This is a genomic window from Ruegeria sp. S263 (genome assembly GCF_056780525.1).
In genome coordinates this window covers 3684137-3741689 of sequence record NZ_CM165558.1, presented here as the reverse complement: position 1 = coordinate 3741689, position 57553 = coordinate 3684137, and the positions used below count along the sequence as shown (strand labels likewise).

Sequence of the window (57553 nt, the reverse complement as noted above, 5' to 3'; positions counted from 1 at the left end):
AGGAACGATGAACTTTTGGTCGATAGCGTCCCGGCTTTCCGCTCAAAGCAAGATTCACCCGCTAGCAAGCCGGGGGATCGTTGCGCGGACGAGTGGGAGCGCCATCGTTTATGACGCTGAGACTACGACCGGTGGGAGCGGAGGGCCAGCATTAAATCGGCGGGGCGAAGTAGTTGCCATCAATGCTGCGATCCTGCCCGAGTTTGGTGGTTCAAACATCGGCGTCCCGGTCTCACATCTCAGAGTTCTGCTGGGAGAGGTGGAAAGCCAGTAATCATTCGCTCGTTCGGAAGCGCGAGTTTTGAACGACGAACACTGTAGCCAGTGGAACGATCACTGAGATCACGGCCACAGAGATCAGCAAGTATCCAAGTTGACTATAGTCCGCGGTGGACGTGACCTCACCGGTCTCAGGGTTGGTGACAGCGCGCGTGATTACGTACGTCTGGTTGAGGTACTTGGTGCTGAGGCTGCTGGCCGACAATGCCATGTTTGTGAACGATGCCATCACGGCAAAAAAGGTCGCTTTCAATTGAACTGGGGCATTGCGTGCGATCCAAGCCAACATCGGGACCATGGCAATCTGCCCAAGCGGCAATTCAACCGCTGTATCAAGAATGGCAATGAACCTTGCGTCGACAACTCCGCCGGTATGCGCCGCCGTCCATTCATGTACACCGTAGTAGAGGGCAAGGTTGGGCAGTGCGAGAACGCCCGCGGCGATCGTCAGCAATGCTACCACATGCGCAATGGAGCGATTGGCCATAAACGGCCGGAGAACGATTAACCCCAGCAACGCCAGCAGCGAAGTTAACAGAGCCAGAATTGCTAGGAATTGTTCATCGAACCCCAGTTCATCGATTTCAAACCAAGTCAGGCCTGGTCCCGGCAGAGGAACGGCACGGAAAACAAAAATGATTGTCGCTGTCCCGATTAAGGCTTTGGCTTGGGCCGGTTCCAGCTCTTTGAGCAGGCGCGACATGAGGTACAAGATTACCGCCAGGGAAACCGCAAAGACTGTTTCCTGCGCAAATTCGAAATCAGCGGTTCCCAGCACGATGCTAAGCACAACGAATGCCAGGCCGCCCAGCAATATGGACCATTTGACTTCGGTGACTTCATCCGGTGTGTAGGGCGGGTGGCCCGATCTTATACGCTGACGCTGGATCAAGCTGTGAAGGACGACGCCGCTTACGGACAATACAGGGATAGCCAGAGCTATCAGGTAAACTTGGCCATAAAGTGCAAGACGATCGGGCTTTTGCAAGTCCTCTTTTCCAGAGAAAATCCAGATGTTTACAGCCGCAACCGCGGCAAACCCTGAAATAATGGAAACTCTGCCCAAGGTTTGCATCGTCGTGTGCTGAGCACGGGTTTCTTCAGGCGAAAATGGTAGGCCGTTTGGGTCAACCTTTGGCACCGCCTCAACCGTCATGGCGTCGGCAACAACGTCCTGAATGGCATAGCCCGAAGGCGCCAATAGCAACGCGACGACATACCAGTCTTCCAGTGGCATAATGGACGCCATTTGCACGGGAGCGGTCACAAGCCCATACATTGTGAGCAAAGAGAATGTGATCAGGGATGCGCCGAACAGAATCAGCAGGGACTTCCAGCGCCAGAACAGGTCCACGACATGACCAAGCGGCATTTTGAGGATCCAAGGGATACCGGCCCAAAACGCGAGTCCTGCAACGAAAGAGGCGGATAAATCGAGGTAATCTTTCAGGAAAAAAGCGCCGACGACCGAGGTCAGGCCGGACACGCCGGCCGCAAAATAGACCATCAATGGCGGCAGATAGGACCATTGCAGCTGCTGAACTAGATCCACAAACGTTCTATGCCACCAGGCCGAGAGTTTTGATCCTATGGAAGTTTGGTCAGTCGTCATATGCCGTGGTAGCTCGTGGAAGCCTTTGGGTCGTTGTATTTAGTTAGAGAAATCCAGATCCGAAAAGCAATGCGCTGGTGATCACCCCAAGGATCGGTACCATAAGAGGAACGCGGAAGTGCTTGGCAGCCTCGTCCGTCTGCATCTTCAGCAGGATCAGCGAAATGTTGACAAGTACAAAGACACCCAGAACGATCTGGGATGTGCGCTCTGCCAGAGTACCAATCGGTAAAGTTTGAGTCAGCAGTACGATGATCGCCACGACCAGCAAAGTAGCAACTACTGGTGTCTGCGTTGCTTTAGGGACTATCGCCAGAACCTTCGGCAAATGGTCACGGTCAGCTAGTCCGTAGATCACCCGCGAGGCCATGATCATCTGGATCAGTACTCCGTTGACTGTCGCCACAATCGCAACTGCGGAAAAGCCCTGTTTAATCACCTCGGGGGCGTTTGAAAACACAAGCGCGAGGGGTGCTGCGGACGTCGAAAGAACATCGATCGGAACAACAAGTAGAACGGTCATTGAGGTTCCAAGATACAACACGGTCGCCAGAACGAGCGTTAGCATAATCGCTTTTGGGATGGTGCGCACAGGGTCTTTAACCTCTTCAGCGACATTGGCCATGTCCTCAAAGCCAACAAATGCAAAGAAGGCGAGAAGTGATGCTGCGAAAATGCCTCTCCACGCGTCGAGTTCCAGCGGCGGAAGCATCGAACTGATCCCATATCCCTGCGGATCTTGGATCGACATGCCCCAGCCAATCACAAAAAGAAGACCTGCGATCTCAATGATCGTGATGACAGCCGCGACAAAGACCGACTCAGTGATCCCCCAAAGCGCGATTAGACCCATGATCAAAACAACACTGATAGTCAAAATAGGGATCGCAAAACCGGTCAAAGCGTGAAGGTATGATGCTGCGCCAATTGCAACGGCAGAAGCGGAGATAACGCCCGAGGCTGCCACCGCGAGCCCAACGAAAACCGCCATCCAGTTTTTCCGAAATCCGGCCTCAACATAGGCTGCTTCACCTGCGCTGACAGGAAATCGAGTTGCGAGTTCTGCATACGAAAGCGCGGTGAGTGATACGACGAGCGCAGCTACACCGAACGACAACGCCGCAAACGGTCCGGCAATGTCTGCTGTTGCACCGACTAAAACGTAAATGCCAGCACCGACCGTTACCCCAAGGCCATAAAGCGTGAGCAACGGGGTAGTAAGGGCCCGTCTGAGTTTCTGTTCGTTTGGATCAACAGAGTTCATAAGTGATTTCCGCCAACTGCCCATTCCGAACGTCGTCAGTGGCGTCCTTCTCTTTTTGTCTCGATTGGCGCAGCGACTTAATCCTTTGGTCAAAGCTGCACCGAATGCCTTGTGTCTCAACGTCTGGGCGCATTCGGCGCCAATCAACTAACTGGGGGCTCGCCATCACTTCTGCCGAGCCCCCGTGGGTGGAACCTCCACTCCTTCAAAATTCCGTTCACCTTTGTGTTACTTGGGGACAGGACGGTAAACGTAGAATATGTTGAAACATTCGAATTTCACTATGTAGTTCATGTTGGTGCTTTGATCTATGTCAATCAACTCGCGGCGTCGGGTCTGCGAGGCTGAACGCAAACCAACTGTCGTTTGTCGTCGAACTTAAAGGCAAAGCAAATGTGTTAGGCGGTGTGAGATTTAGGGTGGAAAGCTATTCGTGATGTTTTGGAACCTGTTACCAGCGTTGGGCGGCATCGGCCTGTTCCTTGTCGGAATGCTGTTGATGACGGACGGATTGAAGGCTTTGGCAGGGGCGCGACTGCGGGATATTTTGGGCCGGTTCACGTCGACACCGTTTACCGGGGCCGTAACAGGCGCGGTCACGACAGCTGCAATCCAATCTTCCAGTGCGACCACAGTTGCGGCCGTCGGATTTGTCGCGTCTGGTCTGCTCACGTTTCCCCAAGCGCTTGGGATCATCTTTGGGGCCAATATCGGAACGACCATGACAGGTTGGCTCGTCGCGCTCTTGGGGTTCAAGTTAGAGTTGGGGCAAGTGATGTTGCCCGTTGTTTTTGTTGGGGCTTTGCTGGCGCTTTCGGGAAGGAAAGCGGTTGCCGGCCTTGGGCTGGCGTTGGCCGGATTCAGCTTGATTTTCATTGGGATCGAGCAACTCAAATCCGGGCTTGACGCCCTTCGCGGCGTAGTTACCCCTGCCGATTTTCCATCTGATACGCTGCTGGGCAGGCTGAAGCTTGTATTGATCGGTGTCGTTATCACCATGGTGACGCAGTCTTCGAGTGCTGGTGTTGCAACGGCATTGGCTGCGTTGAGCGCCGGTGCCGTGAACTTCCCCCAAGCAGCGGCTCTGGTCATTGGAATGGACGTGGGGACAACTTTCACCGCTGTTCTGGCCACCTTGGGTGGGGGCACGATGGCGCGCCGCACCGGTTTTGCTCATGTGATCTACAACGTGATGACAGGGGCAATGGCATTTTTCCTGCTAGGGCCGTTTACTGCGGTCTTTGTAAGCGGGACGGGGGCTGGAAACTCTCTGACCGCGCTTGTCGCGTTCCATAGTTTCTTCAACGCCATAGGTGTGGCGCTGATCTTGCCGTTCGCGAAACCTTTCGCCAGATTTGTCGAGGCGCTCGTATCCGACAAAGGGGCTGACTTAACGAGACCTCTGGATCCTCTCGTCCTCGGGATGCCGGAAATAGCGGTGGATGCAGCAAAAGCCGCAGTCGAACAAATTGTAAGGGCCGAAGTGGCGCACCTTCGGTCATGTATCGGGGCATCTCAGCCAAGCGGACCCGACTATGGGCGGGACAGCATTGAGACTGCTGTATCGGAAGCGCGCTCGTACCTAGACAAGATTGAACTGCCCAGCAGGTCCGACGCAGAGATATCCAGCATCAAGGGTATGTACCATGTCCTCGACCATCTTGACCGGCTGCTTTACCGGTGTAGCCAAGATGATCGGATAAGCGAGTTACCAAAAGACCGGCGTTTGAAACGGCTCGCTTCGGTGTTGATTACAGCGACTGACGGCTATTTAGAGATCGACAATCCAGTGCAGTGTGAAAGCACGCTGAACCGTCTTCGCCGTTTTATGCGGCGACAGAGGAAACTTCGCAGAGACTTGCTCATCTCCGACGCTGCAACTGACAGTCTGCCGGACGACGTCGTTTGGGCTCGGTTGGATGCTCTCAGATGGCTGCATCGGGTGTCTTATCACCTCTGGCGAATTCGCTGGCATTTGAACGCATTGGAAGGAGTGCCGTCTGGGCGCAAGGGTGCTGAGGTCAATGACGACGTGGCGTAGTTGGAGGCTGGCCTTGATTAGATTTGGCACGTGCTCAAGCGCTATTCGACCTAAACGCCAATCTTCGTGCTGAAGGGTGCAACATGAGCGAGGTCAAAGAAGTTTCTTAAGGATGCGCATTAATAAGATTTGCATCCGGGGCAGCTAATTGGAGGAGCGTATGCAGATTGTTCGCGGGATTTTACTGGCACTGTTCGTCACGGGGCCCGTACTAGCGCAGGAGGTCAGCGTCGATGAGGGACGAGATTTGTACCGGACGTATTGCTGGCAATGTCACGGTTTCGAAGCGACCGGAGACGGACCAATGGCCGAAATGCTGGCTATTCGAACACCCGACCTAACCAAATTGGCGGGCGAAAACGACGGTGTGTTTCCGATAGTTCGCATAGCTGAACAGATTGATGGTCGTTCACAATTGCTCGCCCATGGCGGCGAAATGCCAATCTTTGGCGCGGTGTTTGAGACAGACCAACAAATCGCAGTGGCTCTAACTAATGGGCAACCTATGATGGTAGGCCTGCCGTTGGCGAATTTGCTCGCCTTCCTTGAGTCGATCCAGTCTGAATAGACACTGACCAATCTGCTAGTCCGTGTCAGCCGTGCGTTTGATTGACATGAGAGTCAGTGGCGGCCCCAACACCTCGAAGACCACAGTACTGGCTAGAGTAAAGGCCATGATCGACGCGGCCCAATGCGGAAATTGTTCTCCAGCTACAAGGGCCATACCTACCGCGACACCAGCCTGTGGCAACAAAGCGGGACCGTACCAGCGGGTCTGACGGCGAGGCAGGCCGCCCAGTTTTGCTCCGCAGTAACCTCCGACAAGGCGGGCCACGGCACGCAAGAATAGGAAAAGAGCACCAGCCCAGCCCATCAAACCGAAGGCTTCAATTTCCAACGTGGCGCCAGCCAGTAGGAAGAACAAAATCATGAACGGCCACTGAATATGTTCGATCTCGTGAAAAGCACGATCATGATGGCGGGCAAGATTCCCGATCACTGCGCCCGCAACCATGCCTGCGACCAAGAATGAAACCTCCAGCCAAAGCGCGAGGCCCGCTGTAAGAAAGACTATTCCCACTGCTTCTGCCTGCATTGGCTCTCCCGGTTTCAAGCGGCCAGTCAGGTAAGTGGATGGCACGCCTAGTGCGGAACCCAACAAAATAGCCCCTCCGAAATCCCAAATCGCCGTGGTCGTGACTGTGGCCCAACCATCCGAATGACCGGCCAGAACTAAGGCGATGCTGAAAACTAACAGACCCCAAGCGTCATCAATTGCGACGACGCCCTTTAATGTCTCGGTGAAGCTGTTGGACACCCCAGATTGATTGATCACGTCTGTCATTGCGGCCGGAGCTGTAGCCGTAGCAATTGCCGCCAGCACCAACGCCAACCCGAAGGGTACGCCAATTGCGGTCAGACCGGCAGACACAATAGCAAGGGTTGCCACCACGATTGAAACCGAAATCGTCAGAATGGCTCGGCCATGTTGGACCAGGTTCTCGCGAGTCAAAGATCCTCCAAGAAGAAACGCGACCATCGTCAAGGCCACAATGGATATCTCGTCGAACCACATTGCAACGTCGAGTGGGATCAACCCCATTCCGGCGTTCCCGGCGATCAGACCGAGGAAAAGCAAGGTTGTAACACGAGGAAGATGCGTGGCCCGACCAAATTGATCGGCCGCCAATCCGGCAAGGAAGAGGACACCAAGGGTAATCAGAAAGCCGGCAACGTGCATAGAAAACCAAGCGTTAAGTTCTTGTCTAGATTACTCTAACTCCAACCCTGCCTGCTAGGAACCGGTGTCGGAGAGAATGCGAGCGCCCTGTCGCGGTCTAAGCCGAGAGTGCTAAAGATAAGGGTAATTGATCTGTATTAAGGCGAAAGCATGCCGCAGGTGGCACAATAGCTTATTCAGGAAATGAGGAGGAATTTTCGATGCCGAGAAAGAAATCTAGCACAAATAGCCCGACCTCACTTGTGGATGTTTTCAAGCAAATGCAGCCGCCCATGTCTGGTAATCCGGCCTTCGGTGCCCAGATCGAACAGTTTTGGGACGCACAAGAAAAATTGCTCGAAGAAACAGAGGCCTTTGCACAGCATTGGTTCGAACGGCGTCATGAGGCGGTCCGAACGGCTCTAAAAGCTGCACGCAATGTGTCTTCCGCGCACCCGTCCGATCCCTCTAAAGCCGTTCAGAGCATGGCTGAGTGGCAGCGCCATTCGGCGGAGCGGTTGGTTGCTGACGCTCAGGAATGGTTCGAAACCGTGTCCCGTTGTGCATCTTATGTCGCTGAAACCGAAGCTGAAGCTGTTGAGAAAACAGTTGATGAGGTTGTAGCCGCTACAAAGAGCGCGGGGAAATCTTCAAAGTCCGAGCCTGTATAGGTTTCCTGCTGCCGAGGAACCAAACTGGAATCATCGGAGCAGTAGATAGGAGGTCAAATGTACAAGAATATCCTGATCCCGGTTGCTCTGGACCAAGAACACGACACACAAGCTTCGTTTGAAGCCGCGCGCCAATTGGCTGATGCGGACGCTGTATTCACCGTGATACACGTCCAAGAACCAATTCCGGCGTATGTAGGGTCTCAGATTCCCAGCGAAGTACTTGCCAATACGCGGCATGAAATCCTGGAAAACCTGCATCAAACTGCTTCTGAAATTCCAGGCGCGAAGGCTCGGCTCATCTCTGGGCACGCAGGTAGGGCTATTGTCGACTTCGCAAATGAGAGCGATGCGGATTGCATCTTCTTGGCTTCGCACAAGCCTGGTTTTGAGGACATATTTTTAGGTTCCACTGCAAACAGAGTCGTGCATCACGCCAGGTGCTCGGTTCATGTAATTCGTTGAGCCAATGTTAGCGGTGTGGCTTCCTTTTTGAGTGGCTCGATTCTTAGTGAGCCAAATCAGATCAAGAGAATTGACCGCTGAGCCAAAGAACCCTTGGACTGCAGCTTGCCTGCGGTTTCGAATTAATTAGAACGCTGGATTTCTTTATTGTGAAGAGCAGTTGCTGGTCGGTCGCTTGGACGCTTTCGACACTTGGGTTGCTTCGGAGCATCAGATTGTGTTTCGAGATGTAGTCTACTTTCCTTTTCTTCGAAGGACGGTTGTTCGATGAAGGCCAAATCCTGCTCCCGCAACCAATATTCCAAACCAGACCGTTCGATCTACAAACAGTCCACCAGATCAATCGCTTAATGCCTTCACCGCGTCGTTAGTCGGGGCTTACGCGGCCCCCTTAACCTCAACCCATTAGGTAGGAGTATGACGGAGTCGGGAAATCCTGACTTTATGATTGTTCGCGGTTCGTTGACTCTAAGTGCACTAGAATTGCTTCTCTATCCCAGGCGGGAATTTTCACTAAGGCTTTGAGAAAGAATCAAAATTGATTGGAAAGCTGAAAATTCTTTTCTTGGCTATCGCAACCCTTTACATTCTTGGGATGATTAGCTCTTCGACGGTTCGCTATAGAAATCGTACCAATCTGGAAGAGAGAATAAGAAACTACGCAATAGAACTGGTTCAAACGGACAGTTTTCTGGTCAAGTTTTTTCCTCCTCCGCACTCACTTGCGGATGTTTACCAGCTTAGAAAGCCGTTCTTTAATGCAACATGGGCTATAGCACCTTTAGAGCAAATTTCTGAGTTCTCAAAGCGGAACCAGAGTAGAGTTAATGGAGATGTTCACGCAATTCTTCTCGATAACTGGACGAAAGATGACACAGCTATTTTGTTCACTTTAAAGGACTGCGGCGGGTTTTTTTGCGAGTTGGATAACTCTGACTTACAAGTCGTTCCCCGATCTGATGTTACGTACATTTTGCGGTCGGGAAACCCAAAAGTGAATAGGACCATTAGAAGTGACGGCTACCAAACCGCGAACATAACGGTGGACCAGTTCAGTGGGGGAGGCTCATGGCGATCCACATAACAGACATATCGCAAAAAAAAGGTTTTTCCACTATAACTATGCTCTGCAATGGAGCGTCGAATACTAGATTGATGCGACCCGATCTGACTGCCGAATAATTGCTTCGTCCGGGAGGGCGACAATAGGCTGAAGAGGTTAAAACCGCTTGTTTTTCGTCTCACGCAACGAACTCAATCACTTCCAAGTGGCCTCCAGTTCTATACGCCAAATCCTGCCAAATCAGCTCAGTAATAGCCACTTCTGCAGCTATTACTATGTGATGGTTCCCCCCGGGAATAGGAGGAAGAGGCGCCCAGCGCAAAAATTCCCTGTAGTGCTACTTGCCCGAACACGCGCCCTCAGGACACGGCGTCCGTCGAATGTGTCACTACTTGCAAGTGCTGAGCCAGTTTGTCGACTTCCGACATCCAGCTTTGCACAAGCTTAGGATCGCTGGGGGCGGCATGAACGCCGGCAGGAATTTCGCGATTCAACACAGACTCAACAGCCAGAGACACGGGGATAGACACCAGTCGCGCCATTGCGGTTCCGCGTTCGTCACCCCAGGCATCCATAACATAGGTCTTGTGCCAGACCTCGGAGCCGTCTTTTTCGGCCTTCAGGCCCACGCACAGAACCACGCGGTCAGGCTCGCCTTCGTCATAGGCGTTTTCGTCCCAGAACAGATCCGACATTTCTTTCAGGCGCGCGTCGCCTTCAGGGCCGGACAGGGTTTCGATTTCGGTGAACACGTCCGACCAGGCATCGGCCCAGCCATTCAGGCGCAAGGTGCCGCGGACGAATTCCTTGATCGGCCAGTGATCCTCGAACTGGTATTCGGCCACGAAGGGCAGCGAGTCGCGGTTGGGGTAGACCTCGAAGCTTTCCGGGGTTGGCAGAGGCGCGATGTAGCTGGTGATTGCGTCCCACGGGCGGGCGACGTCCAGTGGTGCGTAGTCACGGACTGATTTTGACGGCGACCGTAGGGCTTTTAACACCCCCAGAGGCGACCAGCTAAACTTGTAGCGGAACGGGTTGGGGTTCTTCGGGATGCCGCCGCAATAGGAAATGAAACTCAGGTGGTTTTGCGGATCAAACGCATCCGAGGCGCGGTAATCGGCGACCAGCGCGTGCGCCATCAGGTGATCAATGCCGGGGTCCAGACCCACTTCGTTGATCAGGGCGACACCGGCTTCGCGCGCCTTTTCGTCCAACGCGCGCATTTCGGGTGCGATGTAAGAAGACGAGACGAAATTCGCGCCCTTCGCAATCGCCAGCTCGGCCAGAGGAACGTGCCAGTCGCCAGGCAGCATGGATACGATCACGTCGCCTTTTTCCAGCACTGCGCCAAGCGCGTCGATGTCAAAGGCGCGGATGTCGTCGGTCAGGTCTCCGACCTCGGCGCGGGCCTTGTCGATGGTCCGGTTCCAGACGGTGACTTTGTGGCCGCCCTCAATCAGGCGGCGCAGGCCGGGGATGGCCGACAGGCCGGTGCCACACCAGTGAATCGTCATCGCTCAGATCCCTCTCATATGAGTTTTGTAGGTTGTTTCGGCCCTGCCCCAGACGCCTTTGTCCAGATCGGTCAGGGTCAGCAGCGAGGGCAACAGTTGTGCGGCGTAGTCTTCCGAGCTTTCGACGGGCAGCATCGACGGCAGGTTGTCAATGGCCATAACGTCCATCACTGGATCGGTCGCCACGCGCAGGGCGGGTGCTTCCCATGTGGTTGCGCGGTCATAGACCGGCACCGGGTTGTAATCGCTGTCGGGGTCACACGCCACGTCGCCAATGGCGGTCAGGTTGCGCGGTGCGCTCATCGCGTCACGCGGGACAAAGACCGGCGTGCCGGGGCGCGCGAAGATGCAGTTCAGGAACAGGTCATGGTCAAGGATTTCAGGGAATGGCCCACCGCTGGCGGTTTCGGCCATGTCCCATTTGGTGACGGCAACGCCCATCGCCTCGCACATATCCGCAGCACCCGTGCCGACGCGGCCCAACGCGCCTATGACAATAGCACGGGGGCGGGTGCCCGTGGCGTCCAGCTCGGCAAGCAGCTCGGCGTTCAGAGCGTCCTTGTTCGGATACACTCCGACCGGAGGGCATTCCTGCCCCCGTTGTTGCGCGGCCCATGTCTTCAGCGTGACTGCCGCGCCCGCATACCCCGCCCAATAGCCAAAGGCGGCAACCCGGCGGCTGTCTTCGTCGACCAGATATTCCAGATCATACAGCGTGCCGCCCCCGGCCTTGAATCGCTGGAGCAGCGCCCGGCCCGAATGTTGCCCCTTATAGGCATGGCCGAACATGATGTGGCGGTGGGGCAGGGGCGTGCCGTCTTCGGGCAGTTCCTTGAGGCCGAAGATGATCGCATCCAGCGGGGCGTCCGGCCATGAATTCTCAGTCGCGATCTCGCAGCCTGCATCCTTGTAGCCCTGCAATGGGATGGCGCGGACATGGCTTTCCTCGACCGTCACGCGGATACCTGCGGCGATCAGGGCGGCGGCACCCTCGGGGGTTAGTCCGACCCGTTCCTCGTTCGGGCGCTGTTCCGCCCGGACCCAGAGATGTGTCATATCAGTTCCTTTAGTCAAAGCATTCCGGCAGTGCGTACCGCCTGCACGGAAGGCCGCGCCTCCATCGCCTTGCGAAATGCGATGATCTTGGGAAAGGCCGACACATCAACACCGTCGCCCTCCAGCCAACTACACACCACATAAAGGTAGATATCCGCAAGCGAGACCTCATCCCCCAGTACAAACGGCCCACGCAGCCCGTTCGAGCAAATGTATTCGCAAGAGGCCGTCATCGTTTGTGTGACCTTGCCCTGCATATCTTTCCAACTGGATTCCTTGTCGGCCCACCGTTCACCTCGTACCTTGTGGGCGTGGTTCACATGCATGGTCGAGGCAAGGTAATACATCACCTCGCGCATCCGCGCGGCCATAATCGGGTCAGACGGAATCAACCCGGCCTGCGGCGCCACAGTGGCGATGTAATCCAGCAGCGCACCGGTTTCGGTCAGGATGCCCCCGTCAACGACCAGCGCGGGCACGCGGCCCTTGGGATTGATCTGCTTGTAGGCGGGTTTGGTCTGTTCGCCGTTTGGGAAATCCAGCTTGATCGCCTCATACTCTAGCCCGGCCTCTTCCAGAGCTATGGCAACAGCGATCGAGATCGTGCGGGGGGCGTAATAAAGCTGCATCTGAGCCTCCGGTTACAGGTGGGTCTGGGCGAATTGCCGGTCTGGGGCTTCCAGGTGTGGAACTGCGTTGAAGAGCACCGGGGCAAGCTGTGCACCGATCGGGTGCAGACGATGCATTGACGTGTTCATGATGGCAAGAGCCACGCGTGCCATGGAAGGTATATCCAGCCCCATTGCCTGCCGCACCACCATCGAGATCAACCCCCCCGAGGTCACCACAATCGCAGGCCCGCCTTCTGTGCCGATATCACGCAGCGCACCAGATACGCGGCTTTCGAATTCCTCGAAGGTTTCTGGCGCACCTGTGATTTGTCCTTTGGCCCATGCGTCGAACGTGCGCGGCAGATGCTCGACAAACTCCTCGCGGTCGGTCGGAACTGCAATGCCGTGCTGTTCCTCGAACAGTTTGGCAATGGTGAAATACTCTAACTCATTCAATCGGGCGTCCCGCGTTGGTTCCGGCAAGCCCATGCTGGCGGCGGTTTCCACGTGCCGCGTGAGCGTTCCACAAAATACCCGCGGATGATGTGCGCGTGTACTTTGTAAATGAGCACCCAGCCAGCGTGCCTGCTGATGACCCAGATCGCTGAGTTTGTCGTAGTTTGCCTCGTCACGTGCTGCTGTATTCGCCTGGCCGTGACGCACCAGTGTAATATGTGACATGGCCGTCCCTCTTGGGCGGAGTCTTAGGGCAGGTTACTGGTCGGGACCAGAGCCGTTGGGCCAGTGTTTGAAAATAATTCTATTTGTCAGAATGCCTTGCCCAATGCTGAACCGGTCGTGATACATTTCGTGCATGGCGGGTGTTGCGTAACGGAAAAAAGTTTCCTATACGCTACAAATCTGCTGTATGCCCCTGTATGCCGAATGGTCGGGTGACCATTGCTTTTTGCACAGCATTGACTGACAACGGGATTGGAAAGGTCACGGATATGACTGACGCACCGAAGCGTACTCCGCTATATGATCTTCACGTCGAGCTTGGCGGTAAGATGGTCGATTTCGCCGGTTGGGAGATGCCGGTTCAATACCCGCTGGGGATTATGGGCGAGCATAAGCAGTGCCGCGAAAAGGCGGCTGTGTTTGATGTCAGCCACATGGGGCAGGTGATCCTGCGTGGCGAGAGTGTGGGCGAGAAACTGGAAACGCTGTGCCCCCAAGCCTTTGCGACCCTGAAAGAGGGCAAGGCGCGTTATGGGTTTTTCACGAATGCCGAAGGCGGGATCATGGATGACCTGATCGTGTCGAATGCGGGCGATCATTATTTTGTCGTCGTGAACGCCGCGCTGCGTCATCAGGACATTCCACATATGCAGGCCAATCTGGACGGTGTCGAAGTAATCGAGATCTTCGACCGCGCGCTGGTGGCCGTTCAAGGCCCCAAGGCCGAGGATGTGGTGGGCGCGCTCTGCCCCGCCGCCCGCGATCTGAAATTCATGGAAACCACCGTGGCGGATATCATGGGCACCGAGTGTCGTATTTCGCGGCTGGGCTACACTGGCGAGGACGGGTATGAAATCTCGATCCCCGAGGACAAGGCGATCGATATCACCCGCGCCTTTCTTTCACATGACAATTGCGAAGCTGCCGGTTTGGGCGCGCGCGACAGCCTGCGGCTGGAGGCCGGGCTGTGTCTCTATGGCAACGACATCGACCAGATGACCTCACCCATTGAAGCGTCGCTAGGATGGGCCATCCAGAAGCGCCGCAAGGAAGAGGGCGGCTTCCCCGGCGCTGACCGCATTCAAAGGGAATTGGCCGATGGCCCCGCACGCAGGCTGGTGGGCATCAAGCCCGAGGGCCGCGCGCCTGCCCGTCAGGGCGTTGAAATCCAATGTACCGAAGGCAACACAATCGGTCAGATCACATCCGGCGGGTTTGGCCCCACTGTGGGTGGCCCGGTTGCGATGGGCTATGTGTCCGCGGGCCATGCCGCACCCGGCGAGACCGTCAATCTGATAATCCGGGACAAACCGCAACCCGCACAGATCGTGGCGCTGCCCTTCGTTACCCAGAATTACAAGCGTTGAAGTCAGGAGAGAGACAAGATGGCAACCTATTATTCCGAAGAGCACGAGTGGATCGACGTTGACGGCGACACTGCAACGCTGGGCATCACTAAACACGCGGCCGAACAGTTGGGCGATGTGGTCTTTGTGGAACAGCAGGAAGTTGGGGACGAATTCGCAAAAGACGGCGAGATCGGCGTAATCGAATCCGTCAAGGCGGCCTCGGAACTCTACGCTCCGGTGGACGGTGAGATCGTCGAGGTCAACGAAACGCTTGCCGACAATCCCGGTGCGCTGAACGAAGACCCCGAAGGTGAGGCATGGATCTACAAGATCAAGATCACCGACGCATCGCAGCTCGAAGATCTGATGGACGAGGCCGGTTACAAGGACTTCATCGGCTAAACCCTCGGCGGATCTTTGCACGGATCCGCCCTTCATCTGGCTAAAAATATCCCCGCCGGAGGCTCCCGCAGTCGCCGCCGGGCCTGACCTACCCGACAGGAGCGCACCACATGGCTTTCAAACTGACTGACTACGAAGCCTATGACTTTGCCAACCGTCGCCATATCGGACCCAGCCCGACCGAGATGCGCGATATGCTCAAGGTGATCGGCTTCAAGACGCTGGACCAACTGATCGACGCCACCGTCCCGCCCGCGATCCGGCAGAAGGAACCCTTGGACTGGGGTCCGGCGATGACGGAACGGGATGCGCTGTTCCACATGAAAGAGGTGGCGAGCAAAAACAAGGTTCTGACCTCGCTGATTGGCCAAGGGTATTACGGCACCACCACGCCCGCGCCGATCCTGCGCAACATCCTGGAAAACCCGGCCTGGTACACCGCCTATACGCCTTATCAGCCCGAGATCAGCCAGGGCCGTCTTGAGGCGCTGTTGAACTTCCAAACCATGGTCAGCGACTTGACCGGGCTGGACGTGGCGAATGCTTCGTTGCTGGACGAAGCCACCGCCGCAGCCGAAGCTATGGCGATGGCCAAACGCGGTGGCCGGTCCAAGGCCAACAACGCGGCTTTCTTTGTCGACCGCAACTGCCACCCGCAGACCATCGCCGTGATCAAAACACGCGCCGAACCTTTGGGCATCGACGTGCAGGTGGGCGATCCTGACCAACTGGAGGCCGGTGCCGTCTTTGGCGCGATCTTCCAGTACCCTGGCACCCATGGCCATGTGCGCGACTTCACCGCCGAGATTGCGGCGCTGCATGAACACAAAGCCATTGCCATTGTCGCCGCCGACATCCTGTCGCTGGCGCTGCTGAAATCCCCCGGTGAGATGGGCGCGGATATTGCAATCGGCTCGACCCAACGGTTCGGCGTGCCGATGGGCTATGGCGGGCCCCACGCGGCCTATATGGCGACCACCGACAAGCTGAAGCGCGCGATGCCTGGCCGTATCATCGGTGTCAGCATCGACAGCCGTGGCAACAAAGCCTACCGCCTGGCGCTGCAGACCCGCGAGCAGCATATCCGGCGTGAAAAGGCGAACTCGAACGTCTGCACCGCGCAGGCGCTTCTGGCGGTGATTGCCTCGATGTATGCGGTCTATCACGGCCCAGATGGCATCAAGGCGATTGCACAATCGGTACATCGCAAAACCTCGCGTCTGGCCGTCGGGCTGGAGGATGCGGGCTTTGCCGTCGAACCAGAAGTGTTCTTTGACACCATCACGGTCGAGGTTGGCCATCTGCAAAAGACCGTCATGGAGGCCGCCGTGGCCCGTGGCGTCAACCTTCGCAAAGTCGGCGAGACGAAAGTGGGCATCAGCCTGGACGAACAGACCCGCGCCGAAACCATCGAGGCCGTCTGGGGTGCCTTCGGCATCGACCGTCAGGACGACAGTTCTAACGTTGCCTATCGCCTGCCGGACTACGCCTTGCGCGAGACGCCTTATCTAACCCACCCGATCTTCCACAAGAACCGGGCCGAAGCCGAAATGACCCGCTATATGCGCCGTCTGGCCGACCGCGACCTGGCGCTGGACCGGGCGATGATCCCGCTGGGCTCGTGCACCATGAAGCTGAACGCCACGATCGAGATGATTCCGGTCACATGGCCCGAGTTCGGCAATCTGCACCCGTTCTGCCCCGAAGATCAGGCGCAGGGCTATCATGAGATGATTGCCGATCTGAACGACAAGCTGTGCCAAATCACCGGCTATGACGCGATCAGCCAGCAGCCTAACTCGGGCGCGCAGGGTGAATATGCAGGCCTGCTGACCATCCGCAATTATCACTTCGCGCGCGGCGAAGGGCACCGCAATGTCTGCCTGATCCCGACCTCGGCCCATGGCACCAACCCGGCCTCGGCGCAGATGGTGGGCTGGCAGGTGGTGCCGGTGCAATCGGATGAGAATGGCAATATTGATCTGAACGACTTCCGCGCCAAGGCCGAAAAGCATTCAGATCATCTGGCCGGGTGCATGATCACCTACCCCTCGACCCACGGCGTGTTCGAGACCACCGTGCAGGAGGTCTGCCAGATCACCCATGATCACGGCGGTCAGGTCTATATCGACGGGGCCAACATGAACGCCATGGTGGGTCTGTCGCGTCCGGGGGATATCGGCGGCGACGTCAGCCACCTAAACCTGCACAAAACCTTCTGCATCCCGCATGGCGGCGGCGGCCCCGGCATGGGTCCGATCGGCGTTAAGGCGCATCTTGAGGAACACCTGCCCGGCCATCCGAAATACGGCACCGCCGTCGGTCCGGTCTCGGCGGCACCCTTCGGCTCGCCGTCGATCCTGCCGGTCAGCTGGGCCTATGTGCTGCTGATGGGTGGCGCGGGTCTGACGCAGGCGACCAAAGTGGCGATCCTGAACGCCAACTACATCGCGGCGCGTCTTCAGGAGGCCTATCCGATCCTCTACACGTCCGAGTCGGGTCGTGTGGCGCATGAATGCATCCTCGACACCCGGCCCTTGGACGAGGCAGCCCATGTCAGCGTGGATGACATTGCCAAACGTCTGGTCGATTCAGGCTTCCACGCGCCTACGATGAGCTGGCCGGTGGCTGGAACCCTTATGGTCGAACCCACCGAATCCGAACCGATGGCTGAGTTGGACCGCTTCTGCGACGCGATGTTGTCGATCCGGGCCGAGGCGCAGGACATCATCGACGGCAAGATCGACGCGGAGAACAACCCGCTGAAAAACGCCCCCCACACGGTGCGCGATTTGGTCGGCGACTGGGATCGCCCCTATACCCGGGAACAGGCGTGTTTCCCTCCGGGTTCCATGGGTGTCGACAAGTATTGGTCGCCGGTCAACCGCGTCGATAATGCGTATGGGGATCGGAACCTCGTCTGCACATGCCCGCCCATGTCAGAATATGAGGAAGCCGCAGAGTAACAAGAACCCCGCCACGTGCGGGGTTTTTCTTAGGGTTGGAAATTGTCGGGCACGCCGAATGGTGGCGTGTCCACGCTCGTCCCGGTCAGTGCGTTCAGAAACGCCACGAGCTTTGTGATTTCGGCGTCCGACAGTTGCAGCGGAGTGATGTCAATCTTGCTGCGCTGCCGGTCCATTTCCAACCTGTCATCCCAGACCAAGAAATCGGCTTTGTGCAGCCAGGGAACCTTGGGCAAAGCCGCCATGTCGTGGGTCCATTGTGACAGACTGCGTTCCGGGTTCAGGTGATGGCGGATCATGCTTTCGAGATCGGGAAAGGCCCCGTTATGTCCATAAGGCGCGGTCAGAGCCACGTTGCGCAGCATCGGCGTGCGAAAGCGATAAGCATCTTCTAGCCGGTCGCTTTCCCCCATGCGCCCGACATCGCGCACGTAGGGGTCCCATTGCCGGGTCCGGCCCGGACCAAAGGGCGGCAAGGCCAGCGCGTGGAATTTCTGATCTGACATCAACGGACCGGAATGGCAGGTGGAACACTGGGCCTTACCGAAAAACAAGGCCATCCCGTCCTTTTGGGCAGGTGTCAGGGCGTTGGCGTCGCCTGCAAGATATTGATCGAACGAGCTGTCCGTGCTGCGCCACTCAACGGCCGTGAACGCGGCCAGCGCGTTCGCGATCTGGGTGATCGTGATGTCCTCGGTCGTGATGACCTCATCAAAGGCGGCGACCATCGCAGGGCCATAGCGCGGATCGGTGCGCACGCGTTTGGCAAGGATCGGCCAGCCCAGATCAATCCGGTCGGCAACCGCTCCGGTCACCTGATTTTCGCCGACATTTCCGGCCATTTCGAATTGCGAGGTTAGCGGAAATAGCGCTTGCGCAGCCAGTAATGAGTTCAACCCTTCAGGCATCCATTCCTGCGCGGGTGAGTTGAAACCGTTGCCGTAAACGTCCGAGATACTCAGACGGCCATCGTGGAAGACGGTGTGAATGTCCTTAGCCCCAAGGTTCCAGAGACCGGGCGAATTGCGTGGAATGCGCTTGCGGATTTTATTCGCACCGACACCCGGTGTGCGCTCTGGCCCCAGCCCCTGTCCGCCTTCGCCTATGCCCAAAGACAACCCATCGGATGTACCGAAATCCGGGTGGTGGCAATGGGCGCAGGATATGTTCTGGTTGCCTGACAAGATGGGGTCGTAAAACAGTTGATGACCGATGGCGGCCTGTTCCCTATCAAAGAGGATAAAGTCATCATCGGTCAGCGGGCGCGGCAAGTCCTGTGCCGCAGCCACGCCGACGAACAGGAAGAAAACCCCATGCGCCAGCTTGTATTTGCCCTTTGTCTTTTTGCATCTCCGGCGCTGGCCGAACTGGAACAGGCCCGCGACATGATGGAAGCCGGTGAATTTGAAGCCGCGCGCGAAGAACTGCTGCCAGCGGCACGGTCCGGCAATGCCGAGGCCGAGGAGTTGATCGGCGTCATGTACGGTCTTGGGCTGGGGGTCGAACAGGATTACGAACGCGCGTTTGAATGGTATCTGCGCGCCTCGATGAAGGGGCACCCGGGCGCGCAATCGGGTATCGGCTGGTACTATGAACTGGGTCTGGGAATGCCCGCGCCCGATCTGGTTAGGGCCTATATGTGGTACACGCTCAGTACCATTGGCGGCGATCCCGACGCGGCGATCAGCCTTGAGGAAGTGGTCAAGAAAATGTCGCCGGAGCAGATCGAAAGGGCGCATGTTTTGGTAAATGACTACAAAGGGTGGATGTACCCGTTTCGGTAAGGGCCGGACGCCATCGCCCGGCCCTGTTCGCTTAGTTCAGGTCCGCATCGCGTGAGGCGTTGATGTCGGCCTCCGCCTCGGCGACGGCCTCGGTCAGCGCGTTGAACACCTCATCCCCACGGCCCACATTGGTCTGGAACCACTCATAGACAGGGGTTGCGGCCTCTTTGAAGGCAGCCTTCTGTTCGGGCGTCGGGACATAGAGATCTCCACCACCGGCGACGAAATCTTCATAAGCCTGGATCGACTTGCGCTTGGGCGAGGCAAAGGTCGCCTGTTGCAGCGCGTAGAATCCGTCGACCACGACACGGCGCATGTCCTCGGGCATCTCTTGGAACTTGGCGTTGTTCATCCACCACAGCGCGCCCATATAGGCGTGGCCGTCCAGTGTGACGTATTGCAGACCCGCATCGGGGAATTTCATCCCCATGATGTCGGTGATGCCGTTTTTCGACCCTTCAACCACACCGGTCTGAAAGCTGGTGAACAGTTCCGGCCACGGGATCGGTGTGGGCGACGCACCCAACGCCTTAACCAGTTCCTGCGGCAGGTCCGCGACCACCGTGCGGATTTTCAGACCTTCCATATCGGCTGGTTCAGCAATCCGACGCTGCGTGTTGGCAAAGTTGCGCCAGCCTCCAGTGTTGCCGATGGTCATCAGACGGATCGCGCCACCGGAATCCTCAAGAGCCATTTCGCGCATCTTGCGAGTGAAATCGCCGGACAGCACATGCTCGGCCACGCGGTCATCCGCCATCAGGTAAGGCAAGTCCAGAACCTGAACATAGGGGAAGATGCCCGACGCGCCGCCCGAGGTTGAGATGTAGATGTGGATGGTGCCATCTGCCACGCCCTGCAGACATTCAGCCCCGTTCGAGCAAAGCTGGGTGCCAATGAACAACTCGACTTCAATCGCGCCGTTCGATGCGGCCTCGACATAGTTCTTGAAAACGATCAGACCGTCATAGTCTTCGTCGTTTTCGTTCGAGTTCGCGGTGGCGCGCAGGGTGTAGTCTGCGGCGGTGGCGGCAAGTGCGGATGCGGCCAGCACCGAGGTGGCCACCGCTGCGGTTTTGATAAATCTTCTGAGCATTCGTTTCCTCCCTGTGATACTCAGTTTAGTTTGCAAATCCCGTTATCCTCGGGATCGTCATGGATAGTGCGGGGACATAGGTGATCAGGAAGATCACTATGATTTCGACAGCCAGAAACGGCAGAATCGCCTTGGCGATGGTCTCGACCTTTTCGCGCGACACGGCAGCGGCCACGAATAGCACCAGCCCCATGGGTGGCGTGGCAAGGCCGACGGTCAGGTTGACGCTCATGATAATGGCAAAGTGGATCGGGTCCACACCAAGGCTGGTGAAGATGGGCGCAAGGATGGGGCCAAGGATGATGATCGCCGGGCCTGCGTCCAGAAACATGCCGACGACAAACAGCAGCAGGTTGATCAGGAACAGCAGGATCAGTGGGTTTTCCGACAGGCCAAGGATCAGCGCCGCCAGTTGTTCCGGCGCATGGCTGAGGCTGACAACCGTCTTGAACGCCATCGCGGCACCGACCAGCAGCAAGACGACCGCCGAGGTCAGACCCGCGTTGCTCAGGATCTCGGGCACTTCTTTCAGGGTCAGCGTGCGCAGGACGAAGAACCCGATGATGAATGCATAGCCTACAGCGACCGCAGCGGCCTCTGTCGGGGTGAAGATGCCGCCGAGGATGCCGCCCAGAATGATGACGGGTGTCAGCAGCGGAAAGAACGCTTTGAGGCTGGCCTGACGACGCTCGGGCCATGTGTATTTGCGGCTGGCGACAGGGAAGTCGTACTTGTCGGCCATCACCTTGATCATCAGCATCAGACCGACGCCGACCATCACGCCGGGCACGATGCCAGCAAGGAACAGGGCCGCCACGCTTTCACCCATGACGTAGGCGTAAATGATCATGATCCCCGAGGGTGGAATGATTGGCCCGATCACCGAACTGGCCGCTGTGATTGCGGCAGCGAAGCGGCGGGTATAACCCTGTTTCTCCATCGCCGGAATCAGCATCGACCCCAGTGCCGAGGTATCGGCCACCGCCGACCCCGAGAGGCCAGCGAACAGGATTGAACTCAGGACGTTCACATGGGCCAGACCGCCCCGGAAGTGACCCATCAACGCCTGAGAGAACTCGACCAGACGGATCGTGATGCCGCCGCGGTTCATCAACTCGCCGGCCAGCATGAAGAACGGGATCGCCATCAGGGGAAAGCTGTCCATGCCGTTATAGACGTTCCGATACAGCAACGTGATGTCGTTGGTCTGGCCGCTCAGCCACAACAGAATGCCAGGCGCGGCCAGAAGGGCGAAAAAGACCGGCAGGCCGATCATCAGGAAAATCAGGAAGGTGGGCAGGAACCAGATCAGCATCTATTCAGCCCCCACCGGTGCGTCTGCGATTTTGGGCAACAGGTCTCCGCCCCCCAACAAAGTCAGGATGGCCCGCAGGATCAGCTCGATATTCACCGCGATCAGTAGGATCACCCCAACCAGCAACGAAGCCATCATCCAGCTACGTGGGACGCGGTACCACTCGTCGAACCCGAAGGAGGTAGGGATATACAGCGCAGCCGTCGCAAACTTGCCGCCAAAGCCGGTCACTTCGGACCAGCCGATATTGACCGCCACCAACAGAACGGCAAGTGAAACGATCAGCAAAAACAAGGTCAGCAACTGCCCCAGCACACGCGGCAGCATCATGGGCACCATGTCGATTGCAACGAACCCGCCACGCCGGAACGCGGTAGGCGCCATCAGCCCGGTCATCCACAACATACAAAACCGCGCGGCCTCATCCGGCCAGGGCAGGGCGTTGCCCAGAACGTATCGGAAGAACACCTGAATCAGGATTGCGATCACCATTAATGCAATCGCAACAATGCCAACCGCGCGGCCCAAACGCAGCACGGTTTCGTTCACGAATGCAATCGGCGCAAGCGCCGTTGCCAGTCCGCCCATGCGGATCCTCCCTTGTTCAGCCGCAGGTTTGCCCTGCGGTCGTCAGATCGCGCTTAGTTCTGCGCGAATTGGCCGAGTTTCCCGGCGTAAAAGGTCAGCGCGTCTCCATCCGCCATGCTGACCTTGAGAACTTTGCCCACGACGATCACGTGGTCGCCTGCGTCGTGATAGGCGTGCTGTTCGCATTCGAACCGCGCCAGACAATCCGGCAGCAGCGGTGTTCCGTTCCCGCACCGGTCATGGTCAATTTCCCGCAGCGCAAACGCGTCTTTCGAGCATCCAAAACATAGTTCGGCCTGTTCCGACGATAGCACGTGCACACTGAAATGGCGTGCCTTGTGGAAATAGGGGAACCGGCGCGAGTTGCGGTCACCGGCCCACATGATCAGCGGCGGGTCCAACGACAGGGACGAAAAGCTGTTCGCCGTGATACAGACTGGGCCGTCATCGCTGTTGCAGGTGACGATCGTGACACCTGTGGCGAACCGTCCAAAGGCGTCCCGCAACGTGCGGGTGTCGTCCTTGTGCGGGACGAATGTGTGGGTCATGTCCTTTGAGATTGCATTCATCATGGTACCTCATGCCCCAGCGCCGCCTCGTACAGGCGGAACCAGCTTTCGCGATCCAGATTAACTTTCAATGCGTCCGAGATGGTCTTGATCCGGGACAGGTTGTTGGTGCCCATAACCGGAAGGATACCTGCCGGGTGAGCCAGTAGGAACGCAACAGCCACCGCCGCGCGGTCCACACCGAATTCAGCAGCGATTTCATCCGCGACTACCCCGACAGGTGGGTTTCCGGCCATCAACATCCCGCCTCCCAGCGGCGACCACGCCATCACGGGCTGACCATGCTGCTGGTGAAAGGCCAGATCGCCATTGGTAAATGGGCTGATCTCGCCCAGAGAAATTTCGATCTGATTGGTGACCAGCGGTGTATTCATCGCTGACTGCAGCAGGGTCCAGTCCCAAGGTCGGAAATTTGACACACCAACCGCACGGACCTTGCCGCTGGCAACCATTTCGTCCAGGGCGGCGCCGGTTTCATGGTGATTCATGAACGGATCAGGGCGGTGGATCAGCAGCAGGTCGATATGGTCGATGGCCATTTCGGTCAGAGAAGTCTCGACCGATTTCAGAATATGGGCGCGCGAGGTGTCATAGTATTTGACCTTCGCGTCCGAATATCGCCCGATCGGTGCCACGATATCGCACTTGGTGACGATCTCCATCTTCGCGCGCAGCGCAGGATTGGCGCGCAGGGTATTGCCCAATACAGCCTCGGCCCCGTAATCGCCATAGATATCCGCCTGATCGAAACTGGTAATGCCCTGATCTAGGCAGGCTTGAATCTTGGCCTCGACATGAGCAGCCGAGGTATCGCTGTCATCGCCCAGCCGCCACATGCCATAGACAAGGCGGCTCATTTCCAGCGTGTTGGATAGTTTTACACGTTGCATCAGCGACGAACTCCGTTGCCCAGCGGGGTGGCCGGGGTGGTTGCGGGTACGCGCCCATAGGCTTCGGGCAGCGAACAGGTTTTCAGGTTGGGCATGACACGGGCACCAAAGTGCTTTGCCTCATCCATGTGCGGGTAGCCCGAGAAGATGAAAGCGCGGATACCCATCTTCTGATATTCCTCGATCTTGGACATGACCTGATCGGTCGACCCGACCAAAGCTGCGCCGCAGCCCGAGCGCGCGCGGCCGACGCCTGTCCACAGGCCGGGTTCGACATAGCCATATTCATCCGCCAAATCGCGGTTCTTGGCCTGATGCGCTACGCCCAAAGACGTCGCGTCCAGCGCCCGTTCCCGGATCGCACGGCCATATTCGTCGTCCAGTTTCGAGACGATGTAATCCGCATATTCCTGCGCTTCGGCTTCAGTGTCGCGTACGATCATGTGCACGCGCAGGCCGTAATCCAGTGTGCGGTCGTAATTTTCTGCAACCGCGTGGACGGCCTTCATTCGTTCGGCCAGTTGATCCTTGGTTTCGGGCCACATCAGATAGACATCGCAATGCTCGCCACACAGGTCCAACGCGGAAGGAGAGTACCCTCCGAAATACAGAAGCGGTCCGCCGGTTTGGTAAGGCTTGGCCGGATCAGTGGTCAGGCCCGAGAAGTTATAGACCTCACCCGCGTGGTTGATTTCATCCTGTGTCCACGCTTGCTTGAGAATCTCGACTACCTCGCGCGAGCGTTGATAGCGGAACGCGCTGTCGGCTTTCTCACCGGGGAAATCGGATGATATGATGTTCACCGTTAGCCGCCCCTGCAGCATGTGATCCAGCGTCGCAATGGTACGGGCCAGCATGATGGGCTGCATCTCGCCACAGCGCACGGCGGCCAGCAGGTTGATCTTTTCGGTGATTGGCGCGCAGCCTGCCACGAAACTCAGCGTGTCCTGACCGACCTGATAGGAAGACGGGCACAGAATGTTACGAAAGCCCTGCGCCTCGGCCTCGCGCACGATGCCGGAACAATGCTCCCAACTCGACCGCAGGTCGCCGTCCGGCACGCCCAAGAACTGATAGTCATCCGAACACAGCGCCGCAAACCAAGAAACTTCGGCCGCATCAAGATCGGGGGATGTGATGGGGACGATGGTCATTTGATTCGTTCTCCGTGCATCTTTTGACTTTCCTCTTGCGTAGCAATCACATTGATGTAGATCAATAGTGTATCAATTTTTTCCGCGACTCGGTGAACCACCCCGAAATGACTGCCAACAGCCGCAACCCCAACGCGCTGCCGATCTATGTTCAGATCGCCGAGCTTTTGATCCGCGATGTCGCTGCGGGTCGCTTGATTGATGGTGAACGGTTGCCGCCCGAGCGCGAGATGGCGGCGAACCTGAATGTCTCGGTCGGGACGCTGCGAAAATCGCTGGCTGAGCTTGAGAAAAAAGGGATGTTGGAGCGTATTCAGGGCTCGGGCAATTACATCCGCGAGACTGGGACGCAGAACAGTGTTTATGCGATGTTCCGGCTGGAACTGCCCCAAGGCGGTGGCCTGCCGCGCGCCGATATCCTGTCGGTGGATCATCTTGAAAAGCCCGCCGATCTGCCGGAATTCGGCACCTCGGCCAAAGGCTCGCGGGTGCGGCGGATGCGCTATTTGAATGACACAATCATCGCGGTCGAGGAAATCTGGCTGGATGATTCCGCCGGAAAAGTGGATCAGGCGCTGCTGTCGGATTCGCTCTATCGTTATTATCAGCAGCAGCTTGGTTTCTGGATCACACGGGCCGAGGATCGCGTTTCGGTCCGCGCGCTGCCCAAGTGGACACCAGATTCCTTTACCAAACCCGCTGGCGAAACGGCGGGTTATATTGAGCGGTTCAGCTGGTCCGAGGGGCCGGAACCGGTCGAGTTTTCAAAAACGTGGTTCGACCCGGATCGGGCCACTTATGTCCAACGTCTGAAGTAGAAGGAAACGTGCATGACCCGGACCATCCATTACGGGCTGATCGGATGCGGCATGATGGGGCAGGAACACCTGCACAATATCGCGTTGCTAGAGGGCACGCAGGTATCGGCGATTTTCGAACCCGACGCCGAGATGGCCAAAACGGCGCAAGCGATTGCGCCCAGTGCGCAGATGGTGGCGTCGGTCGAAGACCTGCTTGCCGTGGAGGATCTGGATTGCATTGTTATCGCCAGCCCAAATCACTTGCACGTGGATCAGATCGAACAGATCGCGCGGGCGCGGCCTTTGCCCTTGCTGGTGGAAAAACCCCTGTTCACGGACCCGTCGGATAAGGCGCGATTAGAGGCCATCCAGCGCGATTACCCCCATCCGATCTGGGTGGCGATGGAGTATCGTTATATGCCGCCCATCGCTGCCCTGATTGACGAGGCGCAGGTGACCGGCGGGGTCAAAATGCTGACCATCAGGGAACACCGCTTTCCATTTCTGGAAAAGGTCGGCAACTGGAACCGCTTCAACCGCAATACGGGCGGCACGTTTGTCGAAAAATGCTGCCACTTCTTCGACCTCATGCGTCTGATCCTGCAATCGGACCCGGTGCGTGTAACGGCCAGCGGTGGGCAAGCCGTCAATCATCTGGACGAGGCTTACGACGGCGAAACACCCGACATTCTGGACCACGGCTACGTCATGGTCGACTTCGCCTCGGGCGCGCGGGCGATGTTGGAACTGTGTATGTTCGCTGAAGGCGCGCGGTATCAGGAAGAAATCTCAGCGGTTGGTCCGGATGCCAAGATCGAAGCGTTGGTCCCCGGACCGGGCCGTTTCTGGCCCGACCATCTAGGCGATGCGCCGGTGCCGCAACTGATTGTCAGCCCGCGCGCGCCCAAGGGGCCGGTCGCCAAGGACATCCCCGTCGATCCGCGCCTTCTGGCGGCGGGTGATCATAACGGATCCACCTTTTACCAGCATCAAGGCTTTCTGACCGTCCTGCGCGGTGAAAAGCCCGCCCCCGAGGTAACCTTGCAGGACGGGATGTGGGCCGTACGCATTGGTCTGGCCGCGCAGCAGGCGTTGGAGACTGGCGAGTCTGTGCGGTTCTAGGGTTACTGGGCGGCCTCTTTCTGGTGCGCTGACGCCAGCAGGCTTGCCAGTTCCGGGCGGCATGATCCGCAATTGGTTCCGGCCTGCAACGCGTCGCCAATGGCTTCGACGGTCATCAGAGTTTTGGTTTCGATGGCGGTGAGGATGGTGTTCACGCCCAGGTCGAAACAGGAACACAGTACCGGGCCGGGGTCGGGCCGGTCCGCAGGTGCACGACCAGACAACAGGTCGGGGACCTGCGGCAGCGTCGCCAGATAGTCGCGCATCACGGCCACCAGTTCGGGCGCGATGAACAAGGCCGCCACCAGACGCCCGTTTTCGTGAAACGCAAGCCTCGCCAAACTGCGTGCCGGGTCCTCAAGCAGTGTGACGTCGGCATCAGGCAGCCCAAACAGGTTGCGCGCGGCAGTTTGCCAATCGCTGACGCTCTCGGACCCTGCCAATTCCGCGCGGTAGCCGGATTTGGTGGGTGTTTGCGCCCAATATTCGCACGCAGGCGTCATTTCACGATCCGACACCGCAAACCCATACCATTTGGCGTTGAACCGGGTGATGTTCACCACGGACGCTTTGCTTTCGGGTTGCCCCGATACTGGGTCCGTCGCCGCCGCAACCACAGTGTCGATCCGGGCCGAAGGAGCGGTTTCCCCTGTCCAGTGGATGGGCGCAAACACCTGCCCTTTGGTGACATCACGAGTGATCCGCGCCCGCAGGATGGATGTACCATGCGGGCTGGAAACCTGCACCAAATCGGCGGGGTCTATTCCCTTGTCGCGCGCATCGTCGGGGTGGATGTCCAGAAACGGTTCGGGCAGGTGCGCGGACAGGCGCGCGGACAGGCCAGTGCGGGTCATCGTGTGCCACTGATCGCGTAGTCGCCCGGTATTCAGCCAGAACGGATAGCGTGGTTCGGTCTTGGCCGCAGGCGCGCGCCATGTGACCGGCAGCAGCCGGGCTTTGCCGTCAGGATGATAGAACTGCCCATCCGCAAAAAACCGCCCGCCCTGCCGGTTGGCGGTAATGGGCCAGCGCGTCGGCTCCAGAGCGTCATAGCCCGCCGCGTCCAGATCGCTAAGGCCCGAGATGTCGAAATCGCGCCCGAACTTGGCAGCCACACCAGACAGCGTGGCGTATTCGCGGAAAATCTCTCCGGGCGTTTGGTAATCAAAAGCCGAGGCCCAACCCATCCGCCGCCCGACCTCGGCCAAAATGTCCCAATCCGCGCGGGCCTGTCCGGGTGCAGGCAAGACCGAGCGTTGTCGGCTGATCGTGCGATCGGAATTGGTGACGGTGCCGTCTTTCTCGGCCCATGCGGCGGCGGGCAGCAGCACATCGGCCAGTCGCGCCGTATCGGTACGCGCCGTGATGTCCGAGACCACCGTGAACGGACAGGCGGCGATGGCGTCGCGCACTGCGTTGGCCTCGGGCATCGACACCACGGGGTTTGTATGGATCACCCACAGCGCCTTGAAGCGGCCGTCGCCCACGGCGCGGAACAGATCCACGGCCTTGAGGCCCGGAGCCTCGGGCATGGTCGGGGCCGACCAGAAATCGCGCACAGCGGCGCGGTGATCGGCGTTTTCGATATCCAGATGACAGGCGAGCATATTGGCCAGCCCGCCGACTTCGCGCCCGCCCATGGCGTTGGGCTGACCGGTGACTGACAGCGGACCACAGCCGGGCTTGCCGATGCGCCCCGTGGCCAGATGGCAGTTCAGGATCGCGTTGACCTTGTCACTGCCCGCGCTGGATTGGTTCACGCCCTGACTGAAGATTGTCACGACCTTTTCAGTGCCCATCCACATCTGACAGAATTGCGCGATGTCGTCGGGGTCCAGTCCTGTGACAGAGACGTTATCGGCCAGCGCGCTGTCCAGCGCCGCGTGAATGCCGGTGGTGTGGGTCAGGAAATCGGTATCCACCAGCCCGGCGGCGTCGATCTGCGTCAGCAGGTGATTGAACAGAGCCACATCGCTGCCCGCAGCAAGTGGCAGGTGCAGATCGGCACTGTCACAGGACGCCGTGCGGCGCGGGTCGATCACGACGATCTTGGTCCCGCGCGTTTGCCGCGCCGCCATCAGGCGCTGATACAGAACCGGGTGGCACCACGCCAGATTGGACCCGGCCAGCACGACCAGATCGGCTTCGTCCAGATCCTCATAGGTGCCGGGCACGGTGTCGGTGCCAAAGGCGCGTTTGTGGCCCGCAACGGTCGAGGCCATGCACAGCCGCGAATTCGTGTCGATATTGGCCGAGCCGATGAAGCCTTTCATCAGCTTGTTGGCGACATAGTAATCTTCGGTCAGCAACTGGCCCGAGACATAGAAAGCCACCGAATCCGGCCCGTGTTCAGCGATGGTGTCGCGGAAGCGGTCGGCGACCAGTTGCAGGGCATCGTCCCAGCCGGTCTGCTCGCCCGAGACTACGGGCGACAGCAGCCGTTGCGACAGGCCCACCGTTTCGGCCAAGGCCGAACCCTTGGAACACAGCCGCCCCTGATTGGCCGGGTGATCCGGGTCGCCGGTGACGGTCAGGCCCCCCGCGCCATCCGGTTGCAGCAGAACACCGCAACCCACCCCGCAATAGGGGCAGGTTGAGCGCGTAGCGCAGGCACTCAGGTCTTTCACGCGGCGCTCCTTTGCCCCAATGTGGTGCTGTCCAGCAGGATGCGTTCGCCGTCCAACTGCACTGAATAAGTGGTGATCTGGCCTTCATCCGCGCCCTGCGCCTGCCCTGAGTTCAGGTCGAACACCCAATTGTGCAGCGGGCAAGTGACGGATTGCCCATGTACGATGCCCTCGGACAGGGGGCCGCCCTTGTGCGGGCAGGTGTCCGAAGCGGCAAAGACTTCGTCCTCAGCCGTGCGGAACAGGGCGACGCAGCCAACGGGCGTTTTCACCACGCGTGCGCCGCGCAGGGGGATGTCGTCGATATGTCCGATGTCGATCCAGCTCATTCTGCGGCCTCCAATGTCAGATCGGCGATAGGCGCAAAGCGTTGGGCTTCTTTGGCGTGTTCTGCCCACGGGTCTTTGCGATAGATGGATTGGCTGAGTTCAAACCGCTCGACCAATGCGCGGCGGTTGTCGAGGTCATCCACCACGGTTTCCTTGATCCAGTCGAGGCCGACCTTCGCCATCCATTTATACAGGCGGTCCAGATACTTGCCGCCCTCGCGATAGGCCTGGGTGACGGCCATGACGACCTCGATCGCCTCATCCTCAGCGGGCACCTGAACCAGCAGCTCGGTTTCCTTGACGTCCATGCCAGCGGCACCGCCAATGCTGATCTGATAGCCACTGTCGACACAGACCACGCCGATATCCTTGCACGTCGCCTCGGCACAGTTACGCGGGCAACCCGAAACCGCCAGCTTCAGCTTGTGCGGCGTCCAAGAGCCCCAGAGGATCTTCTCTAGCTTCACGCCCAGCCCAGTGCTGTCCTGTGTCCCGAACCGGCAGTGATCGGTGCCGACACAGGTTTTCACCGTGCGCAGACCCTTGGAGTACGCGTGGCCCGAGACCAGCCCGGCCTTGTTCAGATCGGACCAGATATAGGGCAGGTCCGTGCCTTTCACGCCCAGCAGGTCGATACGCTGCCCGCCGGTGACTTTGACCGTGGGAACATCGTACTTCTCGGCCGCATCTGCGATGGCACGCAGTTCTGCCGGGTTGGTGATGCCACCCCACATACGGGGCACGACGCTGAATGTGCCGTCCTTTTGAATGTTGGCGTGTTTGCGTTCGTTGACGAAACGGCTTTGCGGGTCGTCCTGATATTCCACTGGCCAGTCGGCCAGCAGGTAGTAGTTCACCGCCGGGCGGCAGACATGGCAACCGTTCAGCGTCTTCCAGCCCAGCTCCTGCCAGACGGCTTCCTGATTTTTCAACTCTTGCGATTTGATCAGGCGGCGGATGTCTTCGTGGGTCAGGTCGCAGCAACCGCAGATCGGTTGGGCGGTGGGCATCTGGAAGTCATCGCCCAGTGTGACCTGAAGCAATTGTTCGACCAGTCCGGTGCACGTCCCGCAAGAGGCGCTGGCCTTGGTGGTCGCGCGGATCGCGCCCAGATCGGTTGCGCCATCTGCAATGGCTGTGGTGATGTCGGATTTGCAAACGCCGTTGCAGCCACAGATTTCCGCCTCAGGCGGCAATGCTGCAACGGCTGAGAGAGGGTCCGCAGAGCCGCCCCCCTGATAGGCCGGGCCAAAGATCAGCGTCTCACGCATCTCGGATACGTCCTCGCCATTGCGGATCAGGCCGAAGAACCAGTTGCTGTCACCGGTGTCGCCATACATGACCGCGCCGACCAGCTTGTCACCTTCCAGCACCAGCCGTTTGTAAACGCCGCGCGCCGGGTCGCGGAACACGATGTCTTCGCGGGTCTCGCCCTCGGCAAAATCTCCGGCGCTGAACAAATCACAGCCGGTGACCTTCAGCTTGGTCGAGAGCGAACGTTGTTTGAACGCTGCGTCCTCGCCCAGCAGGGTCTGCGCCAGCACCTTGGCCTGATCGTAGAGCGGCGCGACAAGGCCAAAGACCTCGCCCTGATGCTCGACGCATTCGCCTACGGCATAGACATCGGCGTCCGAGGTGATCATTTGGTCATCGACATGAATACCCCGACCCACGGCAAGGCCCGTTTCCTGCGCCAGCGCGGTGTTGGGGCGGATGCCCACAGCCATCACCAACAGGTCGCAGGGCAATTCCGTGCCGTCCTCCAACAGCAGCGCCCGGGCCTTGCCATCCTTGCCCGCGATCTCGGTCGATTTGGCATTCAGCAGAACGGTGATGCCTTTTTCTTCCAGCGATTTCTTCAGCAGATACCCTGCGGCAGGGTCCAGTTGACGCTCCATCAGGTGACCCATGATATGCACCACGGTCACGTCAGCGCCGCGCGCGGCCATGCCTGCGGCGGCCTCAAGCCCCAGCAAGCCGCCGCCAATCACGACGACCTTGTTGCCCGTGCCCATGCCCATCATCTGTTCGGTGTCTTCCAGATCGCGATAGGCGATCACGCCGTCCAGGTCGTGCCCCGGCATCGGGATCATGAAGGGGTTCGACCCGGTGCCGAAGATCAGTTTGTCATAGGGAACGTGACCGTTTTCGCCTTCGACCACTTTCAGGTCGCGGTCGATTTTGACGACCTTCTCGCCAAACCGGCAGGTGATGCCGCGCTCTGCGTACCAAGTGTCGTCATGGGTGACGATCTCTTCATAGGTCTGATCGCCTGCGAGAACTGGGCTCAGCATGATGCGGTTGTAGTTCCCGCGTGGCTCGGCGTTGAACAGGGTGATGTCGAACGCATCGGGGGCAGCGTCGGTCAGGTGCTCCAGCACCTGGCCCGAGGCCATGCCGGCTCCGATGACTACAAGTTTCTGTTTCATAGCGTTCACTCCGCAGCGATGGCCTTGGGGGCAGGGGATTTTGGCTTGGGTTTGGCCCCGTGTTCGTATTCCTCAAGGAAATCCAAAACCTCTTGCCGGTATTCGTAGTAATCAGGGTGGGCCAGCAGCGCCTTGCGGGTGCGCGGGCGGGGCAGGTCGACATTGGTGATTTTACCGATGGTGGCCTGTGGGCCGTTGGTCATCATCACCACGCGATCGGCCAGCAGGATCGCCTCGTCCACATCATGGGTAACGCAGATCGTGGTGACTTTGGTGCGCGACCAGACCTCCATCAGAACCTCTTGCAATTCCCACCGGGTGAGGCTGTCGAGCATCCCGAAAGGCTCATCCAGCAGCAGCAGTTTCGGCGACAGGGCAAAGGCGCGGGCGATGCCAACACGCTGACGCATCCCGTTCGACATATCGGCCGCGGATTTGTCCATCGCGTCGGCCAGACCGACCCGTTCAAGGTAATATTCCACCACATCCTGCCGCTCGGCCTGGCTGGCGCGCGGATACACGCGGTCGACACCAACCGAGACGTTTTCCTTGGCGGTCAGCCATGGGAACAGCGAAGGCGACTGGAACACCACGGCGCGTTCTGGGTCCGCGCCTTCGACGTGGCGGCCATCCAGCTTGATCGCACCTTTCGAGATTTCGTTCAGACCGGCGGCCATTGTCAGCACCGTGGACTTGCCACAGCCCGAGTGGCCGATCAGCGAGATGAACTCGCCTCGGTTAAGTTTCAGGTTGAAATCCTCGACCACGGTCAGCGGGCCTTTGGGCGTGGGGTAGACCTTGTGCAGCTGGCTGAAATCCAGATAGCGCTCGTCGATCAGACCCGACTGTGCCTCCTTCACCGCAGCCGGAACACCATGGATCGGGGTCACGTCCGGCAGGGTCTTGGTACCTTCGACCTTGGCCTCGATCCCCACATCCATCAGATATTTCGTGACCTCGCCGCGCAGCGCCTTGAACGTCTCGTCATGGTTCATGGCGGACCGGTCGCGCGGGCGGGGGATCGAGACCTTGAACTCGGTCCCCAGCGTGCCATCGGGGTTCAGCGGAATGATACGGTCGGCCAGCAGGATCGCCTCGTCCACGTCATTGGTGATCAGGACACAGGTCTTGCGGTCGGACTCCCATATCTTTTCGATTTCTTCCGCCAGATTGCCTCGGGTTAGGGCATCCAGCGCCGACAGGGGTTCGTCCAGCAGCAGCACCTCGGGGTCCATCGCCAGCGCGCGGGCCACGTTCACCCGCTGACGCATCCCACCCGACAATTCGGCGGGGCGACGGGTGGCGGCGTGGCTAAGGCCGACCATGCGGATGTAATGGGCTACCTTTTCCTCTTTTTCAGGTTTGGGCATCTTGGTAAAAACCGCATCCACGGCCAGCCGCACATTGCCCGTCACGGTCAGCCACGGCATCAGCGAGTAGTTCTGGAAGATCACCCCCCGTTCCGGCGCGGGGCCGGTGATAGCCTTGTCGCGGAAGGTGACGCTGCCTTTGGTGGGGAATTCGATCCCCGCCATCAGGTTGATCAGTGTGGTTTTGCCGGTGCCAGAAAAGCCCAGCAGCACCACGAACTCACCTTCCTGAACCGAGAGGTTGATGTCTTTCAGCACATCCGTCGCAGCGGTGCCGGTACCGAAAGATTTGCTGACATTCTTGAAGTCGATCACAGCCATATCGGTCACCGGTTGTTCGAGAAGGTAAACAGCGACTGCAACGCATACATCACGCGATCCAGCAGGAAGCCGATGATGCCGATGGTAAAGACGGCAACCATGATCTTGGCCAGTGAGCTAGAGGAGCCGTTCTGGAACTCATCCCAGACAAACTTGCCCAGACCGGGGTTCTGCGCCAGCATCTCGGCCGCGATCAGGACCATCCAGCCAACGCCCAAGCTCAGACGCAGGCCGGTGAAGATCAGTGGAAGGGCCGAGGGCAGCACCAGCTTGGTGATCTTGGTATAGGTGTTCATTTTCAGAACTTTTGAGACGTTGACCAAGTCCTTGTCGATTGACGCCACACCCAGCGAGGTGTTGATCAGCGTGGGCCACAGCGAACACAGCGTGACAGTGATGGCCGAGATCAGGAAGGACTTCGCGAACCAGCCGTCATTGGTGACGTAAACGGCCGAGACGATCATGGTCACGATGGGCAGCCAGGCCAGCGGCGAGACCGGTTTGAAGATTTGGATCAGCGGGTTCAGCGCCGCATTTGCGGTGGGCGACAGACCCGCAGCGATACCCAGCGGAACGGCCACGATAGTTGCGATCAGAAAGCCGAAGAACACGGTTTTGATCGAGGTCCAGATCTGTGTGTAATAGCTGGGCGCGCCGGTATAGGCGACCTCTTTGACCTTTTCAGGCTGGCCTGCGTCTATGAACTTCTGGTTACGCTTTTCGACCATCGCCTCGAACTTGGCCTTTTTGGCGGCCTTGGCCTGCGCGTCCTGATGCAGGCTGACGGCTTCGGACCAGACCTGCGCCGGGCCGGGGACGGCCCCCAGCGAGGTCTGCACCTTGGGGGCCAGCGTGCCCCACATCAGCAGGAAGGCGAAGATGGCCAGCAGCGGTACGACCAGCAGGCGCCAAATCTCGCCCATCTGGGCGCGCGGGTTGTCGCCTGCGCCAGCCTTGAGGATCGGGGTGATCCAGGCCAGGCCCAGAACCTGAAACCATTTATCGGCGGCGTTGATCCGGGTGAACAGGCGGGCGCGGCGGGCCTCGCGTTCAGCATCAGCGGATAGCGTATCGTGGTCGATGGCTGTCATCTTGCGGTCTCCTGGCCCGGTCGATCAGCGCCAGGCGGGGGTGGAATTCTGTTTGGAAGGGGAAGCCCCGGCCAAACGGGCCGGGGCGAGGGGGCGTTAACCCTGAACTTCGGTGCCGATGACGACCTGCTCACCCTTCAGGCCGATCGGCAGGCTTTGCAGATAGGCGTTGGGCTGGCGGGCGTCATAGGGAATGCCGTCGATGATATCCTCGGCAGGCGTGGGGGCTTTGTAGCCATCGCCGTCCCAGGGGAAATCGGCTTCGTTGGCCAAGCCTTCGTCGACCAGAATTTTCGCAGCGTCCAGATAGATGTCGGGGCGATAGACGGACTTGGCGACCTCGTCATACCACGCATCGGTCTGCGGCTCGGCGATCTGGCCCCAGCGGCGCATCTGGGTCAGGTACCAGATGGCGTCCGAATAAAACGGGTAGGTCGCGTTATAGCGGAAGAACACGTTGAAATCGGGCACTTCACGTTTGTCACCCTTCTCGTATTCAAACGTGCCTGTCATCGAGTTCGCGATCACGTCATAATCCGCGCCCACATATTCCGGCTGGCTCAACATCTCGACCGCAGCGGGGCGGTTGGCGTTATCGTTTTCATCCAGCCACATCGCGGCGCGGATCAGAGCTTTGGTGACGGCGCGGGTGGTGTTGGGGTACTGCTCGGCGAACTCGGCATTAATGCCGAAAACCTTTTCGGGGTTGTTCTTCCACAGCTCGTAATCGGTGATGACCGGTACGCCGATGCCCTTGAACACGGCCTGCTGGTTCCACGGCTCACCAACGCAATAGCCGTAGATGGTGCCTGCCTCCAAAGTGGCGGGCATCTGCGGCGGAGGCGTCACCGACAGGAATACATCCGCGCCAATCTGACCGGTCACGTTTTCAGGGCTGTAGTAACCGGGGTGCAGACCACCTGCCGCCAACCAGTAGCGCAGTTCGTAGTTGTGGGTCGATACCGGGAAAACCATGCCCATGTTAAAGGGCTTGCCTTCGGATTTGTGTTTCTCGACCACCGGGGCCAGAGCCTCGGCCGAAATCGGGTGCTGCGGGCGGCCATCGTCCATTTTCGGGATATTGGGCTTCATCTCTTCCCAGACCTCGTTCGAAACGGTGATGCCGTTGCCGTTCAAGTCCATCGAGAAGGGGGTGATGATATGCGCCTCGGTGCCATAACCGATCGTTGCGGCCAGCGGTTGACCGGCCAGCATATGCGCGCCGTCCAGTTGCCCGTCAATCACACCGTCCAGCAGCACTTTCCAGTTGGCCTGCGCTTCCAGCGTGACGAACAGGCCCTCATCCAGAAAGTACCCGTTCTCATAAGCCACAGCCAGCGGGGCCATGTCGGTCAGTTTGATAAAGCCAAAGGTCAGTTCGTCCTTTTCCAGCTCCAGCGTTTCAGCCAGCGCCGGGCTAAGCAGGGCGGTGGTGGCGACAAGGCCTGCAAGCAATTTCTTCATGTGGGTCTGTCCCTTTCTTGGTCCCGGCCATCCGGGAGGGGTGAAAAACAAAAAGCCGCTGCACGCTCTGACCGGGAGGAGTGGCCAGAGTGTGAGCGGCTTTGCTCAGTCGTTCCCAAACTTTGGGAGGAATTCTTGCGGCACACGCCTTTGCGTACCGATGGGTTCACAGTGGTAAATGCGCCGGTGCCGTTCAAGTGATTTTGCTGCGACGCGGCGTTAAATGCTGCGATTGCGCACTATGGGGCGCGGTTCTGCCTAATTCTTGGGCGTCAGATATCCTGAGGGTCAAAAATGCGCCCGTCCAGAAACGCATCCCGTTTCAGCGATAGCTGTCCGTTATGGGATGCAACGGGTGTGGTGCCGCGAATCGCGCCTTCCAGCTTTTCCGACGCACCGGGCAGATCGGCGCCCAGCCCGACCATCTGATCGCGGTAGATATCGCTGCGGAACACGCTGCCTGCCTGCGCCAGCGCCAGATGGGGATCCAGACCGTATCTCTGAGCCAGACGATGCGCGATCCACTTGGCCTGACTGCGCCACGGGAAATTCGCGGCCCCGTCGTGAAACTCGACAAACCCCGGCACCTCGCGCTGCTCGGCATGCCCGGTGATCGTGAACCGACCCGACAGCGCCCGGTCGATCAGTTCCGAGGGCAGGTTCAGATAGGTATCGCGCGCAAGGATTTCGGCGGCGGCGGTGTGACTGCCCGGCTGATCCAACCAACGCCCGGCGCGCCAGACGGCCCGCATCAGCTTGCCCAGCAGGTGCGGCTCGGTATCCGCCCAGTCGGTGCGCACGGCCAGCACCTTTTCCGGCGCAAAGGCCCAGATCGCCTGACCGGGCAGCAGTAACGCCCCTGCCTGCGATTCCACCGCGACCGAGCCCCAGGGTTCCCCCACGCAGAACGCATCTACATCGCCTTCGGCTAAGGCCTGCGCCATCAGCGGCGGCGGGATGGTGCGCACCTCGACCCCGATTTTGGACAGTTCGGTGGCTTCAAGCCAGCAATGCAGCAGTTCCACATGCAGCGAAAAAGGGAAGGGCACGCCAAAAACCAGTGGCCCGTCCGCGACCGAGGCCAGCGTTGCGGCCGCCTTGAACGGATCGCGGAAATCGAACCCGTATCCCGTGTCGCGCAGGCGGGTCTCCAATGCGCGGCTGACGCCGATGACATCTCCATTTACCGATAGGACCGACACAGCGGACAAAGGCTGCGTCACCCCGCCCAGCCCCAATGCCATGGCAACAGGGACCGGCGACAGCAGGTGCGCGGCATCCACCCGCCCAAAGGACAGCATGTCACGCACGGATGACCACGAAGGCGCTGCGATCAGGTCCAGCTCGACCCCTTCGGCGCGAGCCAAGCCCATTTCATGCGCCACGATCAGGGGGGCGGCATCCACCAGCGGAACATAAGCAACGGGCAGGGTCACAGCATTCATGACAATAGCCCCGAGGCTGTGACCAGCGCCTCGGCCACATCGGCGACGCGGCGGCCCTGATCCATCGCGGCTTTGCGCAGCAGGGCATAAGCCTCTTCTTCTTCAACCCCGCGCGCCTTCATCAGCAAGCCCTTGGCGCGGTCGATTACTTTGCGTTCTTCCAGCGCACGCTTGGTCTCGGCCAGTTCACGGCGCATCTGGCGTACGATCTGGAACCGCGCGATGGCGGCGTCCAGCACGGGCTTCAAGCGGTCCGGCTGCATCCCGTCGACCACATAGGCTGACAACCCAGCCTCGATCGCGGTCGAGGCCAGATCACCGGCAGCGCCCGACACGAACATGGCCACGGGTCGTTCCAGCGGGCCGGATGCCAGCGTCAGCTCCTCAAGCATGTCACGGGTCGGGTTGTCGATGTCGATCAGCACCACATCGGGCACCAGCGAGGCTATCTTGCGCGCAAGGCTGGAGACATTGCCGATCACATGCACATCATAAGCCCCGGACGACTTGAGCGCGTCGACGATGGCAATCGCACGCTCGCGGTCTTCTTCAACAACGACAATGGTCAGGGTATCGGGCATGGGACCTTTTCACTGTGCTTCAGAATGATCACAAGTGTTCCGGGCCCTTTCCGTTGCGGTCCGAGGGGAGCTGCCTAAAAATTAGTCAAAAGCTCACCGAGTCGCGTTAACGGACTGCAAATCTTTCGCCTATCGGAAACTCATGACTGCGGATCGGGCGAAATTGAATGTCGTTTTCCGACTTTGAAGCGTCTTTTCCGCTTGCTGCAGCGCGGCGGGCTTTCTAGGTGTGGCGGCGGGACACCCCTCCCCAACGAGGGGCGTGTATCTGGAAGGGTAATACACATGAGCATTGAACAACCGGTCACGCGGCCGGCCAATCCGCGTTTTTCCTCGGGCCCCTGCGCCAAACCTCCGACATTTGATCTGACTAAACTGGCCGATGCCGCGCTGGGCCGGTCGCACCGTGCCGCCGTTGGCAAGGATAAGCTGAAGGCGGCCATCGAAGGCACGCGCGAGGTGCTGGGCATTCCGGCGGATTACAAGATCGGCATCGTACCCGCATCTGACACAGGCGCGGTCGAGATGGCGCTGTGGTCGCTTTTGGGCGAACGCAAGGTGGAGATGCTGGCGTGGGAAAGCTTTGGCGCGGGCTGGGTGACTGACGTGGTCAAGCAACTGAAGATCGACGCTGAGGTGAAAACCGCCGAATATGGACAGATTGTCGATCTGGCTTCGGTCGATTTCGCCAATGACGTGGTGTTTACGTGGAATGGCACGACCTCGGGCGTGCGAGTGCCCAATGGCGACTGGATCGCGGATGACCGTCAGGGTTTGACGATCTGTGATGCGACTTCGGCTGCCTTTGCGATGGACCTGCCCTGGGACAAGCTGGATGTGACTACATTTAGCTGGCAAAAAGTGCTGGGTGGTGAAGCAGCGCACGGGATGCTGATCCTCAGCCCGCGCGCGGTGGAGCGGCTGGAAAGCTACACCCCCGCATGGCCGCTGCCCAAGATTTTTCGCCTGACCAAAGGCGGCAAGCTGATCGACGGTATCTTTACCGGGGCCACGATCAACACGCCCTCGATGCTGGCGGTCGAGGATTACCTGTTTGCGCTGGACTGGGCGCGCTCGGTTGGTGGGTTGCAGGGGCTGATCGCACGTGCCGATGCCAATGCCGGTGCGGTGCACGCCTTCTGCGACCAGAACGATTGGATCGCCAATCTGGCCGAAGACGTGGCGACGCAGTCGAACACCTCGGTCTGCCTGAAATTCACAGATGGGTGTATTCAGGACGGTGCAGCTTTTGCGAAAGCCGTAGCCAAGCGGCTTGAGGCCGAGAATATCGCCTTGGACATCGGTGCCTATCGCGACGCGCCTGCGGGCCTGCGGATTTGGTGCGGCGGTACTGTCGAGACCTCGGATATCGAAGCGATGCTGCCGTGGCTGGCCTGGGCCTTTGAAGCCGAGATCGCGGCACAGTCTGAGGCTGCCTGAACCGCAAGTGCCGGGCTGAAGCCCGGCCTACACCCCCTCTCAACGTAGGGCGGGCTTCAGCCCGCCACCCGTAAAACTCTTTAAAGGACCAGAGAATATGGCCCCCAAAGTACTCGTATCTGACAAGCTCAGCGAAACAGCCGTGCAGATCTTCCGCGATCGCGGTATCGACGTGGATTTCATGCCCGATCTGGGCAAGGACAAGGACAAGCTGGCCGAGGTGATCGGCCAATATGACGGCCTTGCCATCCGTTCGGCCACCAAGGTCACGCCGACCCTGCTGGAAAAAGCCGACAATCTGAAAGTCATCGGTCGTGCCGGGATCGGCACCGACAATGTCGACAAGGAAGCGGCGTCTAAGAAGGGCGTGATCGTGATGAACACGCCCTTTGGCAACATGATCACCACCGCCGAACACGCAATTGCGATGATGTTCGCCGTGGCGCGGCAAATCCCCGAGGCCAGCACCTCGACCCATGCGGGCAAGTGGGAAAAGTCGAAATTCATGGGGATCGAGTTGACCAACAAGACGCTTGGCGTCATCGGTGCAGGCAACATTGGCGGGATCGTCTGTGAACGCGCGCTGGGTCTTAAGATGAAAGTGGTCGCCTATGACCCTTATCTGGGCGAAGAGCAAGCCGCAAAGATGGGTGTCGAAAAGGTCGAGCTGGATGAGTTGCTGGCGCGGGCCGATTTCATCACCCTGCACGTGCCTTTGACGGATCAGACCCGCAACATCCTCAGCCGTGAGAACCTGGCCAAGACCAAGAAGGGCGTGCGCATCGTGAACTGTGCGCGTGGCGGTCTGGTCGACGAGGACGCGCTGGCTGACCTGCTGCAATCGGGCCACGTTGCGGGCGCGGCCTTTGATGTGTTCAGCGAAGAACCAGCCAAGGAAAACGCGCTGTTCAATCTGCCCAACGTGGTCTGCACACCGCATTTGGGTGCTGCAACGACCGAGGCGCAGGAGAACGTCGCGCTGCAGGTTGCCGAACAGATCTCGAACTATCTGCTGACCGGTGCCGTGGAAAACGCGCTGAACATGCCCAGCGTGACGGCTGAAGAAGCCAAGATCATGGGGCCGTGGATCAAACTGGCCGGGCATCTGGGGAGCTTCATTGGCCAGATGACGGATGAGCCGATCAAGGCGATCAACATCCTGTATGACGGTGTCGCGGCTGAGATGAACCTGGCGGCTCTGAACTGTTCGGTCGTGGCCGGGATCATGAAGAAATTCAATCCCGAGGTGAACATGGTTTCAGCGCCGGTTGTAGCCAAAGAACGGGGGATCAAGATCTCGACCACCAATCAGGACAAATCGGGCGCCTTCGAAGGGTACATCAAAGTGACCGTCGTGACAGAAAAGCGCGAGCGGTCTATCGGTGGTACCGTTTTCAGCGACGGTAAGCCGCGTTTTATCCAGATCAAAGGCATCAATATCGACGCCGAGGTGGGTTCGCACATGCTCTACACCACCAACGAGGACGTGCCCGGCATCATCGGTGCACTGGGTCGGACCATGGGCGACCACGACGTCAACATTGCAAACTTTACTCTGGGCCGGTCCGAGGCCGGGGGCGAGGCCATTGCCTTGCTGTACGTGGATGAGCCTGTTCCGGCCGAGGCGCGAGCGCAATTGGCGGAAACCGGTCTGTTCACACAGATCAAGCCGCTGAAATTCGACGTTGCGTAAGCATCTTTAAACGGACAACAAATTTAATGCCCGCGCTCAGGTAGTGCGGGCATTGTCTTTTTTCGCTGACCATCATAGGCCGCACACGCGGCGCGCTAAGAAAGGGCATTGCAGTGACGACACCAATCTACGCCGTCGGGGATATCCATGGGCAGCTTGATATGCTGCAGGATGCGCTGTCGCGGATCGAGAAAGATGGCGGTCCCGATGCGCGTGTCGTGTTTCTGGGGGATTACGTGGACCGGGGGCCGAACAGTCGCGGCGTGCTTGACCTATTGATCGAAGGTCGGCGCGCAGGGCGGAACTGGGTGATGGTCAAAGGAAACCACGACAGGATGATGGCGCGGTTCGTCCAAGACGCCGAGATCGCCGACACGCACCTTCCGATCACGCTCAACTGGTTGCACCCGCGTCTGGGTGGGCGCGAGACCCTGGCCTCTTACGGGGTTATGATCGACGATACAGACCGTATCTATCAGGCTTATGAACGCGCGCGTGATGCAGTGCCGCAAGCGCATCTTGATTTCATCAATGCCTTGCCGACTTACCACACGGAAGATGATCTGTTGTTTGTGCATGCCGGTATTCGCCCCGGGGTGCCCTTGGATCAGCAGTCGGAGAATGATCTGGTTTGGATTCGGCACGAATTCCTTAGGGACATGAATGCGCATCCATGGCTGATCGTGCATGGGCATACGCCGGTGGATCAGGTTGAACATTGCGGCAATCGGGTCAATCTGGATACGGGTGCTGGCTACGGTCATCCACTGTCGTCAGCCGTGTTCCAAGGGCGGCAGTGCTGGCTTTTGACGGATCGCGGGCGGATGCCGCTTATGCCTGTGTGAACAAGTCCTGATACCTTTCCCGCAGTATGTTTTTCTGAACTTTTCCCATCGTATTGCGGGGCAGTTCGTCCAGCACGATAAGCTTGCGCGGATGTTTGAAACGGGCCAGTTCTTTTTGCACATTTGCCTGAATCAACGCGATATCCGGTGTTTGGCCCGGTTCCACCACCAGAATACCCAGAACGGTTTCGCCAAAATCCGGGTGCGGTACGCCGATCACGGCGCTTTCCAGCACGCCGGGTTGATCATCCAGCACCAGCTCTACCTCTTTTGGGTAAACGTTATATCCGCCCGAGATTATCAGGTCTTTGCCGCGCCCGACGATATGAACATACCCGTCCGCGTCCACGTGCCCGAGATCACCCGTGATAAAGAACCCATCGTCGCGCAATTCGGCGGCTGTCTTTTCCGGCATGCCCCAATAGCCCTGAAAAACATTGGGGCCGCGCACCTCGATCATTCCAATTTCACCCTGAGGCATCGCGTCGCCGGTGTCCGGATCGGTGACCTTGAGCTCGACATCCGGTAAGGGAAAGCCAACTGTTCCGGCACGGCGTTCCCCGTCATAGGGGTTGGACGTGTTCATGTTGGTTTCGGTCATGCCATAACGTTCAAGAATGCGGTGACCAGTGCGTGCCTCAAACCGCTCGTGCGTTTCTGCAAGCAGGGGGGCCGATCCTGAAATGAACAGCCGCATGTGCTGCGCCAAATCGCCGGTAAATCGGTCATCGGCCAGCAGGCGTGTGTAAAAGGTCGGGACGCCCATCATGGAGGTGGCCTGCGGCATCAGGCGCAGCACGTCGTCCAGATCGAATTTCGGCAGAAATATCATCGACCCACCTGATGCCAGCGCCACGTTCGTCGCCACAAACAGCCCATGTGTGTGAAAGATCGGCAGCGCGTGCAAAAGCACATCGTCGCGGGTGAACCGCCATTCCTGCACCAAAGTGTCTGCGTTGGACAGCAGGTTGGCTTGTGACAGCATCGCCCCCTTGGATCGTCCGGTCGTGCCCGAAGTATAAAGGAAAGCCGCCAAGTCATCCTCGGTCCGTCGAACCGGCTCAAAGGCGGGCAACATGCCAAGCGCACGCCGCATAAGGCTGCCTGTGCCGTCAGAACTCAGAGTTTCAAGCCGCGCATTTTGTGCTTGGGCGATTGGCGCAAGGTCTGCCTCGTTTCGGGGATCGCACAGGACCAGCGACGCGCTGCTGTTTTCGATAAAATAGGTCAGCTCGCCAACCGTGTACCCCGTGTTGAGCGGCAGAAAGACCAATCCGGTTTGCGCACAGGCCGCATAGACGGCCAAGGCTTCGGGCGACTTTTCCACCTGAACGGCAACCCGGTCTCCGGGCTCCAGGCCATATCCGGTCAGTGCGTTCGCGATCCGTGCCGCCATGTCCAGAAACGCGGCATGGGTCAGAGTCTCGCCATCCGGCAATTGCAGGAACGGGGTGTCTTTGCCCGCGTGAATGCCAAACAAGCGATCATAGAGCGGGTTGCCCATGCCATCAGTCCCTTATGCCGGAATATCCGGTTCTGAATCTGGCTTGGATTGCAGGGGCGGTAAAGTCAAAATTGCGAAAACCCTGATCCTCTCAGAACTGAGTGGTCATGCGGTACCCGGCGGCAAAATACATCTTGGCAAAGGTAACCGGTCGCCCCTCAAGCCACGTGATGCGTTCACCTGTAAAAACCGGCTCACCTTCTGCGACATCCAGAAAATCAGCCAGTGCTGCATCGGCGCGACTGGCCAGAAAGGTCAGTTCCACATTGGTGAAAGGCACGGTCTGGATCAGCCATTCATTCGGGCCGATCTCCGAAAAATTCGCCTGCTTCACTTGCGGTACGCTGTCGGTAACGATCCAGCGGTCCTCGTACTGAAATGGGGTGTTGCCCGAATAGTGCATGCAGCGCACATGCATGACGTCCCGACCCGGCGATAAGGCGAGCCGAGCGGCCAGCCAGTCGGGGGCTGTTTTTTGATCGCAGGATACAAGCGCATAGCGATAGGTTCCGCCCAACGCCTCAACCTCGTCCCGCACCATGGGGATGGTGAAACGCGCCTGTCGTTGCGGTGCGCTCAAGACCCGCGTTCCGGCCTTGCGGCGACGTTCCAGATATCCTTCCTCGGCCAGTTCCCTCAGCGCCCGGTTGACGGTGGTACGGGTGCACGAAAACTCGGTGGCAAGTTCCGATTCATTCGGCAGCAGCGAGTCCGGCTGCCAATCACCGGACCGAATACGTGCCAGAACGGTTTTCTTGATGTCTTTGTAGCTGGTGTTTTCGGTGGATTGGGTCATGTGGCCTCGGGTTTGGTACCTTGTCTTAGAGTTCACTCAGCAGTTCAGCAATCGCTTCCCGGTACGCAGGGATGATCTGATCGCGATGAATGTGCCTCCCTTGCCGCACCATATGGCGCCCTGCCGACCACAGATCTGTCACCAGCCCATCGGGGGCAGCAAAACACAGGCCGTCCAGCACTTGATCGTCGCGCAAGGCACACAGCGTCGGGTGCGATTGGTCGATGGCAACCAGGTCCGCTAACTTGCCTACGGCAATTTCCCCTCCCTCACGTGCCAGCGCCTGTGCTCCACCGCAGGCCGCACCGGTATAAAGGGCGCGGCCAACCGACCCTTCTGGCGAAACCATAATGGTGCGCGCCCGGTCACGGAGGCGTTGCGAATACTCCACCATCCGAAGCTCTTCGGACAGTGAGATTCGGATGTTCGAGTTCTGATCCGATCCCGAACCGCCCACCATTGTTGATGTATTTCGCGCCGTTGAAGATACCGTCCCCAAGGTTGGCTTCGGTGATTGGGCACAGCCCTGCCACGGCCTCGGATCGTGCCAGCCGCTGTGTTTCCTCGTCGGTCATGTGCGTGGCATGGATCAGGCACCAGCGGCTATCCACGTCAAAGTTGTTGAGCAGCCCGTTTACTGGACGGTCACCAAGGGCGGCTTCGACGGCGGAGACTTCCTGCACCTGCTCGGCGATGTGCATGTGAACAGGACCGGTTGGCCGCTCGTCGAGTACGGCCCGAATGTCCTGCACTGTGGTTGCACGCAGTGAGTGGGGTGCGACCCCGATTACAGAATCCGCATGGGGTAGGGCCTTTTGGCAGTCTTCAACCAGTTTCAGAAACTGATTGGTCGAGTTGCCAAATCGCAATTGCCCGCCGGTCAAAGGCTCCTGCCGCGCGCCGCCATAGATGTAGAGCACCGGCAGATGTGTCAATCCGATGCCGGTCTGACTTGCGGCGGCAAAGATGCGCTGACTGAGTTCGGAAGGCGAGTCGTAAGGCTGCCCACCGGGTTGGTTGTGGACATAGTGAAACTCACCCACCGACGCGTATCCGGCCTCCTGCATCTCCATGTAGACCAATGCTGCAATGGCTTGAATCTGTTCCGGGGTTAGCCTGTCCAGAAAGCGGTACATCAGGGTGCGCCACGTCCAAAAGCTTTCGCGTCCGGCTGCGCGCACTTCGGTCATGCCTGCCATGGCCCTTTGGAAGGCGTGGCTGTGCAGGTTTGCTAAGGCTGGCAACAGAACATCGACGCGCACGTCATCCGGTTTGGCCGCGCCCCCGGTTTGTAGCTGCGTTATCCGGCCATTCTCGACCTTGACCCAAAGGTCGTGGACCCAATCAGAGCCTAATAAGGCAGTTTTGGCATGGACCGACATAGGCATTCCAATTTGTGTAGACTTTAAATATTTATACATATACGAAATAGCAAATTGCAACGGGAACCCCAAGGAATCGTCATGGCGGCACAATCGGTCCTTTTCTGTTCTCAGGTGGCCTCGATGATGCCGGGGTCTGAGCCATACGGTTTGGGCCGGGACATGGCGGTTGCGGTCGAAGGTGAGAGAATTGCGTGGGTCGGCCCCAAGTTAGCCTTGCCCCAGCAATATAAGGCGTGGCCAAGCACGGATTTTGGGGACAGATTGATGACACCGGCCCTGATTGACGCCCACACGCATATTGTATTCGGGGGCAATCGGGCAGCAGAGTTCGAGATGCGGCTAAACGGTGCCTCATACGAACAGATTGCGCGCGCGGGGGGCGGAATCCTTTCGACGGTCACGGCGACACGACAGGCCAGCGAAGCAGAGCTATTGACCGATGCCCTGACCCGCGTGGACGCTTTGATGGCGGAAGGTGTCGCCTGCATCGAAATCAAGTCCGGTTACGGGTTGGATACTGAAACCGAACTGAAAATGCTGCGCGTGGCGCGTCAGATCGGGCAGGCTCGCCGGGTTCGGGTCAGAACAAGCTTTTTGGGCGCACATGCTGTGCCACCTGACTATGCGGGCCGGCCAGACGACTATCTGTATGACGTTTGCCTTCCAACCCTGCGCGCGGCTCAGGCCGAGGGGTTGGTGGATGCGGTAGACGGCTTTTGTGAAGGAATAGCCTTTTCGCCAGACCAGATCACCGTTGTTTTTGACGAAGCCAAGCACCTTGGGTTGCCCGTTAAACTGCATGCCGAACAGCTTTCAAATCTTGGCGGCGCAAAGCTGGCGGCCAGATACGGGGCTTTGTCCGCTGATCATATCGAGTATCTGGACGGAGATGGCGTATCCGCAATGGCGAAAGCAGGCACCGTAGCGGTGCTTTTGCCGGGGGCGTTCTACACCTTGCGGGAAACGCAGGCTCCTCCGGTGCAGATGCTAAGAGACAGTCATGTGCCTATCGCGCTGGCGACGGATTGCAATCCGGGGTCGTCACCGTTGGCGTCCATTTTGCTGACGATGAACATGGCCTGCACCCTGTTCCGCCTGACCCCCGAAGAAGCATGGGCCGGGGTCACCCGGAATGCGGCCCGAGCGCTTGGGCTTCGGGATACCGGCACGATCGCTGTTGGTCAGCGCGCTGATCTAACAGTGTGGGATGTTCAGCATCCGGCAGAGTTGCCGTACCGGATTGGTTTCAACCCCCTGCATACGCGCATATTGGGAGGTCAGGCATGACGCGTTACGCTTTGGTGCCGGGACAGGTTTCGCTGTCTGATCTTGCGGAGATCTATTGGACGAAGGCTTCGGCTTTTCTGGAAGACGGGTGCAGGCCAGCAGTCGATGCGGCAGCGGCACGTGTTCGTGAGGCCGCCGCAGGAGAAGCCGCCGTTTATGGCGTCAATACCGGCTTTGGCAAGCTGGCCAGCCATAAGATCAAGGCGGATGACACCGCCAAGCTGCAGCGTAACCTGATCCTCAGCCATTGCTGTGGCGTCGGGTCTGCTGTGCCCCGCCGCATTACCCGGCTTATGATGACGCTTAAACTGATCTCGTTCGGGCGCGGAGCGTCGGGTGTGCGTTGGGACTTGATCGAGCTGTTGCAAAATATGCTAGAGCGCGGGGTTACTCCGGTTGTGCCTGCGCAGGGGTCTGTAGGCGCTTCTGGCGATCTTGCACCGCTGGCGCATATGACAGCCGTGTTTATCGGAGAGGGTGAGGCCGATGTAGACGGCAGCCTATTGCCCGGGCGCGAAGCGCTGAATTCGGTCGGGTTAGAGCCTGTTGAGCTTGGACCGAAAGAAGGGTTGGCCTTTATTAACGGCACCCAATTCTCAACCGCATACGCGCTGGCCGGATTGTTCGAAGCCTGGCGTGCAGCCCAGAACGCTCTGACCATTTCAGCGCTTTCGACGGACGCGATAATGGGATCTACCGCCCCTCTGCGGCCCGAGATTCACGCCCTGCGCGGTCATCGTGGGCAAACCGAAGCCGCAGGTGCCATGCGATCCATTCTCGCCGGGTCCGAAATCCGTGAGAGCCATCGTGACGGGGACACCCGCGTGCAGGACCCGTATTGCATCCGGTGCCAGCCACAGGTCACGGGCGCGGCGATGGATGTCATGCGTCAGGCGGCGACCACGCTGGGGATTGAGGCCAACGCCGCCACGGATAATCCGTTGGTGCTTGAGGACGCAATTCTGTCAGGTGGGAATTTCCATGCCGAACCCGTGGGATTTGCGGCGGATATGATCGCACTGGCCCTGTCAGAAATCGGCGCGATTGCGCAGCGCCGTATTGCTTTGATGGTTGACCCTGCGCTCAGCTTTGACCTGCCGCCCTTCCTGACGCCCGAGCCGGGATTGAACTCGGGCCTTATGATCGCCGAAGTCACCACAGCCGCGTTGATGAGCGAAAACAAGCATCTGGCGAACCCTTGCGTGACAGACAGCACTCCAACATCTGCCAACCAAGAAGACCACGTCTCGATGGCTGCACACGGGGCGCGGCGTCTGATGCGGATGGTGGACAACCTAAGCTATATTCTGGGGGTCGAATTGCTGTGCGCTGCTCAGGGTGTGGAATTTCGCGCTCTGCTGAGGACCAGCGTGCCGTTGCAGCAGGTCATCAAGCGTCTGCGCGCGGACATCGACCCGCTAAAGGATGATCGCTATCTTGCCCCGGACCTTGAAGCTGCGAAAAAGCTGGTTGCAGGTGGGGATATCCTGCGCGCGGTAGGCACCCCAATGCCGGGGCTGAACTGATGCAAGTGGTCAACGTCCTAAAGGGCGACGGGCCGATCGTGCTGGGGCAACCTCATGGCGGGACATTTGTACCCGCCGATATCGCGGCGCGCCTGAATGATACCGGCCGTGGGCTTAGCGATACCGACTGGCACATAAACAGGCTCTATGATGGCCTTTTTGACGGGGTTTCCGTCGTTCAATCCAACATCCATCGCTACGTCGTTGATGCCAATCGCGCACCGGATGGGGCGTCGCTGTATCCCGGGCAAAACACGACGACGCTTGTCCCGTTGACAGATTTTGACGGGCACCCGATCTGGGCCGAGGGTCAGACTCCTTCGGCGGACGAAACGGAAAGCCGGCGGCTGGCGTTTCACGCACCCTATCACGATGCTTTGCGGCAAGAGTTGGAACGGGTCCGCGATCGCCACGGTGTTGCAATCCTGTTCGATTGCCACTCGATCCGGTCGGTGATCCCTTATCTGTTTGAAGGCGAATTGCCGGTGTTCAATACAGGCACAAATGTCGGCCAGAGCTGTCATCCCGCTGTTGAGCAGGCTGTGCATCACGTCGCGATTGAGGCGGACGGGTTTTCATCCGTTCTGAACGGTCGCTTCCGGGGGGGATGGACGACGCGCCATTACGGCCGCCCGTCCGAGGGTATCCACGCGATCCAGATGGAAATCGCACAGCGGGCCTATATGGACGAAACACCCCCGTGGACGTGGCGGGATGACCGCGCCGCAGCCCTGCGACCTCATCTGCGCAATATGCTGTCCCGTTTAAACGAACTGGCGCTTTCAGGCGAACTCACCAACACAGGAGCCCACATATGAGCGATCCGCGCAAAAACACCCGCGATGTCTACCCGCCGACCGGCCCCGAGTTGAATGCCAAAAGCTGGGTGACCGAGGCTCCGCTGCGGATGTTGATGAACAACCTGCACCCGGACGTGGCCGAAAACCCGCATGAGTTGGTGGTTTATGGCGGTATCGGACGCGCGGCGCGCACGTGGAAGGATTTCGACAGGATCGTGGCTGGCCTAAAGGATCTGGAGGAGGACGAGACCCTGATCGTCCAGTCTGGTAAACCTGTGGCCATCATCCGCACGCACAAGGATGCGCCGCGCGTCTTGATCGCCAATTCCAACATCGTGCCGCATTGGGCGACATGGGACCATTTCAACGAGCTCGATAAGAAGGGCTTGATGATGTACGGCCAGATGACTGCGGGGTCGTGGATCTATATCGGCACGCAAGGCATCGTTCAGGGCACCTATGAAACCTTTGCCGAAGCTGGACGCCAGCACTATGGCGGCGATCTGACGGGCCGATGGATTCTGACCGGCGGTCTGGGCGGCATGGGCGGCGCGCAGCCTTTGGCGGCTGTTTTCGCCGGGGCCTGTTGTTTGGCGGTCGAGTGCAATCCCGACAGCATCGATTTCCGCCTGCGGACAAAATATCTGGACGAAAAGGCCGACACTCTGGACGAGGCATTGGCGATGATCGACCGCTGGACTAAAGCGGGAGAGGCGAAATCGGTTGGTTTGCTGGGCAATGCTGCCGAGGTTTTCCCCGAGATTTACCGCCGTATGGCCGACGGTGGGATGCGCCCTGACATCGTTACTGACCAGACCAGCGCGCATGACCCGATCAACGGTTACCTGCCCGTGGGATGGTCGATGGCCGAATGGCGCGACAAACGCGAAACAGACCCTAAAGCGGTTGAAAAGGCCGCGTGCGCCTCGATGAAACAACACGTTGCGGCGATGGTGGATTTCTGGAACGCAGGCGTGCCGACGCTGGACTATGGCAATAACATCCGACAGGTGGCGCAGGATCAAGGGCTGGGGAACGCCTTTGCCTTTCCCGGTTTCGTTCCTGCTTATATCCGACCGCTGTTCTGCAAAGGGATCGGTCCGTTCCGCTGGTGCGCGCTGTCCGGTGACCCCGAGGATATCTACAAGACCGACGCCAAGATGAAGGAACTGTTCCCCGAGAATGAGCACCTCCATCGTTGGCTGGACATGGCCCGAGATCGGATCGCATTTCAAGGGTTGCCTGCCCGTATCTGTTGGATCGGACTGGGGGACCGGCACCGCGCGGGTTTGGCTTTCAACGAGATGGTGGCCAATGGTGAGTTGAAAGCACCTGTCGTGATCGGACGCGACCACCTGGACAGCGGCTCGGTCGCCAGTCCCAACCGCGAAACCGAAGCGATGCTGGATGGATCCGACGCGGTAAGTGACTGGCCTTTGCTGAATGCGTTGATCAACACGGCCAGTGGCGCGACATGGGTATCGCTGCACCATGGCGGCGGTGTTGGCATGGGCTTCAGTCAGCACGCTGGCGTGGTGATCTGCGCCGACGGAACCGAGGATGCAGCACGGCGGTTGGAGCGTGTGTTGTGGAACGACCCGGCCTCGGGTGTGTGGCGACATGCGGATGCGGGCTATGACATCGCAAAGGATTGCGCACGCGACCATGGTTTGCGGTTGCCGGGAATTCTGGGCTAGGCCGCATCAATCTGTCTCTGGCGAAAATGCTGCACCTGCGATATGCGCAGGGCAGCTTGCAGGAGACCGAAGATGTACGTTGCCACACTGATCACCAACCCCGACGCGCCGACGCTGAACCAGACACTGGTGGACTCGTTGCGCAATGCGTGGGGCGGGGGCGACATCGTTTGGCTCAGCCCGGACGAGGCGGCCGAGTTTTCGGTTACTCGGACGCCGGACAATCAATGGGACGTCTGGGCGGATTTGCAGAAGATGGGTGTTGATCTCGTCCTGCAGCCCACCGAAGGACGGCGAAAAAAGATGCTGCTGGCCGATATGGACAGCACCATGATCCAGCAGGAGTGTATCGACGAATTGGCGGACGAAGCGGGCGTCGGCGACCGTGTCAAGGATATCACCGCCCGCGCGATGAACGGTGATCTGGATTTCGAAGGCGCGCTGACTGAACGCGTCGGTCTTTTGAAAGGTCTGGACGAGGCCGTGATCGCCAAAGTGCTGGCCGAACGGATTACCCTGATGCCCGGCGGTCAGGAACTGGTCGCGACCATGCGTGCAACCGGCGGATACGCAGCGCTTGTTTCAGGCGGGTTTACGGCCTTCACAGCAAAAGTCGGAGAGGTTTTGGGCTTCGATGAAAACCGGGCCAACTCCCTGCTGGCCGAGAACGGCAAACTGACAGGCGACGTTCAGCATCCAATTCTGGGACGGCAGGCCAAGGTAGACGCCCTGGAGCAGATCACGGCGCGGCTGGGTTTGTCTGAGGAGGACGTGATTGCCGTGGGCGACGGTGCAAATGATCTTGGGATGCTGGGCCGCGCTGGAACGGGTGTCGCGCTGCATGCCAAGCCCTCAGTCGCCGAGAAATGCGATGTTCGGGTCAACCACGGTGATTTGACTGCTCTGCTATACGTGCAAGGATACGCTCGGTCCGATTTTGTCTGTGCGTGATATCTGGGCTTTTCTAAATTTAACAAAAATGTTAATAATCGGTTATGAACACACTTCTGACCGCTTTTTCCGCATTGTCCGATGCCACCCGGTTTTCGATCGTCGAACAGTTAATGCAAGACGGAGAACTGCCTGCCGGTGACCTGATCGAAGGGCGCGGCATGTCCGGTGCTGCGATCTCGCGGCATTTGAAGGTGCTGCGTGAGGCGGGTCTGGTTCAGCAGCGTGTGCATGGGACGCAGCGCATGTATTCCATCCGGGCCGAAGGGCTGCGGGCCGTTGCTAAATGGACCATCTCGAAACGGCAATTCTGGGAAAGCAGCCTTGATCGTCTGGGCGACGCTATCGAAAAGGAGCAGTCATGGCCGACCTGAAACTGGAGCGAGAGTTCCCGATAGACCCCAAGGACCTGTTTGCCTGGATCAGCAATGCAGAAAAGCTGTTGCTGTGGTGGGGGCCGGAAGGCGTGCATGTGCCCGAACACAATCTGGATTTTTCACGCCTTGGCCCGTGGTATTCGGTGATGCAGAACGCAGAGGGCCAGCGGTTCAAGGTATCGGGGCAGGTCACACACGTTGATCCGCCCAAATCCGTTGGGTTTACGTGGGGCTGGCATGACGATCAGGATCGGCGCGGCGCGGAAAGTCACGTGACGCTGTTCGTTGAAGCCGCTGGCCAAGGCGCACGGTTGATCATTGATCACCGCGAACTGGGTGACGACGATATCGCAGCCAACCATGAAAAAGGCTGGACCTCGACGCTCAACAAGCTTGCTGCGCAGTTGAATTAGATTTCAGTAGGGAGGAAAGAATGCCGCAATTTCTTTTTGTTTATCACGGTGGTCATACTCCGACCGACCCGGCCGAGATCGAAGCGACCATGGCCGCCTGGGGCGCTTGGTTCCAGAATATGGGCGCGGCGCTTGAAATCCCCGGAAACCCGGTTGGTCAGTCCTATACGGTCAGCTCCAGTGGTGTGGTTGACAATGGCGGCGCAAACCCGGCCTCGGGCTTTACTGTCATCAAGGCCGATAGCATGGATGCCGCAACCGAGATGGCCAAGGGCTGCCCGATGGTGGTGAACGGTTCAGGCTCGGTCGAGGTGGCCGAGGTACACGAGATCGAGATGTAACGCCTAGCCGGGGAAACCCGGTGCTGGGCGTATTAGCCCGCATTCCAGACCACGACGGCTGTATTGTATGGCGTTCATGAACTTACGGGTGGCCGGGTGATCGGCCTCCAGCACACCAAGGCTGACCAGAATGGCGGCAATGGCACATTCGCTTGCCCGCGTGGTGCCGTCGGTGATCTTCAGCGCGATCCCCATGCGTTTCTCCGGGAGTATTGCAACAAAAACGGCCTCAGCCCCGGTTTTGATAGCTGCACGACCACCCATGGCGCGCATTAATTCGGTGCAGGCGCGGCTTTCCCCGGCAACCAGTTCAGGATGTTTGATCATCGCAGCCGTCAGTTGCGCCGCCGCATCGCTGGCGCGATCGGACCGGTCGGCGGCGCTGGCAAACCATGCCATCGACCGCGCCAACCCAGCCAGCGAGGTTGCAAAGTTGGGGGCCGAGCAACCGTCGATCCCATAGGCCGGGCTGGTCTCGCCGGTTGTTTCTTCGATGGCTGACAGGCAGGCTTGTTGCACGGGGTGGTCGATCTCAAGGTATTCTGGCCCGGCCCCCATATGCTGGGCCACGGTCAGGAAACCGCAATGCTTGCCAGAGCAGTTGTTGTGAATTTGGCAGGGTGTGTCATCCGCCAGTATCAAGCCGTCGCGCGCCGCCATGTCTTGCGGTTCTTGCGGGCCGCAGCGCAGATCGTGTTCCGTCAGGCCCAGATGATCCAGCCAGGCCGACACCCGATCCGTGTGGATGTGCGCGCCGCTGTGGGACGCGCAGGCCAGTGCCAGATGTTCCGAATTCAGCCCGTATTTCGCCGCCGCCCCGGATGTAATCAGCGGCAGCCCCTGGATCATCTTGGCCGAGGATCTCGGATAGATCACCGCGTCGGGATCGCCCCAGCTTTGCACGATCTGGCCGCTGTCATTGCAGATCACCGCGTGGCCCAAGTGCAGGCTCTCCAGCAAGGGGCCGCGCCACAGTTCTGTCATTGGTACCGGCTGCGTCATCTGGACCCTCCGTAACATGCGCAAAATTCTGCCAATCGCCCTTTCGCCTGTGGCGAAACCTGCGTTAGTGTGTGTATGTCGGCAATCACCGGATTACGCAACTCACAGACGAACCAGGCAGGGTTCGCAGGCATGTTCGGTGGGTATGAGGTATTAGGTCGAGCTAGGAGGCTGGACAATGGGATCAAAGCTTGTCCGCGTGATCGCGGGTCTTTGCGTGGCAGGGATGGCTACAACAGCAACCGCTCAGCGGGCGACCAGCACAAATCGCGTTGCAGCCAAAACTGACTGGAGCGTTTTCGTCGAGGATGATCCCACGGAATGCTGGAGCGTATCCGCCCCGAAAGAAACGGTAAACACACGCGGTGGGCGTGTTGTGTCGGTCCGCCGCAGCGACATCCTGTTGTTCGTCTTTTACCGCCCCAACGCCGAAGTGAAGGGTCAAGTCACGTTCACCGGCGGCTATCCCTTTGCAGCCGGTTCAACTGTTAACCTGGACGTTGACGGCACCAAGTTCGAGCTGATCACCGAAGGCGAATGGGCATGGCCCGCAACTGAAGGCGAAGACCTCAAAGTGGTTGCAGCTATGAAGCGCGGTACCGAAGCTGTCCTGACGGCCCGGTCCGAGCGTGGCACGCAGACCAAGGACACGTTCTCGTTGCTGGGGTTCACGGCTGCGATCGAAGACGCAGAAAAGCGCTGCACCAACCAATAGGTTTGTTCGCCAGATCGCCCCGTCATTTAGCTGGGTTCTCTTTTGCCGGGTGTTGACCGTCAATTTGATCCGTATCAAAGCGAGGGGCCTCATTTTCTGAACTCATCGGTTCAGTAATGATGAAGGAACCTGCAGATGCTGAACAAATCCCTTTCTGCGTTGTTGATGGCAGCCACCGTGTTTCTTGGTGCGTGTGAAAAAGAAGCAGATACCTACCCAGTAACCGGGGACCAATGCGGCCCAGATGATCCGGTGAAAACATTGGACGCCTCGGACTGTGATATCCTGCCTGCCGGGGTCTGAGCGTCTTTCGGCGGCACAACTCAGTCCGAACAAACCTTAGGGCATCGGCCGCATAAGCCCAGCTGATGCGGCCAACACGCGTTTGGGGTCGCTGCCGATTGCGTGCTATTATAGCAATAGCCGCACCAGTGATTTCAGGGGGTTGGTCATGCGTTTTGCTTTTTTCGTCTTGTTGCTTTCGTCCTCCGCAGCGGCGGATCCTGCTTTGGAGTGTGGGGACGCAAGTTCCCAGGTCGAAATCGGAACATGTGTCGGCGACATGGAACAGCGCGTCGAACTGGCACTGGAGACAAGTTATGCGATTGCGATGCAGTCCGCGAAAGAACTCGACGACGTGACGCAACGCGTTGTCGTCCAGCCTGCCTTGGAAGCGTCGCAAGATGCGTGGATAAGATACAGGGACGCGCAGTGCGAAGCAGTGGGTGCATCGTATGGGGGCGGGTCGGGGACAGGCATCGGCATCACCTCTTGCCGTGTTGAGCTTGGCCGGGTGCGCGTGGACGAACTGCTGCGTCTTGCAAATTGATCTGTACGATTCCTTTTGATCTTTGCGCTGGGTCCTATATAGAGGCGCATCCCAAGCCAGAATCTGCCGAGATAGCCCATGTCGCCCAAAGCGCCGATCACTCAAGACGTCATGACGATCCCCCGCAAATTGCCCGAGGGGAAAGTGAACCTTGTCGGGCTGACCCGTGACCAGTTGCGCGCGGCGCTGATCGACCATGGCACGCCGGAAAAGCAGGCCAAGATGCGCACCGGTCAGATCTGGCAGTGGATTTACCAGTGGGGCAAGCGCGATTTCGCCGAGATGACAAACCTTGCCAAAGCGTATCGCGCCCAACTGGCCGAGCATTTCGTCATCGAAATTCCCGAAGTCGTGACGCGTCAGGTGTCGGAAGATGGCACGCGCAAATATCTGTGCCGCATCGCAGGCGGGCACGAGGTCGAGGTAGTCTATATCCCCGAAGAGGATCGCGGCACGCTGTGCATCTCGTCTCAGGTCGGATGCACGCTGACCTGTTCCTTCTGCCACACTGGCACGCAGAAACTGGTGCGCAACCTGACCGCTGCGGAAATCGTCGGTCAGGTTATGATGGCGCGCGACGATCTGGACGAATGGCCCACCCCCGGCGCGCCCAAGGATGAAACACGCCTGCTGTCGAACATCGTTCTGATGGGCATGGGTGAACCGCTCTACAATTTCGAAAATGTCCGCGACGCGATGAAGATCGCCATGGACCCCGAAGGCATTTCTCTGTCACGTCGCCGGATCACATTGTCGACCTCGGGCGTTGTGCCTGAGATTGCGCGCACTGCCGAAGAAATCGGATGCCTGCTGGCGATCTCGTTCCACGCCACCACGGACGAGACGCGCGACGTACTGGTGCCCATCAACAAACGCTGGAACATTGAGGAATTGCTGGGCGCTTTGGCCAGCTATCCCAATGCGTCGAATTCTGAACGGATCACGTTCGAATACGTGATGCTGGATGGCGTGAATGACAGTGATGATGACGCGCATCGTCTGATCGACCATATCAAGCGCCACAAAATCCCGGCCAAGATCAATCTGATCCCCTTTAACGAATGGCCCGGTGCGCCCTACAAACGCAGCTCGAACAACCGCATCCGGGCCTTTGCGAACATCATCTATCAGGCGGGATACGCGTCGCCGATACGGAAAACGCGCGGTGAAGACATCATGGCGGCCTGCGGCCAGTTGAAATCGGCCACCGAACGCGCCAGAAAATCCCGCAAGCAGATCGCAGCAGAAGCGGGCCTGGACGGGAACTAAGCCCTAATTTTACGCCA

51 protein-coding genes and 1 pseudogene (1 of these 52 only partly in view) are annotated in these 57553 nt (G+C 58.8%); 26 read left to right on the top strand and 26 right to left on the bottom strand.

What is annotated here, in order from left to right; all coding sequences use genetic code 11:
- Positions 1–274 carry the final stretch of a trypsin-like peptidase domain-containing protein gene (locus tag ACT2B1_RS18460; RefSeq protein WP_171240112.1) on the top strand. 1319 nt of this gene lie to the left of the window's left edge, so only the last 274 of its 1593 coding nucleotides appear in the window; its start codon lies beyond the left edge, outside the window; its stop codon occupies positions 272–274.
- Here ACT2B1_RS18460 and ACT2B1_RS18455 read toward each other — a convergent pair whose 3' ends face one another.
- Together ACT2B1_RS18455 and ACT2B1_RS18450 are read right to left on the bottom strand one after the other, a co-directional pair.
- Complete coding sequence (locus ACT2B1_RS18455; protein ID WP_481668331.1) at positions 275–1891, bottom strand: MFS transporter; 1617 nt, start codon at positions 1889–1891, stop codon at positions 275–277.
- Positions 1892–1934: 43 nt separating this feature from the next.
- Complete coding sequence (locus tag ACT2B1_RS18450; protein WP_481668330.1) at positions 1935–3248, bottom strand: APC family permease; 1314 nt, start codon at positions 3246–3248, stop codon at positions 1935–1937.
- Positions 3249–3591: 343 nt separating this feature from the next.
- Here ACT2B1_RS18450 and ACT2B1_RS18445 point away from each other — a divergent pair, with 343 nt between their 5' ends.
- Together ACT2B1_RS18445 and ACT2B1_RS18440 are read left to right on the top strand one after the other, a co-directional pair.
- Positions 3592–5196: a Na/Pi cotransporter family protein gene (locus tag ACT2B1_RS18445; protein WP_481669035.1), complete on the top strand. Its 1605-nt coding sequence runs from the start codon at positions 3592–3594 to the stop codon at positions 5194–5196.
- Between the two features lie 160 nt (positions 5197–5356).
- Positions 5357–5764 carry a c-type cytochrome gene (locus tag ACT2B1_RS18440; RefSeq protein WP_171240114.1) on the top strand — a complete coding sequence of 136 codons (408 nt, stop codon included), beginning with the start codon at positions 5357–5359 and terminating at the stop codon, positions 5762–5764.
- Positions 5765–5779: 15 nt separating this feature from the next.
- Here ACT2B1_RS18440 and ACT2B1_RS18435 read toward each other — a convergent pair whose 3' ends face one another.
- Complete coding sequence (locus ACT2B1_RS18435) at positions 5780–6937, bottom strand: cation:proton antiporter (RefSeq protein ID WP_481668329.1); 1158 nt, start codon at positions 6935–6937, stop codon at positions 5780–5782.
- 200 nt (positions 6938–7137) lie between these two features.
- Here ACT2B1_RS18435 and ACT2B1_RS18430 point away from each other — a divergent pair, with 200 nt between their 5' ends.
- Positions 7138–7587: a phasin family protein gene (locus tag ACT2B1_RS18430; protein WP_171124650.1), complete on the top strand. Its 450-nt coding sequence runs from the start codon at positions 7138–7140 to the stop codon at positions 7585–7587.
- A 57-nt stretch (positions 7588–7644) separates the two neighbouring features.
- The gene (locus ACT2B1_RS18425) at positions 7645–8052 is read left to right on the top strand and encodes a universal stress protein (protein ID WP_171124648.1); all 408 of its coding nucleotides are present in this window, start codon (positions 7645–7647) and stop codon (positions 8050–8052) included.
- Positions 8053–9474: 1422 nt separating this feature from the next.
- Here the strand turns inward: ACT2B1_RS18425 and ACT2B1_RS18420 are convergent.
- Genes ACT2B1_RS18420 through ACT2B1_RS18405 form a run of 4 tightly spaced genes read right to left on the bottom strand, consistent with a single transcriptional unit; the run spans position 9475 to position 12977 of the window.
- Complete coding sequence (locus ACT2B1_RS18420; RefSeq protein WP_171240116.1) at positions 9475–10629, bottom strand: saccharopine dehydrogenase family protein; 1155 nt, start codon at positions 10627–10629, stop codon at positions 9475–9477.
- 3 nt (positions 10630–10632) lie between these two features.
- Positions 10633–11685, bottom strand: coding sequence for a saccharopine dehydrogenase (locus ACT2B1_RS18415; protein WP_171240117.1), 1053 nt, complete (start codon positions 11683–11685; stop codon positions 10633–10635).
- A gap of 14 nt (positions 11686–11699) precedes the next feature.
- Positions 11700–12314 (bottom strand): glutathione S-transferase family protein, encoded by a 615-nt coding sequence (locus tag ACT2B1_RS18410; protein ID WP_171126433.1) that lies wholly within the window; start codon positions 12312–12314, stop codon positions 11700–11702.
- Between the two features lie 12 nt (positions 12315–12326).
- Positions 12327–12977 (bottom strand): histidine phosphatase family protein, encoded by a 651-nt coding sequence (locus ACT2B1_RS18405; RefSeq protein WP_171126432.1) that lies wholly within the window; start codon positions 12975–12977, stop codon positions 12327–12329.
- A 269-nt stretch (positions 12978–13246) separates the two neighbouring features.
- Here ACT2B1_RS18405 and gcvT point away from each other — a divergent pair, with 269 nt between their 5' ends.
- From gcvT to gcvP, 3 genes are all read left to right on the top strand, one after another.
- On the top strand, positions 13247–14344 hold the full coding sequence (gene gcvT / locus ACT2B1_RS18400; RefSeq protein WP_481668328.1) for a glycine cleavage system aminomethyltransferase GcvT: 1098 nt from the start codon (positions 13247–13249) through the stop codon (positions 14342–14344).
- Between the two features lie 18 nt (positions 14345–14362).
- On the top strand, positions 14363–14728 hold the full coding sequence (gcvH, locus tag ACT2B1_RS18395; RefSeq protein WP_171124633.1) for a glycine cleavage system protein GcvH: 366 nt from the start codon (positions 14363–14365) through the stop codon (positions 14726–14728).
- Positions 14729–14838: 110 nt separating this feature from the next.
- Positions 14839–17694 carry an aminomethyl-transferring glycine dehydrogenase gene (gene gcvP / locus ACT2B1_RS18390; RefSeq protein ID WP_481668327.1) on the top strand — a complete coding sequence of 952 codons (2856 nt, stop codon included), beginning with the start codon at positions 14839–14841 and terminating at the stop codon, positions 17692–17694.
- Positions 17695–17723: 29 nt separating this feature from the next.
- On the opposite strand, the gene ACT2B1_RS18385 is transcribed toward gcvP, so the two are convergent.
- Positions 17724–18983: a cytochrome-c peroxidase gene (locus tag ACT2B1_RS18385; RefSeq protein ID WP_371808224.1), complete on the bottom strand. Its 1260-nt coding sequence runs from the start codon at positions 18981–18983 to the stop codon at positions 17724–17726.
- Positions 18984–19007: 24 nt separating this feature from the next.
- Between ACT2B1_RS18385 and ACT2B1_RS18380 the strand changes: the two genes are divergently transcribed.
- A complete protein-coding gene (locus ACT2B1_RS18380) occupies positions 19008–19478 on the top strand; it encodes a tetratricopeptide repeat protein (RefSeq protein WP_481668326.1) in 471 nt (156 codons plus the stop codon).
- 31 nt (positions 19479–19509) lie between these two features.
- On the opposite strand, the gene ACT2B1_RS18375 is transcribed toward ACT2B1_RS18380, so the two are convergent.
- The 6 genes from ACT2B1_RS18375 to ACT2B1_RS18350 are packed head-to-tail and all read right to left on the bottom strand — an operon-like array spanning position 19510 to position 25087.
- A complete protein-coding gene (locus tag ACT2B1_RS18375) occupies positions 19510–20571 on the bottom strand; it encodes a TRAP transporter substrate-binding protein (RefSeq protein ID WP_171240121.1) in 1062 nt (353 codons plus the stop codon).
- Between the two features lie 25 nt (positions 20572–20596).
- Positions 20597–21886 (bottom strand): TRAP transporter large permease, encoded by a 1290-nt coding sequence (locus ACT2B1_RS18370; protein WP_171240122.1) that lies wholly within the window; start codon positions 21884–21886, stop codon positions 20597–20599.
- Complete coding sequence (locus tag ACT2B1_RS18365) at positions 21887–22474, bottom strand: TRAP transporter small permease (protein WP_171240123.1); 588 nt, start codon at positions 22472–22474, stop codon at positions 21887–21889. It abuts the gene before it with no gap.
- Positions 22475–22527: 53 nt separating this feature from the next.
- Positions 22528–23043 (bottom strand): flavin reductase family protein, encoded by a 516-nt coding sequence (locus ACT2B1_RS18360; protein WP_171126455.1) that lies wholly within the window; start codon positions 23041–23043, stop codon positions 22528–22530.
- A complete protein-coding gene (locus ACT2B1_RS18355) occupies positions 23043–23933 on the bottom strand; it encodes an aldo/keto reductase (RefSeq protein ID WP_171240124.1) in 891 nt (296 codons plus the stop codon). The genes ACT2B1_RS18360 and ACT2B1_RS18355 overlap by 1 nt, the downstream gene beginning before the upstream one ends.
- Complete coding sequence (locus tag ACT2B1_RS18350) at positions 23933–25087, bottom strand: LLM class flavin-dependent oxidoreductase (RefSeq protein ID WP_171124620.1); 1155 nt, start codon at positions 25085–25087, stop codon at positions 23933–23935. Before ACT2B1_RS18350 ends, ACT2B1_RS18355 begins: the two co-directional genes overlap by 1 nt.
- A 107-nt stretch (positions 25088–25194) precedes the next feature.
- On the opposite strand from ACT2B1_RS18350, the gene ACT2B1_RS18345 reads away from it, so the two are divergent.
- Positions 25195–25905 (top strand): GntR family transcriptional regulator, encoded by a 711-nt coding sequence (locus ACT2B1_RS18345; RefSeq protein ID WP_171124618.1) that lies wholly within the window; start codon positions 25195–25197, stop codon positions 25903–25905.
- 12 nt (positions 25906–25917) lie between these two features.
- Positions 25918–27009, top strand: a complete 1092-nt coding sequence (locus tag ACT2B1_RS18340) for a Gfo/Idh/MocA family protein (RefSeq protein WP_481668325.1) — start codon at positions 25918–25920, stop codon at positions 27007–27009.
- Between the two features lie 2 nt (positions 27010–27011).
- Here the strand turns inward: ACT2B1_RS18340 and ACT2B1_RS18335 are convergent, their stop codons facing one another.
- The 8 genes from ACT2B1_RS18335 to ACT2B1_RS18300 all read right to left on the bottom strand — a co-directional run bounded on the left by ACT2B1_RS18335 (position 27012) and on the right by ACT2B1_RS18300 (position 38666).
- Complete coding sequence (locus tag ACT2B1_RS18335) at positions 27012–29636, bottom strand: molybdopterin-dependent oxidoreductase (RefSeq protein ID WP_481668324.1); 2625 nt, start codon at positions 29634–29636, stop codon at positions 27012–27014.
- Positions 29633–29965, bottom strand: a complete 333-nt coding sequence (gene nirD, locus ACT2B1_RS18330; RefSeq protein WP_481668323.1) for a nitrite reductase small subunit NirD — start codon at positions 29963–29965, stop codon at positions 29633–29635. Before nirD ends, ACT2B1_RS18335 begins: the two co-directional genes overlap by 4 nt.
- Positions 29962–32394, bottom strand: coding sequence for a nitrite reductase large subunit NirB (gene nirB, locus ACT2B1_RS18325; RefSeq protein ID WP_171240128.1), 2433 nt, complete (start codon positions 32392–32394; stop codon positions 29962–29964). Before nirB ends, nirD begins: the two co-directional genes overlap by 4 nt.
- Positions 32395–32399: 5 nt before the next feature.
- Entirely contained in the window at positions 32400–34085 is a 1686-nt protein-coding gene (locus ACT2B1_RS18320; RefSeq protein WP_481668322.1) for an ABC transporter ATP-binding protein, read from the bottom strand.
- 5 nt (positions 34086–34090) lie between these two features.
- Entirely contained in the window at positions 34091–35176 is a 1086-nt protein-coding gene (locus ACT2B1_RS18315) for an ABC transporter permease (protein WP_171211081.1), read from the bottom strand.
- A 96-nt stretch (positions 35177–35272) separates the two neighbouring features.
- Complete coding sequence (locus ACT2B1_RS18310; RefSeq protein WP_481668321.1) at positions 35273–36640, bottom strand: CmpA/NrtA family ABC transporter substrate-binding protein; 1368 nt, start codon at positions 36638–36640, stop codon at positions 35273–35275.
- A gap of 272 nt (positions 36641–36912) precedes the next feature.
- On the bottom strand, positions 36913–38085 hold the full coding sequence (locus tag ACT2B1_RS18305; protein ID WP_171240131.1) for an ABC transporter substrate-binding protein: 1173 nt from the start codon (positions 38083–38085) through the stop codon (positions 36913–36915).
- Positions 38082–38666, bottom strand: a complete 585-nt coding sequence (locus tag ACT2B1_RS18300) for an ANTAR domain-containing response regulator (protein WP_171240132.1) — start codon at positions 38664–38666, stop codon at positions 38082–38084. Before ACT2B1_RS18300 ends, ACT2B1_RS18305 begins: the two co-directional genes overlap by 4 nt.
- Before the next feature lie 285 nt (positions 38667–38951).
- Here ACT2B1_RS18300 and ACT2B1_RS18295 point away from each other — a divergent pair, with 285 nt between their 5' ends.
- The 3 genes from ACT2B1_RS18295 (at position 38952) to ACT2B1_RS18285 (ending at position 42644) form a co-directional block, all read left to right on the top strand.
- Positions 38952–40106 (top strand): phosphoserine transaminase, encoded by a 1155-nt coding sequence (locus ACT2B1_RS18295; protein WP_171240133.1) that lies wholly within the window; start codon positions 38952–38954, stop codon positions 40104–40106.
- Positions 40107–40203: 97 nt separating this feature from the next.
- Positions 40204–41799, top strand: a complete 1596-nt coding sequence (gene serA, locus ACT2B1_RS18290) for a phosphoglycerate dehydrogenase (protein WP_171126419.1) — start codon at positions 40204–40206, stop codon at positions 41797–41799.
- Between the two features lie 113 nt (positions 41800–41912).
- A complete protein-coding gene (locus ACT2B1_RS18285) occupies positions 41913–42644 on the top strand; it encodes a metallophosphoesterase family protein (protein WP_171124593.1) in 732 nt (243 codons plus the stop codon).
- Here ACT2B1_RS18285 and ACT2B1_RS18280 read toward each other — a convergent pair.
- The 3 genes and pseudogenes from ACT2B1_RS18280 to ACT2B1_RS18270 form a co-directional block, all read right to left on the bottom strand.
- Complete coding sequence (locus ACT2B1_RS18280) at positions 42631–44148, bottom strand: malonate--CoA ligase (protein WP_481668320.1); 1518 nt, start codon at positions 44146–44148, stop codon at positions 42631–42633. The two genes, ACT2B1_RS18285 and ACT2B1_RS18280, sit on opposite strands and share 14 nt — an antisense overlap.
- A gap of 91 nt (positions 44149–44239) precedes the next feature.
- Positions 44240–44944 (bottom strand): GntR family transcriptional regulator, encoded by a 705-nt coding sequence (locus tag ACT2B1_RS18275; protein WP_481668319.1) that lies wholly within the window; start codon positions 44942–44944, stop codon positions 44240–44242.
- Between the two features lie 25 nt (positions 44945–44969).
- Positions 44970–46326 (bottom strand): annotated as a pseudogene (locus tag ACT2B1_RS18270) (formimidoylglutamate deiminase).
- 81 nt (positions 46327–46407) lie between these two features.
- On the opposite strand from ACT2B1_RS18270, the gene hutI reads away from it, so the two are divergent.
- The 8 genes from hutI (at position 46408) to ACT2B1_RS18230 (ending at position 53721) form a co-directional block, all read left to right on the top strand.
- The gene (hutI, locus tag ACT2B1_RS18265) at positions 46408–47616 is read left to right on the top strand and encodes an imidazolonepropionase (protein ID WP_171240137.1); all 1209 of its coding nucleotides are present in this window, start codon (positions 46408–46410) and stop codon (positions 47614–47616) included.
- A complete protein-coding gene (gene hutH, locus ACT2B1_RS18260) occupies positions 47613–49142 on the top strand; it encodes a histidine ammonia-lyase (protein WP_481668318.1) in 1530 nt (509 codons plus the stop codon). Before hutI ends, hutH begins: the two co-directional genes overlap by 4 nt.
- Positions 49142–49960, top strand: a complete 819-nt coding sequence (gene hutG / locus ACT2B1_RS18255; RefSeq protein WP_171240139.1) for an N-formylglutamate deformylase — start codon at positions 49142–49144, stop codon at positions 49958–49960. The genes hutH and hutG overlap by 1 nt, the downstream gene beginning before the upstream one ends.
- The gene (hutU, locus tag ACT2B1_RS18250) at positions 49957–51639 is read left to right on the top strand and encodes a urocanate hydratase (RefSeq protein ID WP_481668317.1); all 1683 of its coding nucleotides are present in this window, start codon (positions 49957–49959) and stop codon (positions 51637–51639) included. The genes hutG and hutU overlap by 4 nt, the downstream gene beginning before the upstream one ends.
- A 72-nt stretch (positions 51640–51711) precedes the next feature.
- A complete protein-coding gene (gene serB, locus ACT2B1_RS18245; protein ID WP_171240141.1) occupies positions 51712–52590 on the top strand; it encodes a phosphoserine phosphatase SerB in 879 nt (292 codons plus the stop codon).
- A 44-nt stretch (positions 52591–52634) separates the two neighbouring features.
- Positions 52635–52964, top strand: a complete 330-nt coding sequence (locus ACT2B1_RS18240) for an ArsR/SmtB family transcription factor (protein WP_481668316.1) — start codon at positions 52635–52637, stop codon at positions 52962–52964.
- Entirely contained in the window at positions 52952–53380 is a 429-nt protein-coding gene (locus ACT2B1_RS18235; protein WP_171124575.1) for an SRPBCC family protein, read from the top strand. The genes ACT2B1_RS18240 and ACT2B1_RS18235 overlap by 13 nt, the downstream gene beginning before the upstream one ends.
- 20 nt (positions 53381–53400) lie before the next feature.
- Positions 53401–53721, top strand: a complete 321-nt coding sequence (locus tag ACT2B1_RS18230) for a YciI family protein (protein WP_170388837.1) — start codon at positions 53401–53403, stop codon at positions 53719–53721.
- A gap of 3 nt (positions 53722–53724) precedes the next feature.
- Here ACT2B1_RS18230 and ACT2B1_RS18225 read toward each other — a convergent pair whose 3' ends face one another.
- On the bottom strand, positions 53725–54723 hold the full coding sequence (locus tag ACT2B1_RS18225) for an asparaginase (protein WP_481668315.1): 999 nt from the start codon (positions 54721–54723) through the stop codon (positions 53725–53727).
- A 178-nt stretch (positions 54724–54901) separates the two neighbouring features.
- Here ACT2B1_RS18225 and ACT2B1_RS18220 point away from each other — a divergent pair, with 178 nt between their 5' ends.
- From ACT2B1_RS18220 to rlmN, 4 genes are all read left to right on the top strand, one after another.
- On the top strand, positions 54902–55438 hold the full coding sequence (locus ACT2B1_RS18220) for an invasion associated locus B family protein (protein ID WP_481668314.1): 537 nt from the start codon (positions 54902–54904) through the stop codon (positions 55436–55438).
- Between the two features lie 135 nt (positions 55439–55573).
- Complete coding sequence (locus ACT2B1_RS18215; RefSeq protein WP_171124569.1) at positions 55574–55741, top strand: hypothetical protein; 168 nt, start codon at positions 55574–55576, stop codon at positions 55739–55741.
- A gap of 148 nt (positions 55742–55889) precedes the next feature.
- Positions 55890–56267 carry a lysozyme inhibitor LprI family protein gene (locus ACT2B1_RS18210; RefSeq protein ID WP_171126406.1) on the top strand — a complete coding sequence of 126 codons (378 nt, stop codon included), beginning with the start codon at positions 55890–55892 and terminating at the stop codon, positions 56265–56267.
- A 78-nt stretch (positions 56268–56345) separates the two neighbouring features.
- Complete coding sequence (gene rlmN, locus ACT2B1_RS18205) at positions 56346–57536, top strand: dual-specificity RNA methyltransferase RlmN (RefSeq protein ID WP_171126405.1); 1191 nt, start codon at positions 56346–56348, stop codon at positions 57534–57536.
- The last annotated feature ends 17 nt before the right edge of the window (positions 57537–57553 follow it).

Bases quoted from the DNA above. Each gene is read 5' to 3' on its own strand.
- ACT2B1_RS18315 (WP_171211081.1), bottom strand. From the start codon at position 35,176: ATGACAGCCATCGACCACGATACGCTATCCGCTGATGCTGAACGCGAG.
- ACT2B1_RS18230 (WP_170388837.1), top strand. From the start codon at position 53,401: ATGCCGCAATTTCTTTTTGTTTATCACGGTGGTCATACTCCGACCGAC.
- ACT2B1_RS18295 (WP_171240133.1), top strand. From the start codon at position 38,952: ATGAGCATTGAACAACCGGTCACGCGGCCGGCCAATCCGCGTTTTTCC.
- ACT2B1_RS18340 (WP_481668325.1), top strand. From the start codon at position 25,918: ATGACCCGGACCATCCATTACGGGCTGATCGGATGCGGCATGATGGGG.
- ACT2B1_RS18210 (WP_171126406.1), top strand. From the start codon at position 55,890: ATGCGTTTTGCTTTTTTCGTCTTGTTGCTTTCGTCCTCCGCAGCGGCG.
- ACT2B1_RS18320 (WP_481668322.1), bottom strand. From the start codon at position 34,085: ATGGCTGTGATCGACTTCAAGAATGTCAGCAAATCTTTCGGTACCGGC.
- ACT2B1_RS18240 (WP_481668316.1), top strand. From the start codon at position 52,635: ATGAACACACTTCTGACCGCTTTTTCCGCATTGTCCGATGCCACCCGG.
- ACT2B1_RS18435 (WP_481668329.1), bottom strand. From the start codon at position 6,937: ATGCACGTTGCCGGCTTTCTGATTACCCTTGGTGTCCTCTTCCTTGCC.
- hutG (WP_171240139.1), top strand. From the start codon at position 49,142: ATGCAAGTGGTCAACGTCCTAAAGGGCGACGGGCCGATCGTGCTGGGG.
- ACT2B1_RS18310 (WP_481668321.1), bottom strand. From the start codon at position 36,640: ATGAAGAAATTGCTTGCAGGCCTTGTCGCCACCACCGCCCTGCTTAGC.
- ACT2B1_RS18305 (WP_171240131.1), bottom strand. From the start codon at position 38,085: ATGAATGCTGTGACCCTGCCCGTTGCTTATGTTCCGCTGGTGGATGCC.
- rlmN (WP_171126405.1), top strand. From the start codon at position 56,346: ATGTCGCCCAAAGCGCCGATCACTCAAGACGTCATGACGATCCCCCGC.
- ACT2B1_RS18410 (WP_171126433.1), bottom strand. From the start codon at position 12,314: ATGCAGCTTTATTACGCCCCCCGCACGATCTCGATCGCTGTTGCCATA.
- ACT2B1_RS18215 (WP_171124569.1), top strand. From the start codon at position 55,574: ATGCTGAACAAATCCCTTTCTGCGTTGTTGATGGCAGCCACCGTGTTT.
- ACT2B1_RS18405 (WP_171126432.1), bottom strand. From the start codon at position 12,977: ATGTCACATATTACACTGGTGCGTCACGGCCAGGCGAATACAGCAGCA.
- ACT2B1_RS18375 (WP_171240121.1), bottom strand. From the start codon at position 20,571: ATGCTCAGAAGATTTATCAAAACCGCAGCGGTGGCCACCTCGGTGCTG.
- ACT2B1_RS18355 (WP_171240124.1), bottom strand. From the start codon at position 23,933: ATGCAACGTGTAAAACTATCCAACACGCTGGAAATGAGCCGCCTTGTC.
- ACT2B1_RS18430 (WP_171124650.1), top strand. From the start codon at position 7,138: ATGCCGAGAAAGAAATCTAGCACAAATAGCCCGACCTCACTTGTGGAT.
- ACT2B1_RS18225 (WP_481668315.1), bottom strand. From the start codon at position 54,723: ATGACGCAGCCGGTACCAATGACAGAACTGTGGCGCGGCCCCTTGCTG.
- ACT2B1_RS18455 (WP_481668331.1), bottom strand. From the start codon at position 1,891: ATGACGACTGACCAAACTTCCATAGGATCAAAACTCTCGGCCTGGTGG.
- ACT2B1_RS18415 (WP_171240117.1), bottom strand. From the start codon at position 11,685: ATGACACATCTCTGGGTCCGGGCGGAACAGCGCCCGAACGAGGAACGG.
- hutH (WP_481668318.1), top strand. From the start codon at position 47,613: ATGACGCGTTACGCTTTGGTGCCGGGACAGGTTTCGCTGTCTGATCTT.
- serB (WP_171240141.1), top strand. From the start codon at position 51,712: ATGTACGTTGCCACACTGATCACCAACCCCGACGCGCCGACGCTGAAC.
- hutI (WP_171240137.1), top strand. From the start codon at position 46,408: ATGGCGGCACAATCGGTCCTTTTCTGTTCTCAGGTGGCCTCGATGATG.
- ACT2B1_RS18420 (WP_171240116.1), bottom strand. From the start codon at position 10,629: ATGACGATTCACTGGTGTGGCACCGGCCTGTCGGCCATCCCCGGCCTG.
- ACT2B1_RS18300 (WP_171240132.1), bottom strand. From the start codon at position 38,666: ATGCCCGATACCCTGACCATTGTCGTTGTTGAAGAAGACCGCGAGCGT.
- ACT2B1_RS18365 (WP_171240123.1), bottom strand. From the start codon at position 22,474: ATGGGCGGACTGGCAACGGCGCTTGCGCCGATTGCATTCGTGAACGAA.
- gcvP (WP_481668327.1), top strand. From the start codon at position 14,839: ATGGCTTTCAAACTGACTGACTACGAAGCCTATGACTTTGCCAACCGT.
- nirD (WP_481668323.1), bottom strand. From the start codon at position 29,965: ATGAGCTGGATCGACATCGGACATATCGACGACATCCCCCTGCGCGGC.
- ACT2B1_RS18345 (WP_171124618.1), top strand. From the start codon at position 25,195: ATGACTGCCAACAGCCGCAACCCCAACGCGCTGCCGATCTATGTTCAG.
- gcvT (WP_481668328.1), top strand. From the start codon at position 13,247: ATGACTGACGCACCGAAGCGTACTCCGCTATATGATCTTCACGTCGAG.
- ACT2B1_RS18220 (WP_481668314.1), top strand. From the start codon at position 54,902: ATGGGATCAAAGCTTGTCCGCGTGATCGCGGGTCTTTGCGTGGCAGGG.
- nirB (WP_171240128.1), bottom strand. From the start codon at position 32,394: ATGAAACAGAAACTTGTAGTCATCGGAGCCGGCATGGCCTCGGGCCAG.
- ACT2B1_RS18425 (WP_171124648.1), top strand. From the start codon at position 7,645: ATGTACAAGAATATCCTGATCCCGGTTGCTCTGGACCAAGAACACGAC.
- gcvH (WP_171124633.1), top strand. From the start codon at position 14,363: ATGGCAACCTATTATTCCGAAGAGCACGAGTGGATCGACGTTGACGGC.
- ACT2B1_RS18370 (WP_171240122.1), bottom strand. From the start codon at position 21,886: ATGCTGATCTGGTTCCTGCCCACCTTCCTGATTTTCCTGATGATCGGC.
- ACT2B1_RS18235 (WP_171124575.1), top strand. From the start codon at position 52,952: ATGGCCGACCTGAAACTGGAGCGAGAGTTCCCGATAGACCCCAAGGAC.
- ACT2B1_RS18350 (WP_171124620.1), bottom strand. From the start codon at position 25,087: ATGACCATCGTCCCCATCACATCCCCCGATCTTGATGCGGCCGAAGTT.
- ACT2B1_RS18280 (WP_481668320.1), bottom strand. From the start codon at position 44,148: ATGGGCAACCCGCTCTATGATCGCTTGTTTGGCATTCACGCGGGCAAA.
- ACT2B1_RS18440 (WP_171240114.1), top strand. From the start codon at position 5,357: ATGCAGATTGTTCGCGGGATTTTACTGGCACTGTTCGTCACGGGGCCC.
- ACT2B1_RS18445 (WP_481669035.1), top strand. From the start codon at position 3,592: ATGTTTTGGAACCTGTTACCAGCGTTGGGCGGCATCGGCCTGTTCCTT.
- ACT2B1_RS18275 (WP_481668319.1), bottom strand. From the start codon at position 44,944: ATGACCCAATCCACCGAAAACACCAGCTACAAAGACATCAAGAAAACC.
- serA (WP_171126419.1), top strand. From the start codon at position 40,204: ATGGCCCCCAAAGTACTCGTATCTGACAAGCTCAGCGAAACAGCCGTG.
- hutU (WP_481668317.1), top strand. From the start codon at position 49,957: ATGAGCGATCCGCGCAAAAACACCCGCGATGTCTACCCGCCGACCGGC.
- ACT2B1_RS18360 (WP_171126455.1), bottom strand. From the start codon at position 23,043: ATGAATGCAATCTCAAAGGACATGACCCACACATTCGTCCCGCACAAG.
- ACT2B1_RS18380 (WP_481668326.1), top strand. From the start codon at position 19,008: ATGCGCCAGCTTGTATTTGCCCTTTGTCTTTTTGCATCTCCGGCGCTG.